Source organism: Pseudomonas sp. FW305-70 (genome assembly GCF_058783925.1).
The window spans coordinates 175,349-233,019 of the sequence record NZ_JBYSYZ010000003.1 but is presented as its reverse complement, the minus strand read 5'-3'; the positions used below and the strand labels follow the sequence as shown (position 1 = coordinate 233,019).

Here is a 57,671-nt window from a genome sequence, read left to right as displayed (position 1 = left end):
CAAGCGCTCTTCCAGTGCCGAAATATCTTCGTGAAAGCGGTCGCGCTCGGCTTCCGGCAACTGGGCGAATTCAGCTTCGTCCAAGGCCTTGCCGTCACCCATCGGAGTGAAGGCGATATTGCTGGCGTCGCGGTAGAGCGCGACGTCCTTTTCCAGCGCCAGACGCTCGATGACGTCCAGGGCCTTGTCGTAGCGCTGGTTGAAGGCGCGGTCGATGCCACTTTTCTTCTGTTGGTAGGACGGATGCTCGAAGACAGCTGGAAACGTCGCCAGCAGGTTGTCGATCAAGCCGTTGATGTCACCGATGAAGGCACCGGCGGTGCCCGACGGCAGTTCCAGTGCGCGCGGCTCGCGCGGCTCATCGAAATTGTTGACGTAGACCCAGTCCGCCGGAGTCTGCAGGCGCTTGCCTTCGGCCTTGAGGTAGCGTTTGACGAACGAGAACCGGCCAGTCCCCGGCTCGCCCATGACAAATACGTTGTAACCAGGGCGTGGCATGGCCACACCAAACTGCAAGGCTTCGACCGCACGTTCCTGGCCAAGCACACCGCGAAAGGGCTCCAGATCATTGGTGGTAGAGAAGCTGAACTGTTCAGCGGAAAACGGACGGGTCAGCGCTTCGGGCGCTAGACGCAAGCTGGCAGCAACAGGATCAGGCATCGGGCTTCCTTAACAATCAGGCGGGGCAGATGGCAGCATTCTGGCGCTGCCCATACCCGACTGGCAAGGAGCGCGGCAGGCCAAAGCATAGACAAGCCGAAACCCCGACGTAGAGCCGCGCCAAATCACTGTTTGCGACGATTGTTTTTGCAAAAAATCACGGAACCCCGCGATCGTGCCTAAACTCCAAACTGCGCGGCTGGACTAATGACCGGCCCACTGGCACCAGACGGGCCAGAACCCCTTGTCAAACTGGTATGCACATAAAGAGAACAAAGCTATGAAACGGATTCTTCTTGGTACTCTCTTCACCGCTGTATCCATGAACGCCATGGCTCAGGCGCCAGGCGGCCCGGATTGCGGTTGGGGCAACATGCTGTTCGAAGGCCAGCGTGGTACTCCGGCTCACTTCCTGGCATCCACCACCAACGGCACTTCCGGCAACGCAACCTTCGGCATGACATCTGGCACCAACGGTTGCGCAACCAATGCGTCGCTGACCTACGGCGGCAAATCCTGGTTTGCCATGAACGGCATGATGAACGAACTGTCCGAAGACATGGCCAAGGGTCAGGGCGAAGCGCTGACCACCTATGCCGTGGTACTGGGCGTAGCGCCGGAAGACCGTGCGCACTTCGCCGCTGTCACTCATGAGCACTTCCAGCAGATCTTCAGCAAGGCTGACGTGACTGCCGAAGATGTGCATACCAACACCCTGGCCGTGCTCAAAGCCGACCCTCGTCTGGCCAAGTACGCAACTCAAGCTTAAGCTCGACCCGCCCCGCTTCTTTCGGGAAGCGGGTTTTGTTTTTTGGACCTGCCCCTCTTTGGGAGCGTCGGTAAGTCAACACGCAAAACCTGTGGGAGCGGGCTTGCTCGCGAATGCGGTGTATCAATTGACGATGATGTTGACTGACCCACCGCTTTCGCGAGCAAGCCCGCTCCCACATGGAATGGGTTTGACTGACTGGCACTATCCTGGTCGGGGCTCAGTTTCTATCGATTAAGTTGCCATCTATGTTCAAACGCCTTGCCTGGCTGGCGCTGTGTGTCTGCGCCCCGCTGTCCGCCGCGCCCCACATCGATCCACAACGTTTGCAGCAACTGGCCAACGACCCTTTCTGGATATCCCTGGGCCATTACGAAACCGCCAAGCTCGGCGGCTGGCGCAGCTATGTCAGCGACCGGAAGTTCTTCCTCGCCACCGATGGCAATGAACATCCGGACCATGAACTGGCGGCGACTGTACAAGCCTTGTACGCCCCGGCCAGTGCCGGTGAACAACACGCGCAATGCGTCTACCCGGCCCGCGCCCGCTGGCTCAAGGAACAACTCGACCTGACCGGTCTGCCAACGCCGGACTGCGCGGCGTTCAAACAATGGTTCAAGGATGTCTCGCCCGACAGCGCGGTGATGATCTTCCCGGCGGCCTACCTGAACAGCCCTTCCTCGATGTTCGGCCATACCCTGCTGCGCATCGACCAGGCCGAAGTGAAGAGCGACAAGACGTCGCTGCTCAGTTACGCGATCAACTTCGGCGCCTACATCGAGGGCTCGGACAACAGCATCATCTATGCCTGGAAAGGCCTGATGGGCGGTTATCCCGGCCTGTTCGCGATGGTGCCCTATCAGGAAAAGCTCTCGGAATACCGCAGCCTGGAAAACCGCGACCTATGGGAGTACCGCCTTAACCTGACCCCACAGGAAACCGCGCGCATGGTCGAGCACGTCTGGGAGCTGAAGCAGATCAAATTCGACTATTTCTTCTTCGACGAAAACTGCTCATACCGCTTGCTGGAACTGCTGCAAGTGGCTCGCCCGAGCCTGCACCTGACGGACCAATTCCCGCTCACGGCCATCCCCACCGACACCGTCAAGGCCGTGAAAGCGGCCGGGCTGGTGGAATCGATCCAGTATCGCCCGTCCCGGGAGCGCGAGTTGCTCAGTCGCGCCGAGCCGTTGAACCCGCAAGAGCAGCAATGGGTGCTGAAAGTCAGCGCCGACCAGAAACAACTGCAAGACCCGGCGTTCAAGGCACAACCCCGCGACCGCCAGGCGCTGATCATCGATGCCGCCTATCGCCTGGAGCGCTATCGCGCTAACGGCCAGGAACGCGATCCGGCGCGCGCCCAGCGCAGCTTCGAACTGCTGCGGGCGATCAACCAGAACCCGGCGCCGGAGCTGAATATCCCGCAACCCGGCCTGCCTGAAGACGGTCACGAGTCGCGCACCTGGCAGCTCGGTCTCGGCACCCGTGGAGACAAAGCCTTTGGCGAGTACGGCTTGCGCATGGCCTATCACGACCTCAATGACAACAGCGAAAGCTTTCCCCTTGGCGCGCAGATCGAAATCCTGCAATTGAAACTTCGCCAGTACGAAGGCAACGACTGGCAGGTGCAGCAACTGGACCTGGCAACCATTCGCTCCATGACCCCGCGTAACGAATTGCTGCAACCGCTGTCATGGCAAGTCACGGGCGGCCTGGAACGGGTGCCGGGCCGGCACGATGACCAAACCCTGGTCAGCCATGTCAACGGCGGTGGTGGTGGAACCTGGCAACTGAGCGAGGACATGCTCGGATTTGTCCTGGGCACTGTGCGTATCGAGCACAACAACGACTTCGCCGAATTCATCGCGCCGGCCGCCGGTTTCAACAGTGGGGTGCTGTGGAAGAACCCGCTGGGCAATTTGAGCCTCGAAGCCAAGGGCGACTTTTTCACCAATGGTGAAGTGCGCCGCAGCCTGAGCCTGAAGCAGCAATGGGAAATCTCCCGCAATCTCGGACTGCGCTTGAGCGCCCAGCGGGAGTTCAGCCATTTGGCGTCGGCCGAGAACGAAGTGATGCTTGAGCTGAAGTGGTATCACTACTGACCCGAACGCAACGAAAATCCCTGTGGGAGCGGGCTTGCTCGCGAAAGCGGTGTGTCAGTCAGCATTAATTTTGAATGACAGATCGCATTCGCGAGCAAGCCCGCTCCCACAAGGGTTATGTGGCGTTCGACAAAGTGCATGCACACCTTTCACATCCCCCCGGCGAATCCACCTCTAGACTTTCTCTATGGGCCTCGTATCGGCTTGAGAGCGTGAGACGTGGCGGTATGCGGGATGGCTGGGTGTGTTGTTGCTGATCGCCGGGTGCCAGTCAACCCACGAGGACCTGCTCGCCGCCCTGGCCTTTCACTCGCCGTAAGTCGCTTTCAGACATCCAGTGAAACCAAATGCCTGCGACCATGGCCCAAATTCTATATCGGGAGAATTTCATGAGCCGTGCCTTCGTCAATGAAGATAACGCCGCCGCGCAAGCCGATCAGCCCGTCGAACGCCAGGTCAGCGCGCAGCCCAATTACGTCACGCCGCAAGGCCTTAGCCTGTTGCAGGGTAAAGTCGCCGAACTGCAAAGCCTGCACGCCGAACAATCGGCAAAAGGCGAGCAAGCCGACAAGCAGCGCCTGGCCGATCTCGAACGTGACCTGCGTTACTTCAAGCAGCGCCTGGGCAGCGCTCAGGTGGTACCCGCCGCGACGTCGACCGAGAAAGTGCAGATCGGCAGTTGGGTGACTTACGCCGATGAACACGCCACCGAACGCCGTGTACAACTGGTGGGCGAAGATCAGGCCGATGCCGCCCACGGCCTGATCAATTGGGGTTCGCCACTGGGCCGGGCACTGCTCGGTGCACGACTCAATGACGAAGTGCTGTGGCAGCGCCCCGCCGGGGATCAATTGATTGAAGTGATTCGTATCGAGCCAACGTAGGCTTCGTGCAAAAACTTGCCGAGCGGCGATCAGGCAAGGCGCATGGCATTCTGCGACATCTCCAGCTCGCTCACCACCACACCACCGGCGTTGGATGCCTTGCCCGGTGCAAACAGAATGTCCGCCTCGTTGAACAGGTCGACCACTTCAAGGGTGGTCGGCATGTTCGCCCCTTCAGTCACACAGATGCAGCCATTGCGCAGCAAGATGCGAGCGGACCGAAAAATCAACACCCGCACCACAATAGGGACCGTCTCTGATGACCCAGCCCCTCACCTTCCGCGAGGGGCCTGATCAACGTTATCGAGAGCATTCCCGCTGCGCAAGCGCAAGCAACACGCATAGCACCAGCACTTGAGCAGCAACGCCGAGCGTTTCAAGATCCAGGTAAGTGGGTGCCAGCCGGATATTGCTGTCACGGGGGTCCAGTTCATTCGGATGGGTAGCACCTGCCTGAGTCAGGGCGACACCCGCTTGTAGCGCAAGCTCCACGACCCTGCGCGCGCACCCTTCAGGTAAATCCAGGCTGACGAAATACCCGCCTTTGGGCTTTGTCCAGTGCACGCGGCTGACCCCGTCAAATCCGTGTGACAATTCGCTCTCAAGTCGCTCGAACCTGGGCGCCAGCAACTCACGGTGTTTCTTCATGTGATCCGTAACGCCTTTGCAGTCGCGGAAGAACAGCAGGTGGCGCAGTTGATTGACTTTGTCGGGACCGATGGTGCGGTACTTTCGATGGCCCAACCACCAAGCGAGATTCGCCGCAGATGACCCTATAAAAGCCAAACCGGCTCCCGGCAAAACAATCTTCGACGTCGAAGCGAAAACAAATACGCGGTCACCATTTCCCGCCTCTTCACATAACCGAGCAATGGGCTGGTTCGGCACCTCATCATCAGTCAGATGATGTACTGCATAGGCATTGTCCCAAAACAGTACGAAATCCTCTGCGGCCGTTGGCATCCTGGCGAGTCTCGCCACCGTTTCACCACAGTAAACCGTGCCTGATGGGTTGCTGTACTTCGGTACGCACCACATACCTTTTATCGTCGGGTCCGAGGCCACCAAGCGCTCGATCATGTCCATGTCCGGACCGGTTTCGAGCATGGGCACCGGCACCATTTCAATGTTGTATGCGTCACACATCGCAAAATGCCGATCGTAGCCCGGCACCGGGCAAAGAAACTTTATCGACGAATCTTTACCCCATGGACCCGGACTGGCCCGGAGGCCATGACTGAATACGTAACCCAGCGTCTCATGCATCAAGGCGAGGCTGGAGTTTTCCCCCACGGCGATCTGATCGGCCGGCAATCCCAGCAATATTTCCGCAACGAGCTCCCGTATCTCCGGCATTCCCTGTAAGCCGCCATAATTTCGCCAATCACCAGCAGCGGCAGATGCGAAGCGTGATTGCCCGGGTAGCGACAGAAATGAATCAGCCAGATTCAATTGCTCGGGCGAAGGCAATCCTCGACTCATATTGATATCAAGCGGGTTATCCGTGACTCGGGAATAGCAGATCTCAAGTTGTTGGCGAGTCAGCTCGCCAGGCCGATTATCGAAGCCTGCGAATACATTCATCTGCATTTCTCTTTAGCTATCTGAAGAAGGAAACATCGTCAAAGCAAATACAACGCACCGGCATATATCGAAGCACAACACATCAACGACTTGATGACGCTGCGCGTAAACGCTGCAATAAAGAATGACAACAGGATCATGATAAGTTTTATAAGCTGCCCCCCTTCGAAATGCCCCAGCCAATCCTGAAACAACGCGTCGCCGAATGCGATGGTGTAAATGATCCCGCCCATCACTGCACAGGCGGAATAATTCAAAAACACATAAACATTTCCATCCCCATTGATTTTATATTTCCGGAATATCAAGACTGGCAAAAAACGCAGGACATATGAAACGCTTGCAGCAACCAAAATCAACATCCAGTTACTCATGAAGTCTTACCACTCAGGCGATCAGCAGAAAGAAACACAGCACCCAGTACCAAGGGAACAATAAAAACGTGGTATGCACCTAACCAGGATCCAACGATTGGCGTAGCAACAAACCCGATAGCGGTAGCCACGACAGGTCGCCACTTCGGCCAAGACATTCCAACCAATGCAGTAAAGTGGATAGGCAATATCATCGCGATTACCGCATAGGCCATGACACCCAAATCAGCGCGTATGAGATAGCCCATGACGGTTGCCAAAGCAGCCACAAACAAACTGGTAATACCGCACCCCAAGTAGTAGCGATAACTATCCAGAGCGCTGCCTTTGGTTGAGTTGGCAAGGGTGAAGGTCGATACTGAGAGCAACTGCACCGACCACATCATCTTCGTTAACGATATTGACTTGAACTGCTCACAAAGAACCGAAGACATAATCATGAACCGGAAATTCACCAGAAGCGTGATCATGATTAACGCTCCAATGGTGATCCCCCCATCAGACTGCCCAATGAACACCTGAAGCGGGGCAGCGTGTACGGCAAGTGTCATGACTATCGACTGCATCAGAGAAAAACCTGCAGATGCCAATAAAACGCCGATAGAGAAAAACATGAACAAAAAAGCCAGGCAAACAGGGATCGAATCAATACAACCCTTTATAAAATCATCACTACCAAGGCAAAACTTTTCTCGAGAAGCGCTCACGGAGGCCACCTTCTATTCAACGGAGAGTCAGCACAGCAAACTTTATCAGGTCGCTTCAGCCAAGCGACCTGAAAGACGATGTTGTATCAAGCAACTTTATCGGAGAGTCTGCTGCCTACTGCATTGAGGTAGGCAAGACTATCGGACAACGTGCTGCCACGCGTCTCGAAGCCTACCAGGCCGTGCCACTCATGCTTCAATATCGCTTTGATCAACCCGGGATAATCCAGGGTTCCCCTTCCCAATGGAAAGTGGGAATCACGCTCCCCTTTATTGTCACTGAAGGACATCCCAACGACATGCTGATGCAGCCGTTCGAAGACTTTAACCGGGTCACCGTCATTAACATGGGCATGAGACACGTCCAAAAAAAACTTTAGCCCCGGAACATTTTCCAGCACCTCAGCATATTCGTCCTCGGCAACACAGATATAGTAGAACGGATGGAACTTCGTATAGTTGCTAAGATTTTCCAACCATATTTCTACATTCCGCTCACGTGCGTACTCAACAAGCTCACCCAGGTTATCAATCAAGGTATTCAGTCCCAGACGGCGAGCCTCGATAACCAGGCGTGGCTCTACGATTCCACCCCCATGAACGATGACGGGTGCGCCTCCCAGTGCAGAACTTAAATCAACCTCTCGTTTTATATAGTCAAGTGCTGCCCCCCCTAATTCTCGAACATCACTTCCAAGCGGGGCCTTGAAGTTCCCATGATAAACAGGCTTTACGCCCATATTCGAGATGGACTCACGCAAGGCCGCAATCCTGTTTTCCGTCCAGTCGGAAGGGCGCTCCCCCGGCAAACTGCCATCGATATACCAGTGGCTGTAGCCTTGTTTTGCAGCCTCGAGTATGCCGTGCTCGGCTGTTAAATAGTTTTGCTGGGCGGTACCCGTTATGTATTCTGGGCACTTTTCAACACGAGCATTATCTTCAGCTATTATCATTCTTGACGATCCATTCAGTTTGATTTCCGGTAGTGCTACAAAGCGACATCGACAGTGACGGCATCAATTAAAAACTACAAACAACACAACACTATCAAAGAGATTCCTTTCACACTACGAGCACACTGCCACACCATATCGCAATAAACCGAACCTGAAACCGCCCAATTATTACACAATATAAATAGCACAACCGCATTAACAGCTAAAGCACGACACAGCAATACAACAATTTGAATATACCAACACCGCCAATACAACATACAAACCCGACGACCACAAAACACACAGAAGCACTCTCAACACACAATACACTTAAGCCATGAGGCACATCACAACACGAGGTTTTTTGTTACGAATAATGCTAGACCCCCTAAACAAACTCTAATAATTTAATTACACCCATTACAAACACATAAACAAAATCGACACTTCACGTAATAAACGGCCAAAAAAAATCCGATGCCTTGCAAGGCATCGGATTTTTTTGGCGCAAACAGCAGTCAGGCTTTACCTCTTGACTGCCTGCCCTTGGGAGCTTCGCTGTTCAAAACACTGCCTCGACATCAGGCCAGTTTCTTGTGCCGTACACGATGCGGCTGGGCAGCCGCTTCGCCGAGACGCTTTTTACGGTCGGCTTCGTACTCGGTGTAGTTGCCTTCGAAGAACACCGCTTGCGAGTCGTCTTCGTACGCCAGGATGTGCGTCGCGACGCGGTCAAGGAACCACCGGTCGTGGGAGATCACAATGGCGGCGCCCGGGAAGTCCAGCAGGGCTTCTTCCAGGGAACGCAGGGTTTCAACGTCGAGGTCGTTGGACGGTTCGTCGAGCAGCAGGACGTTGCCGCCCTCTTTCAGGGTCAGGGCCAGGTGCAAGCGACCACGCTCACCACCGGACAGGTCCTTGACGAACTTCTGCTGATCGCCGCCCTTGAAGTTGAAGCGACCGACATAGGTGCGCGACGGGATTTCGTAGTTGCCGATGCGGATCTGGTCGGAACCGTCGGAAATCTGCTGGAACACCGTCTTGCTGCCGTCCAGGTCTTCGCGGCTCTGATCCACGCAAGCCAGTTGCACGGTTTCGCCGACTTCGATGCTGCCCGAATCCGGCGTTTCCTTGCCCATCAGCATGCGGAACAGGGTCGACTTACCGGCACCGTTACCGCCGATCACGCCGACGATGGCGCCTTTAGGCATGGAGAACGACAGGTTGTCGATCAGCACGCGATCGCCATAGCCCTTGGTGACATTCTTGAATTCGATGACCTTGTCACCCAGGCGTGGACCGGCCGGGATGTAGATCTCGTTGGTTTCGCTGCGCTTCTGGAATTCCTGCGATTGCATTTCTTCGAAGCGTTGCAGACGAGCCTTGGATTTCGACTGGCGGGCCTTGGCGCCTTTGCGCACCCACTCCAGTTCTTCCTTCATGGCCTTTTCATGAGCCGACTGCTGCTTGGATTCGGCAGCCAGACGATCGGACTTGGCTTCCAGCCAACCCGAATAGTTGCCCTCATACGGAATGCCTGCGCCGCGGTCGAGTTCCAGAATCCAGCCGGCGACGTTGTCCAGGAAGTAACGGTCGTGCGTGATCGCAACCACAGTACCCGGGAAGTCGTGCAGGAAATGCTCGAGCCATGCAACGGAGTCGGCGTCCAGGTGGTTGGTCGGTTCGTCGAGCAGCAGCATGTCCGGGGCGGACAGCAGCAGGCGGCACAGGGCCACACGACGCTTTTCACCACCGGACAGGTGTTCGACCTTGGCATCCCAGGCCGGCAGGCGCAACGCATCGGCGGCGACTTCCAGCTGGCGCTCCAGGTTGTGGCCGTCGCTGGCTTGCAGGATGGCTTCGAGCTTGGCCTGTTCGGCGGCCAGCTTGTCAAAGTCGGCATCCGGATCGGCGTAGGCCGCGTAGACCTCGTCCAGACGCGCCTGGGCGTCCTTGATCACGCTGACCGCTTCCTCGACCACTTCACGCACGGTCTTGGTCGGATCCAGCTGTGGTTCCTGCGGCAGGTAGCCGATGTTCAGCTCCGGCATCGGACGGGCTTCGCCCTCGAATTCGGTGTCGACGCCAGCCATGATTTTCAGCAGCGTGGACTTACCCGAACCGTTGAGGCCGAGTACACCGATCTTGGCGCCGGGGAAGAACGACAGAGAAATGTTTTTCAGGATTTCCCGCTTCGGCGGAACAACTTTGCCCAGCCGATGCATGGTGAATACGTATTGAGCCATGGAGAACCTAGGGTCAGTGACTGATGAATGATTGGAGCGCAGGCAATGCCCGGCCAGACCGTGCGCGTCGCTCGCTTGAGGCTATCAATACGTGCGCGCTGAAAAAGTCTGAGTCTAGGAGCTGGAACGCTCCCGCGTAACCGGCAAAGCTACCTTAATGACCGATGGCAGTCCAGCCGACGGGCTGGGGCTGGCACTTCGCCACAACTCAAGGCATGCTAGCCGCCCTTCGGGCGTCCGGCTTATAGTGCACGTCGCGCCAGTCCAGCCAAACCGCAGGATTACAGCTTGTCCAATGTCCCTCCGCCCCTGACTTCCAGTGCGCCGACCACAGCGCCCGGCTCCCCCCTGCGCGGGACCTTGAAGGGCACCTTGGCGACACTTGCATTGTTGTTGCTGGCATTGCTGTTCTGGCAGTTACTCGATCAGTTGCGCGAAACCCAGAAAAACCAGCGCCAGTACACCATCGACTACACCGCCGACCTGGCCGCGCAGGTCAGCCTGAACATGGCACTCAACGCCCAGATTGCCCTCAACCTGTTGCCCATCGTCGAGCAACCGCAGGATGCCGATGAGCTGCAGGCCCTGCTGCGCAAGCTGCAACAGTCGCTGCCGGAACTGCGCAGCCTGGCCTTGCTCAGCCCCTCGGGAAAAGTCATCAGTGACAGCGCTCCCGACAGCGAAGACAGCGACTACCTGGGTGAACTGGTACGCCGCAGCCATGCCCAGGCGCACTACTTCAGCAACGCCACCGATGGTTCCGTGGTGCATTTATTGTTGCATCAGGCCAGCGGCAGTTCCCGGGGCTACTGGGCCTTGCGCCTGACACCGACCTTCTTTTCGTCCTTGACCAAGCAAAGCGAGACCGGCAGCCGTCCGTTGTGGCTGGTGGAAAACCGCATCAATCATCAGATCATCAGCCGTGACAAAGGGCTGCCCTCGGTCAATCCGGGCACACTGACCGAGGACGATGTCGCCAACAGTGTGCTGACGGTTCCGCTGAGCAGCAGCGATTGGCAATTGCGCGGCTTGTTTGACCGTCAGCGCGTACTGGAAGAACTGCTACCGGCGTTCATCGGCAAATGCCTGCTGGGCCTGGCGTTTTCCATGCTGCCGTTCATCGCTTTGCTGAACATGCGCCGGCGTCAACGCCAATTGAATGAAGGCCGCCGACGCTATCAGGACATTTTCGAAGGCACCGGTGTGGCCTTGTGTGTCCTCGACATGTCCGGGCTGAAGAGCTTTTTCGACAAGGCACAACTGCAGGACAGCGAACAACTGCAAGCGTGGCTGGCGATCCCGGAAAAACGCCGACAACTGCTGCAGGAACTGCGGATCACCGAGGTCAACCAGGTCGCACTGCAGTTGCTCAATGTCGATAACGCCAATAAAGCCTGGAAGCTGCTGATCGACGGCCATCCCCTGGACGGCACCGCCATCGGCAACCAGGTGCTCGACGCGGTGCTCAATCAGCAGCAACAGCTTGAGCTGGAAATCAAATTGCAGGATGCCGGCGGTCGCGACCAGCACCTGTGGCTGGTACTGCGCCTGCCGCAAACCCAGGACGACTATAAATCGGTAATTTTGAGCATCACCGACATCACCAGCCGCAAGCTCATCGAACTGTCGTTGCAGGAACGCGAAGGGTTTTGGTCGGACGTGGTGCGTACCGTACCGGATCATCTGTATGTGCAGGATGTAATCAGCCAGCGCATGATCTACAGCAACCACCATCTGGGCCAGACACTGGGTTACAACCGCACCGAACTGCACCAGATGGGCGAATACTTCTGGGAAATCCTCCTGCACCCCGAAGACGCCGACTATTACCACCGCTCCCGCCAGATCCAGCGCCAGGCCGGTTATCGCCAGTTGATGCAGTGTCAGTTGCGCTTCCGCCATCGGGACGGCCAGTGGCGACGCTTCGAGATTCGCGAGCAGGCACTGGCGCGGGACAACGAGGACCAGGTCACGCGGATCATCGGCGTGGCCAAGGACATCACCGACCAGATCGAAGCCAGCGAATCCCTGCGCGACAGCGAGCAGCGCTACCGCATGCTCGCCGAAAGCATCAGCGACGTGATTTTCTCCACTGACAACCGCCTCAACCTCAATTACGTCAGCCCTTCGGTGCAAGCCGTGCTGGGCTATGACGCCGAGTGGATCTTCCAGAACGGCTGGCAATCGACCATCGCCAACCCGCAACAACTGACCGGCATCTACCACCTGATGGACCGGGTCAGCAAGGCGCTGGATCAGCCGGACCAACTGGCGGTGTTACGCAGCCAGGTACAAACCCAACTGTTCCTGTTCGATTGCCTGCGGGCCGACGGGCGCAAGATCCCGATCGAACTGCGCCTGGTATTGGTCTGGGACGAGCACGGGACGTTCGAAGGCGTGCTCGGCGTCGGCCGCGACATCAGCCAGCAACGCCGGGCCGAAAAAGACTTGCGCATGGCCGCCACGGTATTCGAGCACTCGACCTCGGCGATCCTGATCACCGACCCGGCCGGCTACATCGTCCAGGCCAACGAAGCCTTCAGCCGTGTCAGCGGCTATGCCGTGGAACAGGTGCTCGACCAGTTGCCGAACATGCTGACCGTCGACGAGCAGCAGGAAGCGCATCTGCGTTATGTGCTCAAGCAATTGGGCCAGCACAGTACCTGGGAAGGCGAAGTCTGGCTCAAGCGCCGCAACGGCGAGCATTACCCGGCCTGGGTCGGGATTACCGCCGTGCTCGACGACGAAGGCGACCTGGCCAGTTATGTGTGTTTCTTCAGCGACATCAGCGAGCGCAAGGCCAGCGAGCAGCGGATTCATCGTCTCGCTTACTACGACGCCCTGACCCACCTGCCCAACCGCACGCTGTTCCAGGATCGCCTGTACACGGCACTGCAATCGGCCGAACGGCAGAAGTCGTGGGTGGTGCTGATGTTCCTCGATCTCGATCGCTTCAAACCGATCAACGACTCCCTCGGCCACGCCGCCGGCGACCGCATGCTCAAGGAGATGGCCACGCGCCTGCTCGGTTGCGTCGACGATGACGACACGGTGGCGCGCATGGGCGGTGACGAATTCACCTTGCTCCTGCAACCGCGAGCCAACCGTGAAATCGCCTTGAATCGGGCCATCCACGTGGCCGAACAGATACTCGCCAGCCTGGTGAAACCCTTTGTGCTCGAGGGCCGCGAGTTCTTCGTCACGGCCAGTATCGGCATCGCCCTGAGTCCGCAGGACGGTAACGAACTCAGCCAGTTGATGAAGAACGCCGACACGGCGATGTACCACGCCAAGGAGCGTGGCAAGAACAACTTCCAGTTCTATCAGGCGGACATGAACGCCAGCGCCCTGGAGCGACTGGAACTGGAAAGCGATTTGCGCCATGCCCTGGAACAGAACGAATTCGTGCTGTATTACCAGCCGCAGTTCAGCGGCGACGGCAAGCGCCTGACCGGTGCCGAGGCGCTGTTGCGCTGGCGTCATCCCCGCCGCGGGCTGGTGCCGCCGGGGGATTTCATACCGGTGCTCGAAGAGCTCGGGCTGGTGGTGGATGTCGGCGACTGGGTGATCAGCGAAGCCTGCCGTCAACTCAAGGCCTGGCATCAGGCCAGGGTACGGGTGCCGAAGGTGTCGGTGAACATCTCGGCGCGGCAGTTCTCCGACGGCCAGCTCGGTACGCGCATTGCCACCATCCTCAAGGAAACCGGCCTGCCGCCGGCGTGCCTGGAACTGGAACTCACCGAAAGTATCCTGATGCGCGAAGTCAGCGAGGCGATGCAGATCCTCGACGGCCTGAAGAACCTCGGCCTGAGCATTGCAGTCGACGATTTCGGCACCGGTTACTCATCGCTCAACTACCTCAAGCAGTTCCCGATCGACGTACTGAAAATCGACCGTACCTTCGTCGACGGATTGCCTTCGGGCGAACAGGATGCGCAGATAGCCCGGGCGATCATCGCCATGGCCCACAGTCTTAACCTGGCGGTGATCGCCGAGGGTGTGGAAACCCACGAGCAGCTTGATTTTCTAAGGGAACACGGTTGCGACGAGGTGCAGGGTTACCTGTTCGGCCGGCCGATGCCGGCGGGGCGGTTCGAAGGGCAGTTCAGCAATGATGCGCTGTTCATGTTTGACTGAAACCTTGCGCTGATGCGGACGGCCTCTTCGCGAGCAAGCCCGCTCCCACAGGGGAACGCATTCCAAATGTGGGAGCGGCGGTGCGGCGATCCGACTTGCTCGCGAAGAGGCCCGCCCAGGCACCGCATATCCGCTCATGAAGCCCACTTGTCTGCGACATGATGCCGTTTCATATGCCATCTAAAACCCATTGGGTTAGAATGCCCCCCTTTTCCGCCCCCGATCCCTGAGGACCGCCATGTTCAGCCGTGATTTGACTATTGCCAAGTACGACGCCGATCTCTTTGCCGCCATGGAGCAAGAAGCTCAGCGCCAGGAAGAGCACATTGAGCTGATCGCTTCGGAAAACTACACCAGCCCTGCCGTGATGGAAGCCCAAGGCTCGGTACTGACCAACAAGTACGCCGAAGGCTACCCGGGCAAGCGCTACTACGGTGGTTGCGAGTACGTCGACATCGTCGAGCAATTGGCTATCGATCGCGCCAAAGAGCTGTTCGGTGCCGACTACGCCAACGTTCAGCCGCACGCCGGTTCGCAAGCCAACAGCGCCGTTTACCTGGCCCTGCTGTCCGCTGGCGACACCATCCTGGGCATGAGCCTGGCCCACGGCGGTCACCTGACCCACGGTGCCAGCGTTTCGTCCTCGGGCAAGCTGTACAACGCCATCCAGTACGGCATCGACGCCAATGGCCTGATCGACTACGACGAAGTCGAGCGCCTGGCCGTTGAGCACAAGCCGAAAATGATCGTGGCCGGTTTCTCTGCCTACTCGCAGATCCTCGACTTCCCGCGCTTCCGTGCAATCGCCGACAAGGTAGGTGCCTACCTGTTCGTCGACATGGCCCACGTGGCCGGTCTGGTCGCCGCTGGCGTCTACCCGAACCCGGTTCCATTCGCTGACGTCGTGACCACCACCACCCACAAGACCCTGCGCGGTCCACGTGGTGGCCTGATCCTGGCTCGCGCCAACGCCGACATCGAGAAGAAGCTGAACTCCGCGGTATTCCCGGGTGCCCAGGGCGGCCCGCTGGAGCACGTGATCGCCGCCAAGGCGATCTGCTTCAAGGAAGCGCTGCAGCCTGAGTTCAAGGCATACCAGCAACAAGTGGTGAAAAACGCCCAGGCCATGGCCAGCGTATTCATCGAGCGCGGTTTCGACGTGGTTTCCGGCGGTACTCAGAACCACCTGTTCCTGCTGTCGCTGATCAAGCAGGAAATCTCCGGTAAAGACGCCGACGCCGCTCTGGGCAAAGCGTTCATCACCGTCAACAAGAATTCCGTGCCAAACGATCCACGCTCCCCGTTCGTCACCTCCGGCCTGCGCTTCGGCACTCCGGCTGTGACCACTCGTGGCTTCAAGGAAGCAGAGTGCAAGGAACTGGCCGGCTGGATCTGCGACATCCTGGCTGACCTGAACAACGAAGCGGTAATCGACGCCGTTCGTGAGAAGGTCAAGGCCATCTGCAAGAAGCTGCCGGTGTACGGCGCTTAATGCGACGTTAAATCCGCAACATGAAAAACCGGCCAAGTGATTGGCCGGTTTTTTTTCGCCCGCGATTTACCTGTAGGCCACTGGTCAGACCGGTCATGCCAATTTTATGTTTTCCACTTGTAATCGAGAAAAAATCCAGCGTAGACTGCGCCTGCACTGGACATACCGGTAAGACCACAATAATTAAGTCCTGAATCTGATGTGCCCCGCACACGGCAGCCAGGACACCGACCAGGATTCCTCCCATGCTCAGATGGTGCTCGCGTTCAATCTTCCTCCAAGTGGTTCTCGGACTGGTGCTCGGCATCGTCTGCGGGCTGACCCTTCCCGAATACTCCGCCCAACTCAAACCCCTCGGCGACGGTTTCATCAAGCTGATCAAGATGCTCATCGGCTTGATCGTGTTCTGCGTGGTGGTCAGCGGCATCAGCGGTGCCGGCGACCTGAAAAAGGTCGGGCGCATCGGCCTGAAATCGGTGATCTACTTCGAAGTGCTGACCACCATCGCCCTGGTGATCGGCCTGGTGCTCGCCTTCAGCACCGGCATCGGCAGCGGCGCGAACATTCACCTGGAGCAGCTTTCCGCAGCCGACATGGGCGATATTGCCCAGCGCAGTCAGCACATGCACACCACTGCGCAGTTCTTGATGAACCTGATTCCGACTTCGGTGATCGGTGCCTTTGCCGATAACAATATCCTGCAGGTCCTGCTGTTTTCAGTGTTGTTCGGCAGTGCACTGAATCTGGTGGGCGAGGCGGCATCGGGTATTTCGCGGCTGATCAATGAACTCAGCCATGTGATCTTCCGCATCATGGGCATGATCGTGCGGCTGGCACCGATCGGTGTATTCGGTGCGATCGCCTTCACCACCAGCAAATATGGCCTGGACTCGCTGCAGCACCTGGGCAGTCTGGTCGGCCTCTTCTACCTGACCTGCGCTGCCTTCGTGGCCCTGATTCTCGGCCTGGTGATGCGCCTTTCTGGCTTGAAGATGTGGCCGTTGCTCAAGTACCTGCGCGAAGAACTGCTGATCGTCATGGGCACCGCTTCTTCCGACGCGGTGCTGCCACAAATCATGCGCAAGCTTGAGCACCTGGGCATCGGCAGTTCGACTGTCGGCCTGGTGATTCCAACGGGTTACTCGTTCAACCTCGACGGTTTCTCGATCTACCTGACCCTGGCCATCGTGTTCATCGCCAACGCCACCGGCACGCCGCTGGCCATGACTGACCTGCTGACCATTCTGCTGGTGTCGCTGATCACATCCAAAGGCGCCCACGGTATTCCTGGCTCGGCGCTGGTGATTCTGGCGGCCACCCTGACAGCCGTTCCGGCAATTCCGGTGGTGGGTCTGGTATTGGTGCTGGCCGTGGACTGGTTCATGGGCATCGGTCGGGCGCTGACCAACCTGATTGGCAACTGTGTGGCGACCGTGGCCATCGCGCGGTGGGAAAAGGACATCGATGTGCAGCGGGCGAACAAAGTACTTTCCGGCCAGGCGGGTTATACCTTTCAGCCAAGAAAACCGGTTGCTCAGGCGGCAGCCAAAGAATTCTGAATGATCGCCGTGCCTGCCGACCGCAGGCACGGCTCGTGGAGCGAACAAGTGATTACCTCATCAACCGTCGTCAACTCAGTGGTAGAAAAACTTCGGGCCGCTTTGGCCCGAGGTCAGTGGCGCTCCGGCGAAATGTTGCCAGGGCAACGTGAACTGGCCGAACAACTGGGTATCAGCCGTCCGAGCCTGCGTGAAGCCGTCATCGTTCTGGAAACCCTCGGGCTGGTGCGCTCGATGCCGGGCAAAGGCGTGGTGGTGCTCGAAGCCAATCTCGCCGACAGCCAGGCCCATGACAACGCGGTGGCCGCAGCGAGCCTGGAAGACGTGCTGCAACTGCGCTACACCCTTGAGCCATTCATCGTCGGCCTCGTCGCGCAGTCCATCAGCAGCAAGGAAGTCGGGCAACTGCGCCTGACCTTGATGGACATGCGCGAAGCCCTGGAGGCCAATGACAGTGAAGCCGGCGTAAACGCCTACATTGCGTTCCACGAAGAGCTGTTCACGCTGACGTCGAACCCGATCTTCCAGAGTGTGGTGCAGCAAACCAGCAATGCCCTCAAGCAAAGCGCCGAAGTGTTGCGCAACTCCCCGGAGCATCTGGCCGAGCGACTTGAAGAAAACGAAGCCGTGGTGCGGGCAATCCGCAGCAAGAACAGCGCCCAGGCCAGCGCCGAGATGCGCCGGCACATTCTGCGCGAAGGTCAACGCATGGGCATCGAACTGAACATCCCGGAAGACAACCTCGGCAGTTGAAACCTCTTCGAACTGGAGATCGGCCATGAACAGCTTCGCCTCGCCACAAACACTCGCCACCCTGCCCGTCCGCCCTTCCGTGGATGATCTGTACTCACGGGTCCTCGAGGCCATTTTCGAGCAGCGCATCCATTCGGCCAGTCGCTTTACGGAAGAAAGCCTTGCGCAGATGTTCGGTGCAAGGCGCAGCGACATGCGGGAGGTGCTGAGGCGACTGTCCCATCAGCACATCATCCTCCTTCGCGCCAACCATCGCCCCCGCGTCACCGAGCCTGATGCCGAGCAGACCCGGCAGACACTGCACGCCCGTCGGCTGGCCGAGATCACGCTGTTGCGGCTGGCCGCTCAGCGAGCCTGCGCGCAAGACTTGAAGCGCCTGCGGACACTGGTCGAAAACGAGCGTCAATGCGCCGAGCGTGGCCGGGCGATTCGTTTGTCGGGAGAGTTTCATTTGCAGTTGGCACAAATGGCGGGAAATGCACCGCTAGCGCATTTTCTTGAAAGCCTTGTCCCACTGACTTCGTTGGCGATTGCGAAGTTTGCTCTGCAGCAGAAGGATTATTGCGCAGGACAAGTGCACCTTGAGATTCTCGATGCGCTGGAGCGAGGAGATGCAGCGACGGCGCAAGTCGCGCTCAACCGGCATCTGGATTATCTGGAAGACTTGTTGCTGAGTCCTGCATCGGCACTGGGTCAAAACTGTGCCGCCGGTTAGACCGCTTTCGCGAGCGGGCTCACCCCCACAGGCAACTGCACTTTAAATGTGGGAGCGAGCCTGCTCGCGATGGCGGCTCAAGGCTCGCTGCAATTTCTGACTTTACTGAGCCGCCACACGCGCAAAACCCTCGCGAATCTTTTCCTCCGGCAAGTCATCGGCAATGAACACGATCACGCTTTCACGCGATTCATCGTCAGCCCACTCCGTGTCCCAATCGAATCCGTACAACTTCAGGACACCCTGAAACACCATCCGCCGCGGCTCGCCGAGGATGTTCAACACGCCCTTATAGCGCAGCAACTGCTTGCCATGCTCCTCCAGCAGCTCGTTCATGAATTCGCTGAGCTTGTCGATATCCAGCGGCTTTTCAGTGCGCAGGACCAGACTGGAAATACGATCGATGGACGGTGCCTGGCTGACCGGTCGCAAACTCACACCGCCACCGAGGTCGGCGTTGAGATTGAAACCGCGTACGTCCAGCAATTCGGCCAGGTCGATCTTGCCGTGGTCGACCACGCGGATCGGGGCACGACGGTTGATGCGGGTCAGGCGGTCGCTCAACGTGGTGAAGGTCGGTTCGTCTACCAGATCGCGCTTGCTCACCAGCAAGCGGTCGGCGAAACCGATCTGCGCCTGGGCGATGGTCTGGGTCAGGTGCAAGTCGGCATGTGCCGCGTCGACCAGCGTAATGATGCCGTCGAGGATGTAGCGTTCGCGCAGTTCTTCATCGATGAAGAAGGTTTGCGCCACGGGTGCAGGATCGGCCAGGCCGGTGCATTCGATCACCAGTCGGTCGAAGGCAATGTCGCCCTGGTCCAGACGTTCGAGCAGCAGATAAAGCGCTTTGGTCAGGTCCGTATGGATGGTGCAGCAGACGCAGCCATTGGAGAGTGTCATCACTTGGACCGGTTCATCACCCAACAATTGGGTATCGATACCGGCGTCGCTGAATTCGTTCTCGATCACGGCGATTTTCAGGCCGTGCTCGGCCTTGAGCAGGTGGCGCAACAGGGTGGTCTTGCCGGCGCCAAGGAAGCCGCTGAGGATCGTGACCGGGATGGGGGAGGACAAACGGGTTCTCCTTGGAAATGGAAACACAAAAACAACTGTAGGAGCGAGCTTGCTCGCGATGAACGCAAGGATAACGCGAGCATTCAGACAGCACGCGTTATCGTTGACGTCCATCGCGAGCAAGCTCGCTCCCACAAGATCAACAGCACTTCGGCCCACCCTTGCCACCGTAACGGGCTTCCTGACGCTCCCGAAAGAACATCTCGTAGCTCATCACCGGTTTGTCCGGGTGCTTGGTCTGCATGTGCTCGACGTAGTTGTCGTAGTCGGGCATGCCGACCATCAGGCGCGCGGCCTGACCGAGGTATTTACCGAGGCGACTCAGGTCATTGAACATGATGCAAATCCTCGATCACGCTTCCGGCAGCGCCTGGAATGGCGCTTCTTTATCCGTACGCTCTTTGCTGCCCCAGGCGGAAATACCGACCTTGAGCGCATAGAACAGGATGCTGAACACCACGCACAGGAACAGCGCGGTCAGCGTGGCGTTGGTGTAGGCGTTGAAAATCACGTGCTGCATCTGCGTGATGTCCTTGGCCGGGGCGAGGATCTGGCCGTTAGCCAATGCATCGCTGTATTTTTTCGCCAGGGCGAGGAAGCCGATCGCCGGGTTGGCATCGAACAGCTTGATGAAGCCGGCGGTGGTGGTACAAATCAGCAACCACATGGCCGGCACCAGGGTCACCCAAATGTAGCGCTGGCGTTTCATCTTGATCAGCACCACGGTGCCGAGCATCAGCGCGATACCGGCCAGCATCTGGTTGGAGATACCGAACAGCGGCCACAAGGTGTTGATGCCGCCCAGCGGGTCGATCACGCCCTGGTACAGCAGATAACCCCACATGGCCACGCAACCGGCGGTAGCGATCAGGTTGGCGGTCCAGGATTCGGTGCGGCGCAGGGCCGGCACGAACGAACCGAGCAGATCCTGAAGCATGAAGCGCCCGGCACGGGTACCGGCGTCGACTGCAGTCAGGATGAACAGCGCTTCGAACAGGATCGCGAAGTGGTACCAGAACGCCATGGTGTTCTCGCCCGGCAGAACACTGTGCAGGATCTGCGCGATCCCCACCGCCAGGGTCGGCGCACCACCGGCACGGGCCAGGATGGTGGTTTCACCAATGTCATGGGCCACCGCTTGCAGGGCTTCCGGCGTGATCGCGAAGCCCCAGTTACTGACGGCTGTCGCAACGGCCACAACATCACCGCCGACCACGGCCGCCGGGCTGTTCATGGCGAAGTACACGCCAGGCTCGATCACCGAGGCGGCGACCATCGCCATGATGGCCACGAACGATTCCATCAGCATGCCACCGTAACCGATGTAGCGGGCATTGGTTTCGTTATCCAGCAGCTTTGGTGTGGTACCGGAAGAGATCAGCGCGTGGAAGCCCGACACCGCGCCACAGGCGATGGTGATGAACAGGAACGGGAACAGACCGCCCTTCCAGACCGGGCCGGTGCCGTCGATGAACTGGGTCAGGGCCGGCATTTTCAGCTCGGGCATGGTCACCAGGATACCGATGGCCAGGGCCACGATGGTGCCGATTTTCAGGAAGGTCGACAGGTAGTCACGGGGCGCCAGGATCAGCCACACCGGCAACACCGCCGCGACAAAACCGTAACCGATCAGCATCCAGGTGATTTGTACGCCAGTAAAGCTGAATGCCTTGGCCCACACCGGATCTGCGGCAATCTGCCCGCCAAGCCAGATGGAACCCAGCAGCAACAGCACGCCGATCACCGAGATCTCACCGATGCGGCCCGGGCGGATGTAGCGCATGTAGATGCCCATGAACATCGCGATCGGGATGGTCGCCATCACCGTGAAAATGCCCCAAGGGCTCTCGGCCAGGGCCTTGACCACGATCAGCGCCAGCACCGCGAGGATGATGATCATGATCAGGAAGCAACCGAACAGCGCGATGGTGCCAGGGATGCGGCCCATTTCTTCACGGACCATGTCGCCCAGGGAGCGGCCGTTGCGGCGGGTGGACATGAACAGGACCATGAAGTCCTGCACGGCACCGGCCAGCACTACGCCGGCAATCAGCCACAGCGTGCCGGGCAGGTAGCCCATCTGCGCCGCCAGTACCGGGCCGACCAGCGGACCGGCACCGGCAATGGCCGCGAAGTGGTGGCCGAACAGCACGTGTTTGTTGGTCGGAACGTAGTCCAGACCATCGTTATTGAGCACAGCCGGTGTGGCCCGTCGCGCATCGAGCTGCATGACATTGTTGGCGATGAACAGACTGTAGTAACGGTAGGCGACCAGATAGATGGCCACGGCAGCGACCACAATCCACAAGGCATTGATTGCCTCCCCTCGGCGTAATGCCACGACACCCAGGGCGCACGCACCTACGATTGCCAGCACCAGCCAGGGCAGATGGCGTAGCGGGCTATTATTATTTTTCATTTTATTATTCCAGCCAGAGTGGACAAGAAAGACAGCCACACCGAGTTTAGCGCTCCTGACGGCAAAGGCCATCCCCCGAGATAGGTCTGGACACCCGCCAGCGCTGGCAGCCTTGAAGAATGCAGGTCTATAGTCAGCGTACATCTACGAGGATCGTGCCATGAGCGAGCACCCTGCCGACCGTCGCCGCTTCAAACGTATTGCATTCGATGCCCGAACCGAGCTGAGTCAGGGTGAGTTCACCTGGCCGGTGAAGTTGGTTGATCTGTCGTTCAAAGGGGTGCTGATTGAGCGACCCGATTCGTGGCAGGGCAATCCGCAGCAGGACTTTCTGGTCAACATTCATCTGAGCGAAGGCGTCGACATCACCATGGATGCGCAACTGGCCCACGATGACCATGATCAACTGGGCTTTGCCTGCCTGCACATCAGTCTGGAGTCCATCGAACGGCTGCGGCGGCTGATCGAGCTCAACCTGGCTGATCCAGAAGAGTTGGAGCGCGAACTGGGTGCCTTGATCGAAGTTTGACAGCCTGTCATCTATTCAATGTGGGAGCGGGCTTGCTCGCGAAGAGGCCATTACATTCAGCATCTCTGTTGACTGACACACCGCGTTCGCGAGCAAGTCGGATCGCTGCACCGTCGCTCCCACAGGGTTGTGTATTAACCCGAAACTATTCGAACAACGCATCGAGCGCCTGCTCCAGACGGGTCACGGCAATAATCTGCAACCCCGGTGGCGCCTCCTTCGGTGCATTGCCCTTGGGCACGATGGCCCGCTTGAAGCCGTGCTTGGCAGCTTCCTTCAAACGCTCCTGACCGCTCGGCACCGGTCGCACCTCACCGGACAGCCCCACTTCGCCGAACACCAGCAGATCGTGAGGCAACGGCCGGTTGCGTAAACTGGACATCACTGCTGCCATCAACGCCAAGTCGGACGCCGTTTCGAGCACCTTGACCCCGCCGACCACGTTGAGAAACACGTCTTGGTCGTGGGTCGGAATGCCACCATGACGGTGCAGCACCGCCAGCAGCATCGCCAGCCGGTTTTGATCCAGCCCCAGCGTGACCCGCCGCGGGTTGGCCAAATGACTGTCGTCCACCAGCGCCTGTACCTCCACCAACATCGGCCGCGTGCCTTCCCACGTCGCCATCACCACACTGCCCGGGACCTCTTCCTGGGCCCGGGTCAGAAAAATCGCCGAAGGGTTGGAGACTTCTTTCAGGCCCTTGTCGGTCATGCCAAACACGCCCAGTTCATTGACTGCACCGAAACGGTTCTTCACCGCGCGCAGCAGACGCAGACGCCCGTCGGACTCGCCTTCGAAATACAGCACAGTGTCGACCATGTGCTCCAGAACCCGAGGGCCCGCCAGCGCGCCTTCCTTGGTGACGTGCCCCACCAGGAAAATCGCCGTACCGCTCTGCTTGGCATAACGCACCAGCAACGCCGCGCTTTCACGCACCTGGGATACACCACCCGGTGCCGATTGCAGTTGCTCGGTAAAGATCGTCTGGATCGAGTCGATCACCATCACCCGGGGCTTTTCCTGGCGGGCCGTGGCAATGATGGCTTCGATGCAGGTTTCGGTCATGACCCGCAGTTGATCCTGAGGCAAACCCAGGCGTCGCGCACGCATGGCCACTTGCTGTTGGGATTCTTCACCGGTGACGTACAGTGCCGGCATGCTCTTGGCGAGGTTACACAACGTTTGCAACAGAATGGTCGACTTGCCGATGCCCGGATCGCCACCGATCAGCACCACCGAGCCATCCACAAGGCCACCACCCAGAACCCGGTCGAGTTCGCTGGAAGCGGTGGAGAAACGAGGAACTTCTTCGACACTGACTTCAGCCAGCGTCTTGATCTGCGCCTGCTGCCCGGCCCAGCCGGTCCGACCGCTGGGGGCGGCTGCCCCGCCGCTTTCCACCATGGTTTCGGTGAGCGTGTTCCAGGCCCCGCATTCACCACACTGGCCGGCCCATTTGGGGAAGGTTGAGCCGCACTCGGTGCAGCCGTACATGCGCTTGGCCTTGGCCATCGGAACTCCCGGAAAAAAACGCGATGATAGCTCAGCTGAGGCACGCGAGTGCGGCCAGATATTTTGTAATCTTTTGAGTGATGTCAAATAGCCTTATTACGGTCGTGTTTTTTTGAAACACGACCGCTATACAAAACCTTGTATAAGTTTTCACCCAATACACTCAAAAAACACTTGATACGAGTCTCACTACCGCCTTAAAAACTTATACAAGCTTTATTCACTTTCATACCTGATGCATAACTTAAAAAACACTCAAACAAAACCGAGCCCAAACTAACAAAACAGTTAACAGCACTGCAGTTGCAGTCAATTTCAATGCCGGTTTTTTGTTTAACAACTACCCGAACAATTTCAACATCCCAACTCAAGGATGGTCCTTCAACCTGGTTCGTTCACACAGCGAAGTCATATCGCTGAAAAAAATCCAAAAGCGAACCGCCGCAGAAGGGCTGGCCGGCCCACAGACGAGATCAATCGACGAGTTCTCCATGACCACCCGGATCGATTGCTGGCAAGCACGGCAGGCCTTTGATTCGAGCAGAATGCGATTGGCTGATTTACACTGCGTTCATCAACCTCATCTGTAACAAGGAATAACCTATGGGCGTGCTAAACGAGTTCAAGGACTTCGCGGTCAAAGGCAACGTGGTCGACATGGCCGTCGGCATCATCATCGGCGCAGCCTTCGGCAAGATCGTCACATCGTTTGTCGGTGACCTGGTCATGCCGCCAATCGGGATGCTGATCGGTGGCGTGGACTTCAGTGATCTGGCCATAACGCTCAAGGCAGCAGAGGGTACGACTCCGGCGGTGGTGCTGGCCTATGGCAAATTCATCCAGACCATCATCGACTTCATCATTGTCGCCCTCGCGATCTTCGTGGGCGTCAAGGCCATCAACCGCCTGAAGCGCGAAGAGGCCGTGGCCCCTAGCCTGCCGCCGGTTCCAACCAAGGAAGAAGAGTTGCTGGGCGAGATCCGCGACTTGCTCAAGGTCCAGAACAACCGACCTTGACCGCACCCGCATAAAAACGGCGCCTTTTCGAGGCGCCGTTTTTTTTACCAGAAGTTTTCCACCGCCACCTGACCGGGTCGCCGGCTGAGGCTCAAGTGCATGTCCCGCTGTTTAAGCAGCTTGCGCGTGTCATCGATCATCTGCGGATTGCCGCACAACATGACCCGTGAGTGTTCAGGCGTCAGCGCAACACCCGCGGTGCGCTCCAGTTCGCCGCTTTCAATCAGCGTGGTGATCCGCCCGTTCAATGAGCCCGGATGCTGTTCACGAGTGACCGTGGTGATCAATTGCAGTTTGTGTGCGTACTCGGCCAGATAGTCACGTTGCGTCAGCCCCGCGATCAGTTCCTGATAAGCCAGTTCCCGGGCTTCACGAACGCTGTAGACCAGGATAATCCGCTCGAATCTCTCCCAGACTTCGAAGTCCTGCAGTATCGACAGGAACGGCGCCACGCCGGTCCCGGTGGATAACAGCCATAGATCGCGCCCATCGACAAAACGGTCCGGCGTCAGGTAGCCAAAGGCCTGGCGGTCGACCAGCAATTTGTCGCCAACAACCAGCCGGCTGAGCTCGCTGGTGAACTCACCGCCCGGTACGACAATGGAAAAGAACTCGAGGAACTCGTCAAAGGGTGAGGACACCATGGAGTAGGCGCGCCATACCGTGCTGCCATCAGCCCTGGTGACGCCCAACCGGGCAAACTGCCCCGCCCGAAAACGAAACCCCGCATCCCGCGTGGCACGCAGGGTAAACAGGTTCGGGGTCAACGGATGAACCTCGAGCAAGGTCTGACGGGTAAATTTTTCTTCGCTGACGGACATGGAAGGCTCCAATCAATAGATACCTCAGTGTCCCGCAAAGACGGCAGCATAAACACAGACATTTTGTAGTGTTATTGAATGTGCAACTTATTGATTATTCGAATCGAGAAACACCAGCCAACTTAAAATGACATATGGCATTTAACATTTCACGCACGACTTAAGAACCCGGAACACACTTTTCAGCAGTTAAAAGAGCAAAATCGTCGAACCACACTTGTCGGACATGTCCTACACTCCGTCACGTGTCGGACCTCGGATCCAAAGTCAGCACCTTCCGAAACATACTGTTGGAGAACCCCGTATATGGAAATCTGGAAGGAGTCACAGCTTCAACTGCTTTCTCAAACACAGGACATTCATACGGCCTATCGAATATCACTGAATTTCGTCAGGAACCTTGGATATAAATTTTGTGCCTTTTCAACCATTTCAGCCAACAGTCGCACTGATTGCTGCCCCGTCAACCTGAACAACTATCCACACGACTGGAACACACAGTATGAACAAAGCAATGCCAGCAAGATTGACCCAGTAGCAGCCTATTGCAATCACTCCATGCTACCCGTGCTCTGGAGCAAAGAGCTCTTCTGCGCAACCCCGTGGTTATGGCAACTGCTGCAACAGCAAGGCTTGGCGCATGGCTGGTCGCAAGCAATCCACGATGAAGAAACCGGCCTGCGCAGCATTCTCAGCCTGGCCCGAAGCCATTGCCCGATTTCAGCCTATGAGCTGTACGAGAATCTTGGATTCTCGGTGTTCATCAGTCGCCACCTGCACGCCCTGGCGATCAGGATGCAACCGAAAAAACCGGTTCGCACTCAAGCGCCCCCCTTGTCACGGCGGGAAATCGAAGTATTGAAACTGTCGGCCGATGGCAAGACGGCCTATGAAATTGCCAGGATCCTCAATTTGAGTGAACGCACGGTCAACTTTCATGTGCACAGGGCTATCGAAAAGCTCGGCGTCAACAACAAGATGGCGGCAGTCATGGCCGCGGTCCGGGCCAAAGTCATCTGAAAACGCCCGACCGCGGGAAAACCTGCGGGTAATCCAGACAAAAAAAACGTACCATTTGCGGTCCCTCCTGAGTGATGGCGTGTAAACCTTCACGACGCAGTACACTCGGACGGCTCCGCCCGCACCAACGCCTGAGGGCAGCGGGACATCCGTTGATTACCCAGAGCCCCGCCCCATGCCTTTGCTCGAAACACCTTTCGCCAGCCTCGACCTGATCCGCCAGCCTGAACAGCAGAACGAACCGTTGCAAGCTTTCGATGCGGCTGATGAATACCTGCTCAACCATCTGGCCGAACAGCAACCGACGGCCGATACCCGGGTATTGGTGCTCAACGACAGTTTCGGCGCCCTGGCGGCCAGCCTGACGGGCAAGGTGCGGGTAGTCAGTAGCGGTGATTCATTCCTGGCCTTGCAGGGTCTTGAAAAGAACCTGGTGCGCAACGGCCTGGCGTTTGATGCGGTACCGAGCGTCCCCGCCAGCGAGCCCCCCGTCGGGCCCTTCGACTGCGTGCTGATCCGCGTACCGAAAACCCTGGCACTGCTGGAAGAGCAGCTGATCCGCCTGCAAGGCCAACTGGCACCCGGCGCCCAAGTGGTCGCCGCGGCCATGATCAAGCACCTGCCTCGGGCAGCGGGCGATTTGCTGGAGCGTTACATCGGCCCCGTACAAGCCTCGCTGGCGGTAAAGAAGGCGCGGTTGTTGATTGCCACGGCGCAAGACAAACCCCCGGCTGTGTCGCCTTATCCGACACGGTACAGACTCGACGAACCGGCTATCGAACTGCTCAACCACGCCAATGTGTTTTGCCGCGAAGGCCTGGACATCGGCACCCGAGCGTTTTTGCCACACCTGCCGAAAAACCTTGGCTCGGCGCGGGTTGCCGATCTCGGCTGCGGCAACGGCGTCCTGGCCATCGCCAGCGCCCTGCAAAACCCTGAGGCCCACTACACGCTGGTGGACGAATCGTTCATGGCCGTGCAATCGGCTGCCGAAAACTGGCGCGCAGCGTTGGGTGAGCGGGAAGTGATCGTACGTGCCGGCGATGGCCTGGCCGGCCAGGAACCGCAATCGCTTGACGTGGTGCTGTGCAATCCGCCGTTTCACCAGCAACAGGTCGTGGGCGACTTCCTGGCGTGGCGGATGTTCCAGCAAGCGCGCGAAGCGCTGGTTGTGGGCGGCGCGCTGTACATCGTCGGCAATCGTCACCTGGGTTACCACAGCAAGCTGGCGCGATTGTTCCGTGGCGTCGAGCAAGTAGCAGCCAATCCGAAATTCGTGATCCTCAAGGCGCGCAAGTAACAGGCAAAAAAAACCCTCCGGTCGGAGGGTTGTAAATCCGCGCCTTGAGGCTGCGGGAGAGATGTCAGTGCGTCGTCAGACCGGCCGCGTTCATGAACAGACGCATCAGGCTGGCGACGATGAACAAGGCGCCCACGCTGCCGACCCAGATCAGGGCCAACCAGCCGAGCCGCTGCCACAGCGGTTTTTTTTCGGCTTCTTCAATGTCGTGCAGGGAATGTTTGGCGGCCATAACGTCAATCCTCTTCAAAATTGATGGCGTCGCTTCCGACGCCATCGCGAGCAAGCTCGCTCCCACAGGTTTTCTATAGGGCTAGTGGTAACCGTCTTCATGGGTGACCTTGCCGCGGAACACGTAGTAGCTCCAGAAGGTGTAGCCCAGGATGAACGGGATGATGAACAGCGTGCCCACCAGCATGAAACCCTGACTTTGCGGCGGCGCGGCGGCGTCCCAGATCGAGATCGACGGCGGGATGATGTTCGGCCACAGGCTGATGCCCAACCCGCTGTAACCGAGGAAGATCAGCACCAGGGTCAACAGGAACGGCGTGTAATGCGCGTTGCGGGCCACGGCGCGGATCAGGCCGTACATCGTCACCAGCACCAGAATCGGCACCGGCATGAACCAGAACAGATTCGGCATGGTGAACCAGCGTGCGGCGATTTCCGGGTGGGCCAACGGGGTCCAGATGCTGACGATGCCGATCACCGCCAGCAGTACGAAGGCCAATGGCCGTGCCAGGTCATGCATCTGCTCCTGCAACTTGCCTTCGGTCTTCATGATCAGCCAGGTGCAACCGAGCAATGCATAGGCCACCACCAGCGCCGCGCCACAGAACATCGTGAACGGTGTCAGCCAGTCCAGTGAACCACCGGCGAACTGCCGGTTGACCACCGGCAGCCCATCGATGAACGCACCGAGCGCAACGCCCTGGAAAAACGTCGCGGTGATCGAGCCACCGATGAACGCCTTGTCCCACAGGTGGCGCTTGTCGTCCCTGGCCTTGAAGCGGAACTCGAAGGCTACGCCGCGGAAGATCAGCCCGATCAACATCAGGATCAGCGGCAGGTACAACGCCGAGAGCACCACCGAATAGGCCAGCGGAAACGCGCCGAACAACGCCGCGCCGCCCAACACCAGCCAGGTCTCGTTGCCGTCCCAGACCGGGGCGACGGTGTTCATCATCACATCGCGATCGGTCTTGCCCGGAATGAACGGGAAGAGAATGCCGATGCCCAGGTCGAAGCCGTCCATGACCACGTACATCATGATGCCGAAGATGATGATCACGGCCCAGATCAGCGGAAGATCAATACCCATGATTCAAATCTCCTTGGTCAGGCTGTGGCCGGCATCGGCGTGATCGTCGTCGGCGGCGGACAGTGGACGAGCCGGTGTGCGTTTCTGGCCTGGGCCTCCGTCGTTGGTTTCCTTGCCTTCGTCGATCTTCGGCCCCTTGCGCACCAGGCGCATCATGTAGCCAAGTCCGGCTCCAAACAGCGCGAAATACACCACGACGAACAGGATCAGGGTGATGCTCATCTGCATGACGCTATGGTTGGACGACGCATCCGCCGTGCGCATCAGGCCGTAGACCACCCACGGCTGACGGCCGATTTCGGTGGTAAACCAGCCGGCGAGGATCGCGATCAGGCCTGACGGCCCCATCCACAACGCCAGGTACAGGAACGGCCGCGAGGTGTAGAGGGTGTCGCGCTTGCGCAGCCACAGGCTCCACAAACCGGTGAAGATCATCAGCATGCCCAGGCCCACCATGATCCGGAACGACCAGAACACAATGGTCGAATTTGGCCGGTCTTCAGGCGGGAACTCCTTGAGTGCCGGCACTTGCTTGTCCAGGGAGTGCGTGAGGATCAGGCTGCCCAGGTACGGGATCTCGACGGCGAACCTGGTTTTTTCCTCCTTCATGTCCGGCCAGCCGAACAGGATCAGCGGAGTCGCCTCGTTACCCTTGTTTTCCCAGTGCCCCTCGATCGCGGCGATTTTCGCCGGCTGATGCTCAAGTGTATTGAGGCCGTGGAAGTCGCCGATGACCGCCTGGATCGGCGCAACGATCAATGCCATCCACATGGCCATCGAGAGCATTTTGCGGATCGCCGGGTTGTCCTTGCCGCGCAGCAAATGCCAGGCCGCGGAGGCACCCACGAAGAAGGCCGTAGCTACGAACGCCGCCGTGGCCATGTGCATCAGGCGATAGGGAAACGACGGGTTGAAGATAACGGCCAACCAGTCGGTGGGTATGACCTGCCCGTTGACGATCTCGAAGCCCTGCGGGGTCTGCATCCAGCTGTTGGAGGCGAGAATCCAGAAGGTCGAGATCAACGTACCGATGGCCACCATCACGGTGGCGAAGAAGTGCAGGCCACGCCCGACCTTGTTCCAGCCAAACAGCATGACCCCCAGGAACCCCGCCTCGAGGAAGAACGCCGTGAGCACTTCATAGGTCAGCAACGGCCCGGTAACCGATCCGGCGAAGTCCGAGAAGCGGCTCCAGTTGGTACCGAACTGATAGGCCATGACCAGGCCGGAAACCACGCCCATGCCGAAGTTGACGGCAAAGATCTTCGACCAGAAATGGTAGAGGTCACGGTAGGTGTCGTTATGGGTTTTCAGCCACAGGCCTTCGAGTACCGCCAGGTAACTCGCCAGGCCGATGGTGATGGCCGGAAACAGGATGTGGAACGAGATGGTGAACGCGAACTGGATTCGGGCGAGATCAAGTGCCTCTAAACCGAACATAAGTCTTCCTCTGTCAGGTAGTACGGCTGCTGGCTGGAAGCCTGCACCCACGGCCCCCACGGAAATGGAGTGTGGCGAATCTCTGTTTGTTCTTTTTTTGCACGCATCACAACGCAGGGAGTCTGGCCTTGCGGCCGCCGGATCAATTCCATTTGTGGGTTTTGATCTGGATCAATCAACGTTGAAAGAGTAGTCCCAATTTCGGGGATGAACCGCGTGGTCTATTGCCGCGTGACAAGTTGCCTCATGGCCTTGGTCACGAGCTGAAATACATTTCCTGTCGAATCGTCGCACCGCCGCTCCCACAGGAAAATCGATGTCTGGCTAACTAAATTTTTTGTCATGGCAACTTCTTGTTACAGGTTGGTGATAATCTCGCTGTTCCCCTCTCCCCAGATTTCCCCGCAGATGCCCAGCCAAGAGCCCTTGCTGTTACGTCACCATCGCCCTTTTCTCGCGTTCTGGCTGGCCCGGATCTTTACCGCCAGCGGCTTCCAGATGCTCACCGTGGCCATCGGCTGGAACTTGTATCAATTGACCGGCAACGTGCTCGACCTGGGTCTGGTCGGCCTGGTCGAGTTCGCCCCGCGCGTGCTGTTCATGCTGCACACAGGGCACGTTGCCGACCGCTATGACCGGCGCAAGGTCGCGGCGATCTGCCAGTCCCTGCAGGCATTGATCGCCCTGTCGCTGGCCATCGGCAGCGCCACCGACCATGTCACCCGGGAAATGATCTTTATCCTGGCCTTCCTGCTCGGAGCCGCGCGCTCCTTTGAAATGCCGACCACCCAGGCCTTGCTGCCAAGCATCGTACCCAGCGCGCTGTTTCCCCGGGCAGTGGCCGCCGCACAATCGGCCCAGCAATCAGCCACCATCGTCGCCCCGGCCCTCGGCGGTTTGCTCTACGCCTTCGGCAGTGTCTGGGTGTATGGCCCGACGGTGCTGCTGTATGTCATCGCCTGTTCGCTGATGCTCAACCTGCCAGCCCGGCAGACGCCGCTGAACAAGGGCAAGGCCACACTGGATTCACTGCTCGCGGGCATCCGCTTCATCCGCAGTCGTCCGGACATTCTCGGGGCGATCTCCCTCGATCTGTTCGCGGTGCTATTGGGGGGTGCCACGGCACTGCTGCCGGTGTTCGCCAAGGACATCCTCCTGACCGGCCCGTGGGGGCTGGGCCTGTTGCGCTCGGCACCGGCAGTCGGTGCGCTGCTGATGTCGCTGTTCCTGGCGCGGTTTGCCGTGGAGCGCAACGTCGGGCGGGTGATGTTCACCGCCGTGGGCATCTTCGGCGTGGCAACCATCGCGTTCGGCCTGTCGACCTCGTTCTGGTTTTCCCTGGCGGTGTTGGTGGTGTTGGGCGCGGCAGACATGATCAGCATGGTGATCCGTGCCTCGTTCGTTCAACTGGAAACCCCGGACGAAATGCGCGGCCGGGTCAGCGCCGTGAACGGTCTGTTCATCGGTGCCTCGAACCAGTTGGGCGAATTCGAATCGGGCCTGACTGCCCACTGGTTCGGCACCGTGCCAGCCGTGGTCATGGGCGGGATCGGCACGCTGGTGGTGACCGGGGTGTGGGTCAAACTATTCCCGACCCTGGCCAGCCGCGATCGCATGCACGTGGCTAAAGATGAAGAGAAGCAAGCGGCGAAAGTCTAAGCGGGCTACACCAACAACTCCCCCGCCACCGCCGCACGTGTGGCTTTTCCACAGAGTTGTTCCACCAGGGCCAGGGCAAATGCCAATGCGCCAGCCGAGCCCTGGGCGGTGATGCAGTTGCCATCGACCACTACCGGTTGATCGACGAAGTTACAACCCAACAGTTGATGGCTGGCCGATGGCAGACAGGTCATGCGCCGTTGACGCAAAACGCCAAAGGCTTGCAGCGCCACGGCGGGCGCTTCGGCGATGCCGGCGAACAGGCGACCGGCTGCCGCCTGATCCTTGATCAATTGTTGCAGGGGTTGGTGGGCTGCCAAGTGCTGTGCCCCCACAGCGCCACCCGGCAAGGCAATCAGGTCGAAAGGCTGCGCCAGCAAGTCCACCAGCATGGCATCGGACGTCAGCCGAGTGCCGCGGGCGCAAGTGAGCATGCGCCGCCCTTCGATACTGGCCACCACCACTTCTATTTTGGCGCGGCGCAGTACGTCGATCAGGGTCACGGTCTGCAGGTCATCGGTGCCCTCGGCGAGGGCAATCAAGGCTCTAAAGGTCATCAGGTACTGTCCACGGAATGATCTTTTAAGCGTAGTCAGCTTTCCCGCGCCTTGTTCGAGACATGTGGCTACTGGATGTAAAGCTGCGTCGACATCGTATTGCCGGGCGCATTGATCGAGGTATTGCTGAAGGTCAATGTGCCTTCCTGCTTGCCCGCCAGATCGAGTGCATACAAATAGCCGACGGTTTTTTCCCCGGGGGTGCAACTGGTCAGGTTGCCGCTCTTGAACGCGCAGACCGGTGTGCGGGTGCCATTCACTTCAAAACCGTCCAGGGCGACATGGGCCTCACGCCCGTAACCTACTTCCAGCACGTACACCGTGATGTTCGGGCCATTGTGATCGCAGCGCGTGCGGGTTTGCCCTTCGTCGATATTTTCAACGCCACAGGACGGCGACGCGACTTTGAGCACTTTCAATTGACTCAATGGCGGGGCCGATGCCGCCGTGGCCGTTTGCGCCCCGAGAAGCAACGCCATCAATACGCCGAACACGCTAACCAGGCGCCTTTTCATGCAGTCCTTTCCACCCCGAAAAACCAGCGCGCAGTATGGCGCACTTGGCTTTGTCGCAAAACATCGACGACGATCACCGCCATAAGCAGCCATATTCCCAAGCTACTGGTATGATGCGCGGCTTTTTCCGGCCCACAGTAATTTCCAGGCGCGTTCTGCTGCCTGTGCTTTGCTGTTGAGGTCGATACATTCACGGCGCCCGGCGCGCCACGGGGAGCAGACATGCTGGAAAGGCTGTTTCAACTCAAGGCACACAACACCAACGTGCGGACCGAGATTCTGGCGGGCGTCACGACCTTTTTGGCCATGGCCTACATTCTGTTCGTCAACCCGAGCATCCTCGGCGAGACCGGCATGGACAAGGGCGCGGTGTTTGTCGCCACCTGTCTGGCAGCTGCCATCGGCTCGACGACCATGGGCCTGATCGCCAACTACCCGATCGCCCTCGCGCCGGGCATGGGCCTGAACGCCTTCTTTACCTACACCGTGGTCCTGCACATGGGCCATACCTGGCAAGTGGCGCTCGGCGCGGTATTCATCTCGGCAGTGTGTTTCTTCCTGCTGTCGATCTTCCGCATCCGTGAATGGATCATCAACAGCATCCCGTTGCCACTGCGTTCGGCCATTGCTGCCGGCATCGGCCTGTTCCTGGCGCTGATCGCCCTGCACAACGCCGGTATCGTGGTCAGCAACCAGGCGACCATGGTCGGCCTCGGCGACCTGAAACAACCGGCTCCGATCCTCGCCACCCTCGGTTTTGCCCTGATCGTAGCGCTTGAGGCCCTTGCCGTGCGCGGTGCGGTGCTGATCGGCATTCTGGTGGTGACCATCGTTTCGATCGTGATGGGTTTCACCCCGTTCGGCGGCGTGATGTCGATGCCACCGTCCCTGGCACCGACCTTCCTGCAACTGGACATCAAGGGCGCACTGGACATCGGTCTGGTCAGCGTGATCTTCGCCTTCCTGTTCGTCGACCTGTTCGATAACTCCGGTACTTTGATCGGCGTCGCCAAGCGCGCCGGTCTGATGCGCAAAGACGGTCACATGCCGAAAATGGGCCGCGCGCTGATCGCCGACAGTACCGCCGCCATGGCCGGTTCCCTGCTGGGCACTTCGACCACCACCAGCTACATCGAATCCGCCGCTGGCGTGAGTGCCGGCGGCCGCACTGGCTTGACCGCCATCGTGGTGGCGTTCCTGTTCCTGCTGGCGCTGTTCTTCTCGCCACTGGCCGCCAGCGTTCCGGCCTTCGCCACCGCCCCGGCCCTGCTGTTCGTCGCCGTGCTGATGACATCCGGCCTGGCCGAAATAGACTGGGACGACATTACCGTCGCCGCGCCGGTGGTGATCACCGCGCTGGCGATGCCGTTCACTTACTCCATCGCCAATGGCATCGCCTTCGGTTTCATTTCCTGGACCGCCATCAAGCTGATGTCCGGTCGTGGCCGTGAGCTGAACCCGGCGCTGGTGATCCTGTCGATTCTGTTCGTGATCAAGCTGGGTTGGTTCAACGCATGACTTTTGATTCCCAGGCCTATGCCGTTCAACTCGAAGAGAAGGTCACGCGTTTGCGTGACCTTCTGGCCCCGTTCGATGCACCCGAGCCGGCCGTTTTCGATTCGCCGCTGAAAAACTTCCGCCTGCGCGCCGAGTTCCGCCTGTGGCGTGAGGCCGGCGAGCGGCATTACGCGATGTTTTCCCAGGAAGACAAACGTACGCCCATCCTGATCGAAGAGTTCCCGATTGCCAGCCTGCGCATCAACCAGTTGATGCCGCAGCTCAAGGCCGCGTGGCAAGCCAGTGCGGCCCTGAGCCACAAGCTGTTCCAGGTGGAGTTCCTGACCACGCTGGCCGGCGACGCGATGATCACCCTGTGCTATCACCGCCCGCTGGACGAGCACTGGCATGCGGCGGCTTCGAAACTGGCGACGGACCTGAACGTCAGCATCATCGGTCGCTCCAAGGGCAAGCGCGAAGTCATCGGTCACGATTACGTGGTCGAGCAACTGGACGTCGGCGGTCGCACCTTCAGCTACCGCCAGCCGGAAGGCGCGTTCACCCAGCCCAACGGTACGGTGAACCAGAAGATGCTCAACTGGGCATACGATGCGCTCGGGGATCGCTCCGATGACTTGCTGGAGCTGTATTGCGGCAACGGCAACTTCACCCTGCCCCTCGCCACCCGCGTACGCAAAGTGCTCGCCACCGAAATCAGCAAGACCTCGGTCAACGCGGCGCTGAGCAATCTCAGCGAAAACGCTGTGGATAACGTCACCCTGGTGCGCTTGTCCGCCGAAGAGCTGACCGAAGCCCTGAACGAAGTGCGTCCGTTCCGCCGCCTGCACGGCATCGACCTCAAGAGCTACGAGTTCGGCAGCGTGTTCGTCGACCCGCCCCGCGCCGGCATGGACCCGGACACCTGCGAGCTGACCCGGCGCTTCGACAACATCCTGTACATCTCCTGCAATCCGCAGACCCTGGCAGCCAACATCGCCCAACTGCACGACACCCACCGCATCAGCCGGTGTGCGATGTTCGACCAGTTCCCGTGGACCCATCACATGGAATCCGGGGTGATGCTGACCCGGCGTTGATGGCATCTGCCAGGCACAAAAAAGCCGTCTTCACGACGGCTTTTTTGTGGGCGCTTACATGACAACATCGACCTTGCGCGGGCGCCCGCCTTTCCTGCCGTTGGCCCGCGCGGCTTCAGACTTTGCGGCGCTGCTCTGGCGACCATTGCGTGAAGCGACCACCGAGGCCGCCATGGTCATCAGCGGCTTGCTCGCAGAAATCATCCCGGCGATAGACACATGCAGGTCCTTGCCTTCATGGCACAGTGCAGTCCCCGCATAGCCAACAGTCAGGCTGGCGTAGTCCTCCCGCTCAAAATCATCGAACTCCGGATAGTTGGCCACGGGCAACAATACGCCGCTGCCGTCTTCGAAGCTGATGGCCAGACAAGGGGCCAGACAGGGAGCCAGGTAGGTAACCGCTGTCGCTTGCAGGCTGTTTTTTCTACGTGACTCACCCCGTTCGATGGCCTTGTCCAGGCTACTTTCCGTTACGGGATTATCGGCCTGAACCTTGGCTTTTATCGTTTTCATAACTCGATCTCCACACTTTCCTGTGCACCGATCAAGGACAGCAATGTCTTGTTCGATTCAGGTACATAGCAAGCCGATCCAATCATATTGGTCGTACTGGCAACCCGTTTCACCACAACGACTTCGTTGCTTTGCCAGTCCCACAGTTGATTATCAAGACAGGCCGTTTGTAGTTTTCGCCACCAGATGCCGCGGGCGCGTCGCAAATGGGCGGGTTGCTTGAGCGATTGGCGCAAACCCTCAAGCACCGCCAATGGTGGCCGACGCGAAAGCGGAACGACATCCCAGAGCTCGACACCGTTGTGCCAAAAGCTGAACCTGAATCTTGCACTCCACGTACCCGCTTCCACATGCGCATGAGGCGGACAATGCTCGTCTCGCAACATGATCACTACCGACAGTCCTTTGAAACTGCATACCTTCATGCTAACCCATCCGTTAGGTTTTTGAATCCGAGGATCCGGCATTCCCTTGAAAATCCGACCGCTGGCATTGGAAGCCGAATCATTTCTCCCGTCCTCAGGCTAGCGTTCTGGTGCTTCCCCGACCTGCGTAATACCGCGCGAATTGGTAAGAAATCCTTTCTTTACAGCGCTGGCACCTGATAAATACTGATCCAGCGTCTTCATCTGATCCCCGGTGTAATCAATCATGCAGCGACAATTCGACGATCTTCAGTTGGGCAGCATCGAGCTGTTTTGCCTGGCCGCCGAGGCTGGCAGTTTTACTGCCGCGGCGCTGGTGGCAGGTGTCACGCCCGCTGCCGTGAGCCGATCGGTGTCACGCATGGAAGAACGCCTGGGCGTGCGACTGTTCGCGCGCACCACGCGCAGCGTGAAACTCACTGACAGTGGTCGCCGTTATTACGAAGAATGTCGCCAGGCCCTCGCACAACTGGTCGAGGCCCAGCGCGAGGTCATGGGCCAGCAGCAAGTGCCGTCCGGTACTTTGCGCATCAGTATTCCGACCACCTACGCGCATCATCGAATCCTGCCGCTGCTGCCCGAATTTCGGGCGCGCTATCCCGCGGTGAAAGTCGAGTCGCATATCAGCAATCGCAACATCGATTTCGTTGGCGAAGGCTACGACATGGCGATTCGCGTGCGAGCCATCCCGGATTCCGGTCTGATCGCCCGACAGCTGGAAGATGCCGCCCTGGTGCTGATCGCCAGCCCTGATTACCTGAAACAGGCTGGCATTCCGCAAACCCTCGACGACCTCGAACACCACGAATGCATTCAATACGAGTTACCCAGCAGCGGCCGACGCATTGCCTGGTTGTTCAACGATGAAGGCGTGCCCCGGGAGATTCTGGCCGAGGGCAACCTCAGTTGTTCCGATGATGTATTGGGCGGGGTGACGCTGGCCAAACACGGGGCAGGGTTGTTTCAGACCTATCGTTTTATCGTGGAAAAGGAACTGGCCGACGGCTCACTGGTGGAAGTGCTCAAGCCCTATGGCGGGCGCTCGCGACCTTTCACCCTGCTGTACCCGCAAAGTCGACATGTACCGCTGCGCTTGAGGGCGTTCATTGATTTTCTGGTGGAACATTTGCCGCGCTGAACACAGAAAGTGTCCGATCATCGCCCACAAACCGCCAGTGTGCCGCCTCTTCAATTGACCAAATTAACTAGTTAGTACAATTTATCTCCACAGGCCGAGAACCTTGGCCGATTCCAACAATAAAAAGTGGAGAGATTCCGATGTCCCCTATCGTTCTGGTGCTCAACGGCCCGAACCTGAACCTGCTCGGCACCCGCGAACCGGCGACTTACGGTCACGAAACCCTGGCAGACATTTCGTCCCTGTGCGGACGCGCCGCCGAAGAGTTCGGCCTGGCGGTGGAGTTTCGCCAGACCAACCATGAGGGCGAACTGCTCGACTGGATTCACGCGGCCCGCGGTCGCTGCGCCGGGATCGTCATCAATCCCGCCGCGTGGACTCACACCTCGGTCGCCATCCGCGACGCCCTGGTCGCCAGCGAGCTGCCGGTCATCGAAGTCCACCTGTCCAACGTGCACGCCCGCGAGACCTTCCGCCACCACTCGTTCGTATCCGCTATTGCAACGGCGGTGATGGCCGGCTTCGGCAGTCACGGCTATCGCCTGGCGCTGGAACACTTCAGTCATCGTTTGAAGGGGTGATCGCCGTGACTCAGAACAACGTGGTACTGGCCGGGCTGATCGGCGCCGGCATCCAGGCTTCCCGCACACCGGCCTTGCACGAGCATGAAGGTGATGCCCAAGGGCTGCGCTACCTCTATCGTCTGATTGATCTTGATCAGTTGAAGCTCGACAGCAACGCCTTGCCCGACCTGTTGATGGCCGCCGAGCGCATGAACTTCACCGGTTTGAACATCACCTTTCCCTGCAAACAGGCAATCATCCCGCTGCTGGACGAACTCTCGCCGGAGGCCCGCGGTATCGGTGCGGTCAACACGGTGGTGCTCAAAGATGGCAAACGCATCGGCCACAACACCGATTGCCTGGGCTTTGCCGAGGGCTTTCGACGAGGTCTGAAAGGCGTTGCCGTTGAACGTGTCGTACAGATGGGCGCCGGCGGTGCAGGGGCGGCGGTGGCCCACGCCTTGTTGAGCGAGGGCGTACAGCAACTGAGCATTTTTGACGTGGACATCCGCCGCGCCCAGGACCTGGCCGACAACCTCAACCAGCATTTCGGTGTCGCTCTGGCGGTGGCCGGGTCTGACCTGCCAAGTGCCTTGGCCCAGGCTGACGGCCTGGTCAACACCACGCCGATGGGCATGAAAAAACTGCCGGGCATGCCGGTGCCGGTCGAGTTACTTCGAGCCGAGTTGTGGGTGGCGGAGATCGTTTACTTCCCGCTGGAAACCGAACTGCTGCGCAACGCCCGCGCCCTCGGCTGCCGGACGCTGGACGGCGGCAACATGGCGGTGTTTCAGGCGGTGAAGGCATTCGAGCTGTTCAGCGGCGTGGTGCCGGATGCCCAGAGAATGCTCGAGCATTTCCAGGGCATGAAGGACTGAAGATCAAAAAATCGCAGCCTTCGGCAGCTCCTGCGTCAATCGCATTGATCTGTAGGAACTGCCGAAGGCTGCGATCTTTTCAAACCTGCAAATAACGCAGCACCGACTCGCAAATCATCTCCCGATGACGCTGCTTGATGCGCTCATCCGGCAAGTCGATCTGGAAAATCTCACCCACGGTATGGCGGTTCGAGACGCGATAAAAGCAGAACGAACTGATCAGCAGATGCACATCCAGCGGCACCAGGCCGGCGCGGAATACACCCTCTTCAACGCCCCGACGCAGGATCACACCGAGGGAATCGAGAACGGTGTTGTTCAACGCCCTGATTGCATCGGAGCGCTTCACGTACTCGGCGTTGTGAATGTTTTCGATGCTGACGATGCGCACGAAGTCGACGTTGCGATCGTGGTGATCGAACGTGAATTCAACCAGCCGCCGAATCGCTTCCACCGGTGCCAGTTCGGTCAGGTGCAAACGGCTTTCAGTGTTGCGGATATCGCCGTAAAGTTTTTCCAGTACCTCGACATAGAGCTGCTCCTTGCTGCCGAAGTAGTAGTAGATCATGCGCTTGGAGGTGTGGATGCGCTCGGCGATGGCATCGACGCGGGCCCCGGAAAGCCCCTGCTGGACGAATTCGACAATCGCCTCCTGCAGGATGTTTTCGCGGGTCTTTTCCGGGTTGTTCTTGCGACTCTTGCGCGGCTCGGCACCGGGTTCTATGGAGGCTGCGGGGAGTTCTGAAGTCATTGTCATTGCGGGCTCACGGCCATCACTGCACAGGCTGGCGATTATGGGCTGCGCGGCACGGTGAAGGAAGCCGCGCGGCCCACGTTTAATCCCGCGTTTACGAATTTCCTACAACTTGGCCTGACGGATGGCTCCGCTTCGGGATTTGGCCATGGCCGCCAGCCGCACCGCGACGTTGGCCGCGCCGTAGCCGGCGTATCCGTTTTTACGCTGGATGATTTCAAAGAAAAACCGCCCCTCGAACGGCTCGGTATACACGTGAAACAGCTCCCCGCCCTGGGCGTCGCGGTCATACAACACGTTGTAGTAGGCCAGTTCGCTGAGGAAATCGTCGTCGAAGTCAAACCGCGCCGCCAGGTCATCGTAGTAGTTGAGCGGGATATCCAGCAGCGGCACGCCCGCCTCTTTTGCACGGCTGACCTGGGCAAAGATGTCATCACAATCAAAGGCTATGTGATGCACTCCAGAGCCGCGATAACTCGACAGCGCGTGTGAGATCGCGGTGTTGCGGTTCTCGGAAATGTTCAGCGGCAAGCGGATCGAACTGTCGCGACTGCGCAAGGCACGGCTCTTCACCAGACCATAAGGATCCGGCAGCACCACTTCATCGTCCGCTTCGAAATCCAGCAGGCTCTTGTAGAACAGCACCCAACTGTCGAGGCTGTCGGCCGGCAGCGCCATGGCCATGTGGTCAATGCGCTTGAGGCCGCCGCTGACAGGCGCTTGCGGGTACAGATTGAAGTCCGTGCCATAAACATCGGCGTGTTGATCCACCAGATAGATCAGGCTGCCATCCGGCGCACGCACCGCCGCCAGCTCCAGTTCGTTGGGGCCGACCAGCCCGCGATAGGGCTGGCCCTTGTAGGCTACGGCGCGGGCCAGCGCACTGGCGCTGTCCTTGACCCGCACGGCCGTAGCGCACAGCGAAGGGCCGTGGGCTTCGAAAAAGCTATGGCCGAAGGAGTACGGTTCGGAGTTGAGGATCAGGTTGATATCGCCCTGACGCAACAGGCTGACGCTCTTGGAGCGATGCTGACCGGCCTTGACGAAACCCAGTCGCTCCAGCCAATGGGAGAGCTTGGCGCCGAGGCTTTCATCCACGGCGAATTCGAGAAATTCGATGCCGTTGTACTCGCTGGCCTTGGGTGTTTCGAACAGAATCTCAGGGCTGGCCATTGGCTTGGCTTCCTGAGCCAGACGCTCGCGGGTTTTCTCTTCCAGGTACAACAACGAGCGCAAGCCGTCGGCGGCATTGGCCCGTGGCGGCGCGGCGCGGAAGCCGTCGTTGAAGATCTCCAGCGACAATGGCCCGGTGTAGCCGCTCTGGATGATCGGCGCGAGGAACCCTGGCAAGTCGAACTCACCCTGGCCCGGGAAGCAGCGAAAATGCCGGCTCCACTCCAGCACGTCCATGGCCAGGATCGGTGCGTCGGCCATTTGCACGAAGAAGATCTTGTCGCCGGGAATCTCGGCGATAGAACTTGGATCGCCCTTGAGCGACAAGGTGTGAAAGCTGTCCAGCAACACGCCAAGGCTTGGATGATCGGCCTGACGCACGATGTTCCACACCTGTTGATAGGTGTTCACATGCCGGCCCCAGGCCAGCGCTTCGTAACCGATGCGTAGACCACGGGCCCCGGCACGCTCAGCCAGCAGTCGCAAATCATCGACCAGAATCTGTTCATCACCGATGGAGTCGGCCGACGCGTTGCTGCACACCAGCACCAGGTCGGTGCCCAGTTCCTGCATCAGGTCGAATTTGCGCTCGGCACGTTCCAGATTGCGCGACAGCCGATCACGCCGGCAGCCTTCAAAATCACGGAAAGGTTGAAACAGGGTGATGGCGATCCCGAGATCGGCGCACATCTGTTTAATTTCCCGTGGGCTGCCGTCGTAGTAGAGAAGGTCGTTCTCGAAGATCTCCACACCGTCGAACCCGGCGGCGGCAATGGCTTCGAGTTTTTCCGGCAGGGTACCGCTCAAGGATACGGTGGCAATGGAACGCTGCATATTTCGACTCCCGGTAATGGGGACTATCTTGTTAGGGGGGCGTCGCACGCCCGAATCCTTGCAGGAGCTGCCGAAGGCTCGGGCCGCTCCTGAAGGGATAGTGTTTGTCCTGGGTAAATTATTGGCCTGGCGATCCCGCACAGCAATTCAAAGTGTACTATCCGGTTAGTTTTGTGTTCGATTATCGAACACAATGGTGGTTGGCGAATTGACGATTTTTTGTCCACTGCGCAACATCAACACCACATTGGGTCCGGTCATGAATCACCGGTACCCAGTTAACAAGACCCAGAACACCACATAAAAATTTCAAAAAACGGGTATACGCTCATGCGCTCCTTCAACGCCTTGCTCGATCAATCAACCGTCATTACGCCTTGCCTGGCGTCCATCCGCCCCCCGCGCATCGCTGGCACTCGCGTGCCGCTCGCTGAATAACTCGTCAGCCCGACGAACACAGCCGATCAGTCCAACCGCGCCCGTCGCCATCGATTGATCACGCGCCCTTGAAGTCCCGACGAGCTTCGCTTGTCAGTCATTGAACGGATGGCACACATGAATCCTGCACCTAGCTCACGCATGGCTCCGGCCATGAGCGCCGCCTCTGGCGGCATCGGCGACAAAATCCGCGGCGCCATGGCGGTCGGCAAAACCCGTTGGGGCATGCTGGCGCTGGTGTTTTTCGCCACTACCCTGAACTACATCGACCGCGCCGCCCTGGGCGTGATGCAGCCTATCCTGGCCAAGGAGATGAGCTGGACGGCGATGGACTACGCCAACATCAACTTCTGGTTCCAGGTCGGTTACGCCATCGGCTTCGTGCTGCAAGGCCGCTTGATCGACCGGGTCGGCGTCAAGCGCGTGTTCTTCTGCGCGGTGCTGCTCTGGAGCCTGGCAACCGGTGCCCACGGCCTGGCCACTTCGGCGGTCGGCTTCATGGTTTGCCGATTCATCCTCGGCCTGACCGAAGCGGCGAACTATCCGGCCTGCGTGAAAACCACGCGCCTGTGGTTCCCGGCCGGCGAGCGCGCCGTGGCCACCGGGATATTCAATGCCGGGACCAACGTCGGTGCGATGTTCACCCCGATGCTGCTGCCACTGATCCTGCACGTCTGGGGCTGGCAAGCCGCGTTCCTGTGCATGTCGGCACTGGGCGGGATCTGGTTGCTGTTCTGGGGCCTGAAGTACTTCAACCCGGAAGAGCATCCGAGCGTCAAACAATCGGAACTGGACTACATCCAGAAAGAAGTCGAGCCGGAACAATCCCGCGTGCCGTTCTCGAAGATCCTGCGCATGCGCGGCACCTGGGCTTTCGCCCTCGCCTACTCGATCACCGCGCCAGTGTTCTGGTTCTACCTGTACTGGCTGCCGCCGTTCCTCAACCAGCAATACAACCTGGGCATCAACGTCACCCAGATGGGTATCCCGCTGATCATCATCTACCTCACTGCCGACTTCGGCAGCGTCGGCGGCGGCATTCTCTCCTCGTTCCTGATCGGTCGCGGCGTCAACCCGATCAAGGCGCGACTGATGTCCATGTTCCTGTTCGCCTGCTGCATCATCGGCGTCATCATGGCTGCCGGCTCCAGCAATCTGTGGGTCGCGGTGGCCGCCATCTCCCTGGCCATCGGCGCGCACCAGGCCTGGACAGCTAACATCTGGAGCCTGGTGATGGACTACACGCCCAAGCACATGATGAGTACGGTGTTCGGTTTCGGCGGCATGTGTGCGGCGATTGGCGGGATGTTCATGACTCAGTTGGTCGGCCATATCCTGACCGTCACCAACAACAACTACACCGTGCTGTTCACACTGATTCCGGCGATGTACTTCATTGCGCTGACCTGGATGTACTTCATGGCACCGCGCAAGATTCCGAAAGTAGAAGGCTGATGCTCCCTCGGCGCAGGCCCGATCTCGGGCCTGCGCTTTTTTTTGCCTGCGTTTTGCCGCAGCTTAGCGGCGGCTTTGCTGCCAGGCCGCTGCCAACCCGCTGCAGCAGATCACGGCAATGCCGAGCACGGTGGTCAGTGTCGGCGTGTGGGAAAACAGCAGCCAGCCCAGCAGGCCGGCGAAGATGATCTGGCAATAGCTGAACGGTGCCAGCAGTGCCGGTGCCGCGAGACGGAAAGCCTGGGTCAGGAAGAGGTGAGCCGTCATCCCGCAGGCTCCCAGAGCCAGCATCATCGCGCCATGCACCAGGTTCGGCGTCTGCCAGAAGAACGGCACCAGCGCACTCATCACCAGCGTGTTGCACAAGCCTGCGAAGAAGTTGCTGGTGGTCGGGCTGTCGATCTCGCTGAGCTTGCGCGTCAGCAGTTGATAGAAGCAGAAAAACAACGCCGAGCAGAACGGCAGCAACACCGCCGGGGTAAACAGATCACCACCGGGGTGAACGATGATCAGCACCCCGCTGAAACCGAAAATCACCGCCAACCATTGCCCCCGCGTCACCCGCTCGCCAAGCAGCGGTACCGACAACGCGGTGACCAGCACCGGAGCGAGGAAGTTGACCGACGTGGCCTCGGCCAGTGGGATGTACATCAGCCCCGTGGTGAAAAACAGACTGGTGCCCAGCAGGCACAATGCCCGGATCAATTGCAGTAATGGCCGCTTGGTACGCAGCACCCGGAGCCCGGACTGCGGCAGGAAAATCCCGGCCATCAACAAGGTGTGAACCACGTAGCGCGCCCAGACCACCATGACAATGGGATAGAAACCGGAGAGGTATTTGGAAAAGGCGTCGTGGCTGGAAAACAGGAAGGTTGCGACAACGATCAGCAAGATCCCTTTGAAGGGCTGATTGACGCCGGAAAGCGGGGTGCTGACGGTCATTGGGTTTCCTTACTTGAAGTCAAAACATCGCAGGCAAGCGACGCTTCCACACAATCAGCCTAGAGCATGTGGGAGGCGTCGCCTGCCCGCGATCAATACACAGCAGCGCTTACAACCGCGCCAACAATTCCCGGCTTTTATCCAGTGCCATCTGCGCCCGATCCAATCCACTCACGCCCTGCTCCAGCAACTGCACGGTGGGAATCTCCAGGCTCAACGGAATGTCAGCCGGCAAACCGCGCAACAACCCCGGCAGGTCACAATCGCCATCACCAGGGAAACGCCGTTCGTTACGCGCCTGACGCAAGATCTCCGCCATATCGGCTGGTCGTGGTCCTGCGACGTCACACAACTGTGCATACCGTAACCGTGAGGGGACAACTTTGACCAGTTCTTCCAACCGCGATCCAGAGCGGTCGAAGTGAAAAGCGTCGACCAATACGCCGCCGTTTTCACATCCGGCGTTTTCCACGATTCGTGTGGCTTGTTGAAGATTGCGCGCATCGGTCCAGGGCATGAACTCCAGATTCGGGTGCAGCCCATAGGCTGCCGCCAGATCACAGAGCTCGGCAAAATGCTGCGTCAGCCGCTGTTCGTCAGGATCGTTACCGGCCACCAGCAACTCACTGGCGCCAAACTCGGCACCCACCGCCAGGATTTTCTCGAAATCGGCGACAACGGTTTCCGGCTTGAGCCGCAGGATTTCGACGTCCAGCACCCCAATACCGGTATCGCGCAGACGCGCCAGGGTCTGGCGCCGCAATTCTTGGTCGGTCACCAGGGCAAAATGGTGCTCCTCCGGGGTCGCCGGTACCAGACGCAAGCCGACATGGCTGTAACCGGCCCGCGCGGCGACCTCGACCATGTCGGGCGGTGACAACTCCAGCACGGTCAGGCTGGCCAGGGAGAAGATACGCTCGCTCATGCTCAACCCTCGATCAAGGATGGCGCGCAGGCACGCCCGGTTTCGGCGGCTTCGCGGATGGCCTCGATCAGCGCCAACGTACGCGCGGCATCGGCGGCACTCACCAATGGTTCGACCTCACGCCGCGCAACACGTACGAAGTGTTGCAACTGCAAACGCAAGGCTTCATCGGCACTGAAGTTTTCCTGGGTCGCCAGCAACGGTTGATGCCAGCCGCCGTCTACTTCGTTGTAGTGCCAGCGTTTAAGCTGCGGAATGCTCAGCGCCCCACCCGTTCCGGCCAGCAAGTAGCACGGTTGATCAGGATGACGCGGGTACACCGGGTTCTCCCCCGAATCCAGCTCCCAACTCCAGGGCGCAGCCACCGCATCGGAGCCGGTCAGGCTGCCCAGTGCACCGTTGTCGAATTGCAGCAACACCGCCGCGCAATCCTCATTGGCAAATCCGCGAATGGCATTGCTGGTGATGGCCTGAACCTGACGCACTTCACCGCACAAATGCCGCAGCAGATCGAGGTCGTGGATCAGGTTGGTCAACAGCATCCCCGCACCGGCCTCGCGGCGCCAGGGTGTTTCAAAATAGCTGTCGGGCTTGCGCAACTGCCAGAGCGCCGTGACCGTGGTCAACCGACCCAATGCGCCGCTGTGGATAAGTTCGTGGGCGCGGACGATCAGCGGATTGTGCCGGCGATGATGCCCGACCAGTACCGGAACACCGCTGGCCTTCGAGGCGGCCACCAGCTCCCGGGCTTCATCCAGGTGCACGCCCACCGGCTTTTCCAGCAATACCGGCACGCCGGCCGCGAGGCAATCCAGGGCCGTGCTGACATGCTGCGTGTTCGGATTGGCGATTATCACGGCGTCCGGCTTCGCCTGCTCCAGCATCTGACGATGATCGGCGAAACAGGCTACGCCCCATACAGCCGCAAGGCTTGCCGCCTGCGGTCCGGGATCGGCCACGGCGCACAACGTCGCTTCAGTCAGGGATTGCAGATGCCGGTAGTGCTGCTGGCCCATGTTGCCAGCACCGATCAGGGCGATGCGAAGTGGAGAATTCAAGATGCGGTCCTCTTGTAAGTGTTATTGGAGCGATGAACTCAAATAATTTAGAACCCGGTTCCAGATTCTTACAGAGACCTATCCTGAAAGTGTTCGAACAGCGCACAGCTTCTCAAGTTGAACGTTGTTCAAAATGTGGGAGCGGGCTTGCTCGCGAATGCGGTGTGTCAGCGCCATACAGATCGCATGACACATCGCATTCGCGAGCAAGCCCGCTCCCACAGTCGAATTGCACAGGCCTTAGTTGAACAACTCCGAGGCCAGGCTCGCTGCGCTCAGCTCCGCGGTGTACGCCAGCAACAACGGCGCCAGCTCATGCAGACGCTCTCCCGGCATCCGTGCACTCGGTCCGGCGATGCTGAGCACGCCGATCACCCGCCCATCGGCGGGATGGCGCACCACTGCCGCAATCGCCGAAGTCCCCACCGCCGAACTTTCCTCAACCCATGCATAGCCCTGCTCCCGCGCCAGACGCAGGCGCTCGAGCAACTCGATATTCGAGCGCGGCGCGTTCGGGCCCACATGTTCCGGCACCTGCGCGCCCTGCCGTTCCACCAGTGACAAGGCTTCGGCATCGCTCATGCACGCCAGCCACGCATGCCCCGAGGCTGTGTAGAACAACGGCGCATCACGACCCATGTCCGGGTCGTAACGCAGACCGGAACGCGCGCCCTGGGATTTGGCGATCCAGGTTTGACGCTCGCCGTCGATCACCCCGAGGCGCACCAACTCGCCGGTTTCCTGAGCCAGGCGGTCAAGCACCGGCTGCACGATATCGGCACCGCTGCTCGACAGGTAACGGAAGCCCATCGCCACCAGTTTGGTCGAGAGGTGATAACGCAAATTATCCGGATTCTGCCGCACGTAACCGAGGCGGATCAGCTCGGCGAGCAGGCGATGGGTCGCACTCTTGGGGATGTCCAGTTGCTCTGCCAGGGTCTGCATCGGCAGGCCACGGGGATCGCTGGTGAGGCTTTCGAGCACACTGAAAACACGTTCGATCTGACTGCCGGCCATGGTCGCTTCCACGCAAAATTTGCTCGATTCTAGAAGACAACCGCACGAATGCGAAATCTGGAACTGAGCGTTCGATAACCGCCCGCTTTATACCCTCCTGGCTTGTTCGGCGTTACCTGACTCTTATATTTTCTGGAACCAGATTCCAAAACAATAGAACACCGGAGTTCAAACAATGCCTGCACAAGCGCACTTTCTTCCCGACATCGATTGCGATGTGCTGATCGTTGGCTCCGGTGCGGCGGGACTGTCAGCGGCCGTGACCGCCGCATGGCACGGACTGAAAGTCATAGTGGTGGAAAAGGACCCGGTGTTCGGCGGCGCCACCGCCTGGTCCGGTGGCTGGGCCTGGGTGCCCTGCAACCCGTTGGCCCGGCGTGCGGGCATTGTCGAAGATGTTGAACTGCCGCGCACTTACCTGAAACACGAACTGGGCGAGCGCTTTGATCCAGCGATGATCGACGCTTTCCTGGAGGCCGGCCCGCGGATGGTGTCGTTCTTCGAACAGTTCACCTCGCTGCAATTTTCCGATGGCAATGCCATTGCCGACATGCATGGCGACACGCCCGGAGCAGGCACCGGTGGACGCTCGGTGATCGCCGCCCCTTACGACGCCCGAAAAGTCGGCACACTGCTCAAGCGTCTGCGCAAAACCATGCGGGAAACATCCTTCATGGGCATGCCGATCATGGCGGGGGCGGACCTCACGGCATTCCTCAACCTGACCCGCTCTCTGTCGGCGGCCTGGCATGTTACGCGGCGTTTCAGTCGGCACCTGTTCGATCTCGTCGTACATGGCCGGGCGATGCAACTGGTCAACGGCGTGGCCTTGGTGGCGCGCCTGGCGAAATCCGCCGACGACCTCGGCGTGTTGCTCTGGGAATCAGCGCCCGTGAGCCGATTGCTGCGCGAGAACAATCAAGTACGAGGTGCGGTGGTCAACACCGCCAAAGGCTCGGTGCGCATCCATGCACGCAAGGCCGTGGTGCTCGCGGCGGGTGGCTTCGCCAATGACATCGAGCGTCGAAAGGCACTGTTTCCCCGCACACCGACCGGGCATGAGCATCTGGCCTTGCCGCCCCTCGGCGTTTGCGGCGATGGCCTGCGCCTGGGCGAAAGTGTCGGTGCCCGGGTCAACAGCGACATGGCGTCCGCCGTCGCCTGGGCGCCGGTTTCGCAAGTGCCGCACAGCGACGGCAGCACGGGACACTTCCCGCACATTATCGAGCGGGGCAAACCCGGCATCATCGGTGTGCTGAGCAACGGCCAGCGCTTCGTCAATGAAGCCAACGGCTACTGCGAATACGTTGCGGCCATGGTCGCCGCCGCCCCGCAGGGTGAAGAAGTGGCATCGTGGCTGATCTGCACCCATCGCTTTCAGCGTCGATATGGCCTGGGCATCTCTCGGCCATTTCCGGTGCCGCTGTCATCCTTCATCCGCAGCGGCTATCTGAAAACCGGCAACACCCTTGAGGAGCTGGCTGCAGCCTGCGGCATCGACCCGGTTGGCTTGCGCAGCACCATGTCGGACTACAACCGCCACGCACGCAACGGCGAAGACCCGCAGTTCGGTCGTGGTTCCACGCCCTACAACCGCAAGCAGGGTGACGCACTGCAACATCCCAACCCATGCATCGCGCCGATCGAACAAGGCCCGTTCTATGCCGTGAAAGTCCAGCCGGGCAGCTTCGGCACCTTCGCCGGGCTCAAGGTCAACCAACATGCCCAGGTCCTGGATGATGCGGCGCAACCCATCGCCGGCCTGTACGCGGCGGGCGGCGACATGGCCAGCATCATGGGCGGTCACTATCCCGCCGGGGGCATCAATCTCGGCCCGGCGCTGACCTTCGGCTACATCGCCGCGCGCCACATCGCAGGCGTCACTGCTTATGAAAAGGAGATCGACCATGCAGTACATCGTTAACGCACAGGGTTTGAACATGTCGAAACTCGACCTCGGCACCTGGCCAATGCTCGGCGAGGAATGCACCCGTGCCGTGGAGCAGGCTCTGGCCCTGGGTTACCGGCACATAGACACGGCAGCGGCCTACAACAACGAAGACGCTGTCGGTAAGGCGCTGGCGAACAGTCCGACACCCCGCGAGCAGATCTACGTCACGACCAACGTCTGGTGGGACCGCAGCCTCAAAGCCCTGCGCAGCGAATACGTCGACCTGTTCATGCTCCATTGGCCAACTACTGATTGGGATTTGCCGCGCACTATAGAAACCCTGGCGTCGTTCAAGGAGCAAGGTCTGGCACGCAACATTGGCGTGGCGAAATCACGAAGGCCGAGCCTTGATCGCCAGCCTGTCCAAACGCGAGCGTCAGGTCAGCCCGGACTTTGCGCCGGTGTGGGACGCGTTCGACCAGCAACCACCCATTTGGCCACCCGTGATCCGCGACATCCGTCATAACGTCAGAGGCAATACCAACTCTTACACATTTCTCCCACACACTTTTAATAGTGCTGTTATTCATAGACTTGGCGAAAAACACTCCAACAATCTATGAGAGACCGCAACCATGCTATGGACCAAGGCAAGACGCAGCGACAACGTGAACGACACGCGCGAGGGCAAGGATGCCCGCACCCTCACAGGGAAAACATTAGGCACCGGGCTGGCCGTCGTTGTGCTGGCAGGCGCAGGACTTTACTCGACATTGGACACGGCACCGGATTCGCCCACGAGCCCCCTTCCTCCAACCGCCACCGCCCTGTCGATTGCGCCCGCAGAAGATCTGCAATTGAAGTTTGTTCAGTCTGTGCTCGGTGATACCGAAGACACCTGGAAACAACTCTTTGCGCAAACGGGACGACACTATCCACAACCCGAACTGACGCTGTACAACAATGACATCCTCTCGGACTGTGGTTATGCCAGCTCCGGAAGCGGCCCATTCTATTGCCCAAGCAATCAGCAGGTGTATCTCAATCTGGAGTTTTTCAAGAAACTGGAGCCGCACTCAGTGATCGCTGACTTCGCACTGGCATACATCATCGCTCACGAAATCGGCCATCACGTGCAGCTTGAACTGGGACTGTCCGCTCCCTTCGAGAAAGCCTTGCTCGATCAACAACCGGTCAGCGGTGATGGCGGTCTGGAAGTGCGCGCGGAACTGCAGGCCGATTGTCTGGCCGGTGTCTGGGCGCACCATGCGCAACGGCGTCTGGATTGGCTGGAGCCCGGTGATATCGAAGCGGCCCTGAATACCGCTGAGATGTTCGGTGACGACCACTTGCAACGCTCCCGAAACGCCCCTGTTCGGCCCGAAATATTCAGCCACGGCACATCAAAGCAGCGCGTGAACTGGTTCAAGACCGGTTTCGCCTCAGGCCTGTCGGAGGCATGCGACACCTTCGCTACCGGGAACCTGTGACCCCCGCCCGTCAATGAAGCCGTTAATGCGGCCGAAAGGATAGAACCGCTGACGCTCTAGGCTGTCTGACGACCGGACTGGCGCGGCTCCCACTTGGCAGCAACACTCATCGCACGGCTCGTGACCCGGAACAGAAGAGGACTCCCACATGCTATGGAAAAAAGGCCGACGCAGCGACAACGTTGTCGATGCCCGTGGTGATGATGTCGGCAGTGGCGGCGGTGGGATGCGCTTCGGCGGTGGCAAGGGCCTGAGCCTGACGGCGATCCTGCTGATCGTCGGCATCGGCTGGATCACCGGCCAGGATCCGCTGCAAATCCTCGGACAACTGACCGGGCAAATGGACCAGCAATCGGCGCCCGCCACCAACCAGAGCCGCAAGGCACCACCGGCCAATGACGAAGGCGCGGAGTTCGTGCGCTCGATCCTCGGCGACACCGAAGACACCTGGGGCACGATATTCCAGCAGGCCGGCCGTCAATACAAAGACCCGACCCTGGTGCTGTTCAGCAACCGGGTGAATTCGGCCTGCGGTCTGGCCACCTCGGCCACCGGGCCGTTCTATTGCCCCGCGGACCAGAAGGTCTACCTGGACATGGCGTTCTTCCAGGAAATGTCCCAACGCTTTTCCGCCGCGGGCGACTTCGCCCAGGCCTACGTGATCGCTCACGAAGTCGGACACCATGTGCAGACCCTGCTTGGGGTGTCCGCAAAAATCCAGGCAGCCCGCCAACAAGGCCGGCAGATGGAAGGCGACGGCGGTTTGCTGGTTCGTCAGGAACTGCAAGCCGATTGCCTGGCCGGCGTCTGGGCCAACAATGCACAGAAGCGCCTGAACTGGCTGGAACCGGGCGACATCGAAGAAGCACTGAACGCAGCGAACGCCATCGGTGACGATCGTTTGCAGCAACAGGGTCAGGGCCGCGTGGTCCCGGACTCGTTCACCCATGGCACGTCGGCGCAACGAGTGCGCTGGTTCAAAACCGGTTTCGCCCAAGGCCAGGTAAGCCAGTGCGATACCTTTGCGACGAAAAATCTGTAAATGAAGAAGTGGTTGTTGGTTGTTCTGTTTACTTGCGCAACGTCCCAGGCCGCCGAGCATGAGGTCAAGGAGCTCAGTCCCGGACGCCTGCTGTTGAAATCAGGTGAAATCGCGGTGGGCATCAGCCCCGCCCCGGCAAAAATCGAACGGGTGCTAATCATCCTCCACGGTCGCTTGCGCAACGCGCAAACCTATCTGCAGAGCGGTGAGCACGCGGCCGAACTGGCCGGGCAAAGCGCAACGACCCTGGTGATCGCCCCGCAATTCCTCAATGAAACCGATGTTGCGGTTCATCCGGTGGCCGACACCGTTTTGCGCTGGCAAGGCAATGAATGGATGGCCGGCGGCGAATCCACGGCGCCGTTTCGGCTGAGTTCCTACGCCGCGCTCGACGAAATCATTGCCCGCCTGGGAGATCGCCAGCAGTTTCCGGATGTGAAGCGAATCGTCATCGCCGGGCACTCCGGGGGCGCGCAGGTGGTTCAGCGCTATGCAGTGATCGGTCATGATCAGCCAGCCCTCGAGGCGGCCGGCGTACAGGTTCGCTACGTGATTGCCAACCCGTCGTCCTACGCCTATTTCGATGAGCGCCGGCCCGTGGCGTTCAGTCACGCCGGTTGCCCGCAATTCAATCGCTGGAAGTATGGGCTAGCGGATTTGCCCGCCTACGCCGAAGGACAAACGCCCGCACAACTGCAGGAAAAGTACCTTAAGCGTGACATCGTTTACCTCCTGGGCCAGCAGGACACCAACCCGAATCATCCGGCACTGGATAAAAGCTGTGAGGCCAGGGCGCAAGGGCCGTATCGGTTGGCGCGCGGGCGTTTTTACTTTGATTACCTGAAGCGGCTGCAACCGCAAGGGTTGAAACAGCAACTGATTGAAGTACCCGGAGTCGGGCATAGCGGGGACGGGATGTTTACCTCGCCGGAGGGGCAGAAGGCGTTGTTTGGGGAATGACTCTTGTAGTGCCTGGGCCTGCCTCTTCGCGAGCAAGCCCGCTCCCACACTGAATCTGTGCCGTTCACAAATCCCTTGTGGGAGCGGGCTTGCTCGCGAAAGCGGTTGACCAGGCAACGAGGCAATCAAGCCGACAACATCTGCCGCAACTCGACACAATCCGCCGCATGCCAATCGGTCAATTCCGGCCACGGATTATCCGGCAGGTTCACCAGCACCGTGCGTGCCCCCGCCGCCCGCCCGCAATCCAGATCAAAACGGTAATCACCGACCATCACCATCTCGCTCGCCGGCACCTTCCACGCTTCGGCCAGTTTCAGTAAACCGCCCGGATGGGGCTTGGGCGGTGCTTCATCACGACCCAGCACGTCCTCGACCGCAAAGCAGTCGGCCAGGCCAATAGCCTCCAGCGTGACATGCGCCAGCTCCCGGGCATTGCGCGTGAGAATGCCAAGGCGATAACCGCGCCTGGCCAGCTCACGCACCAACTCCACCGCGCCCGGCGCCGGTGTCGAACCGAGGGCCAGGTCCCGTTCGTGCTCCAGCAGCCACGCATGCTTGGCAGCGGCTTCATCGGCTGGCAGTGCGGCGAGGTGGGTCAGGATGTCGTGTTCGGCAGGAATCGCCAAGGCTACGCGAATCGCTGCGAAGTCGTGCACGGCCACGGTCAGGGTGCCGTCCATGTCGAACACCCAGTGACGCACGTCGGCCAGGCTCACGCCCAATCCTTGCGGTGACGGATCAAGCCTTCCTGAGTGACCGAGGCCACCAGTTGCCCGGCACGATTGAACACACTGCCTCGGGAGAATCCACGGGAGTTGCCGGCCCACGGGCTGTCCATCGCGTAGAGCAGCCAGTCATCGGCACGCAGATTCTGGTGGAACCACAGTGCGTGATCGAGGCTGGCGACTTGCATGTCCTTGTGCCAGACCGATTTGCCGTGGGGCTGCATCGAGGTGACCAGCAGGCCGAAGTCCGATGCATAGGCCAGCAGGTATTTATGCAGCGCCGGCGAATCGGCCAAGGCTCCGTCGGCGCGGAACCAGACGTACTTGACCGGATCGGACGGCAGCGGGTTGTAGGGATCTTTTTCAGTCACCGGGCGGAATTCGATCGGCTTGGGGCACAACAGCTTTTCGCGCATTTTCTCGGGAATCAGGTGCGCGCGCTGCTGGGTCAGTTCCAGCTCCGAGGGCAGATTTTCCGGGCCAACCACAACCGGCATTTTGCTCTGATGCTCAAAGCCTTCCTCGTCGTACTGGAATGACGCACTGCACGTGAAGATCGGGTGGCCCTTCTGGATCGCCGTCACCCGGCGCGTGCTGAAGCTGCCGCCGTCACGCACCCGGTCAACCTGATACACCACCGGCAACCCGGCATCGCCCGGACGCAGGAAATAGCCGTGCATCGAATGCACATGGCGCGCCTCTTCTACCGTCTGACTCGCCGCCGACAGCGACTGGCCGAGTACCTGGCCACCGAACAGCTGACGAAAACCCAGGTCCTGGCTACGGCCGCGGAACAGATTTTCTTCGATCGGTTCCAGGGTCAGCAAGTCGACCAGATCTTCCAACACTTGGCTCATTCAGACTCTCCTCACGCAAAACATTGCCGCGCAGTCTTGGCTGCAACGGTCGATTCAGTTTCCGGCCCGGGCCAGCATGGGGCCATTGTAAACGTCCGTGCCAGCTTATCCATGCAAGGTTTGCAGCCATTGTTCGCGACTGATGCGATACAGAAGGTGCCGACGCAACGGATGATCGGCTTCGAGTCGCGGGTGTTCGAAGTCATCCGCCGGGTCATGGTGCATGCCGATGGCCTGCATGACTTTTTCTGACGGCAGATTGGTTTGTGTCGTGAAGGCCACCACCTCTTTCAGCGGCAGTCGGTCGAACCCGCAGCGCAGAGCGGTCCACGCCGCTTCACTGGCGTAACCGAGGCCCCAATGCTCGCGGGCCAGGCGCCAGCCGATTTCCGTTGCGGGGGTGAATGGCGCGTCGAATCCGACCACATTGAGCCCGGTAAACCCGATGAACTGGCCAGAGTCCTTTCGCTGCAAGGCCCAGAGCCCATAACCATGCTCGGTGAAATGTCCACGGATTCGCCCGATCAATGACGCGCTTTCCAGCCGACTCAAAGTGCCTGGAAAATAGCGCATCACCTGCGGATCGGCACACATCGCCGCAAAGTCCGCCAGATCTTCATCGCGCCACTGGCGCAACAGCAGCCGAGCGCTTTCAAGCTCCAGTATTGGCTCCATCGTGCCCCGCCCCTCCATTTCAATGTCGCCAGTCTACAACGCTGGTAGGATCCTTCTCTCATTCCTACATGAAATGACCATGCCACTGCCGCTGATTTATCACGAAGACTACAGTCCCGAGTTTCCGGCGGATCACCGCTTCCCCATGGACAAGTTCCGCCTGCTGCGCGATCACCTGGTGGACAGCGGCCTGACCCGCGACGCCGACCTGCTGCGCCCGGATCTGTGTCCGGCAGACATTCTCGCCCTCGCCCATGACCCTTCGTATATCCAACGCTACATGAGTGGCGATTTGTCCCGCGAAGACCAGCGCCGCCTCGGCCTGCCCTGGAGCGAAGCCCTGGAGCGAAGCCCTGGCCCGGCGCACGGTGCGCGCAGTCGGCGGCTCGCTGCTGGCGGCCGAGCAGGCGCTGGAGCATGGCCTGGCCTGTCACCTGGCGGGCGGCACCCATCATGCGCACTACGACTACCCGGCCGGCTTCTGCATCTTCAATGATCTGGCAGTGATCAGCCATTACCTGCTGGAAAGTGGTCGGGTGCACCGGGTGCTGATCTTCGATTGCGACGTGCATCAAGGCGACGGGACCGCACGAATCCTGCACAACACCCCGGAAGCGGTGACCGTTTCCCTGCACTGCGAAAAGAACTTTCCTGCACGCAAAGCCGAAAGTGACTGGGACATTCCGCTGCCCAACGGCATGGGCGATGCCGACTACCTGAAGGTGGTGGACGATGCGCTCAACTACCTGCTGCCGCTCTACCAACCGGACCTGGTGCTGTATGACGCCGGGGTCGATGTGCATAAGGACGACGCCCTGGGTTATCTGAAGCTGACAGACGAAGGCGTCGCCGCCCGCGATGAAAGCGTGATGCGCCATTGCCTGGGCCGCGACATCCCGGTGGTCGGGGTGATCGGCGGCGGCTACAGCAAGGACCGCCAGGCCTTGGCCCGCCGCCACGGCATCCTCCATCACAGCGCGCAGCGCGTCTGGCAGTCATCAGGCTGTCACTGAGTTGTGGATGCTTTACCCACAATGCCTGTGGAGCTGCCTGTGGATAACCTGAGTGAAAGGGCCTGCAGGTCATGCCGTCTATAGGCTACAGAGCATTGGTTGTTTTTTAACCACCCGCTGCAACCACCACAGTTCAAATGTGGGAGCGGGCTTGCTCGCGAAAGCGGAGTGTCAGATACATAGGCGTTGAGCGTGCCGACGCC

50 protein-coding genes and 3 pseudogenes (1 of these 53 cut by a window edge) are annotated in these 57,671 nt (G+C 59.3%); 25 read left to right on the top strand and 28 right to left on the bottom strand.

What is annotated here, in order from left to right:
- Positions 1-660, bottom strand: the 5' portion of a protein-coding gene (locus AC3WN7_RS03990) for a Lon protease family protein (protein ID WP_008052054.1). 1,779 nt of this gene lie to the left of the window's left edge; the window shows 660 of its 2,439 coding nt (coding positions 1-660); its start codon is at positions 658-660; its stop codon lies beyond the left edge, outside the window.
- Positions 661-940: 280 nt separating this feature from the next.
- Between AC3WN7_RS03990 and AC3WN7_RS03985 the strand changes: the two genes are divergently transcribed.
- From AC3WN7_RS03985 to AC3WN7_RS03975, 3 genes are all read left to right on the top strand, one after another.
- Positions 941-1,429, top strand: a complete 489-nt coding sequence (locus AC3WN7_RS03985; RefSeq protein ID WP_095965653.1) for a DUF3015 domain-containing protein — start codon at positions 941-943, stop codon at positions 1,427-1,429.
- Positions 1,430-1,677: 248 nt separating this feature from the next.
- Entirely contained in the window at positions 1,678-3,531 is a 1,854-nt protein-coding gene (locus AC3WN7_RS03980; protein WP_095965654.1) for an Lnb N-terminal periplasmic domain-containing protein, read from the top strand.
- Between the two features lie 389 nt (positions 3,532-3,920).
- Positions 3,921-4,415, top strand: coding sequence for a GreA/GreB family elongation factor (locus AC3WN7_RS03975; protein WP_007970897.1), 495 nt, complete (start codon positions 3,921-3,923; stop codon positions 4,413-4,415).
- A 35-nt stretch (positions 4,416-4,450) separates the two neighbouring features.
- Here AC3WN7_RS03975 and AC3WN7_RS03970 read toward each other — a convergent pair.
- From AC3WN7_RS03970 to ettA, 6 genes and pseudogenes are all read right to left on the bottom strand, one after another.
- A pseudogene (locus AC3WN7_RS03970) lies at positions 4,451-4,630 on the bottom strand (NADP-specific glutamate dehydrogenase); the annotation flags it as partial.
- A gap of 85 nt (positions 4,631-4,715) precedes the next feature.
- Positions 4,716-5,999: an aspartate aminotransferase type Ic gene (locus AC3WN7_RS03965; protein ID WP_095965655.1), complete on the bottom strand. Its 1,284-nt coding sequence runs from the start codon at positions 5,997-5,999 to the stop codon at positions 4,716-4,718.
- Positions 6,000-6,037: 38 nt separating this feature from the next.
- Positions 6,038-6,373 carry an AzlD domain-containing protein gene (locus tag AC3WN7_RS03960; protein ID WP_095965656.1) on the bottom strand — a complete coding sequence of 112 codons (336 nt, stop codon included), beginning with the start codon at positions 6,371-6,373 and terminating at the stop codon, positions 6,038-6,040.
- The gene (locus AC3WN7_RS03955; RefSeq protein WP_102675273.1) at positions 6,370-7,080 is read right to left on the bottom strand and encodes an AzlC family ABC transporter permease; all 711 of its coding nucleotides are present in this window, start codon (positions 7,078-7,080) and stop codon (positions 6,370-6,372) included. The genes AC3WN7_RS03960 and AC3WN7_RS03955 overlap by 4 nt, the downstream gene beginning before the upstream one ends.
- Before the next feature lie 86 nt (positions 7,081-7,166).
- Positions 7,167-8,033 (bottom strand): sugar phosphate isomerase/epimerase family protein, encoded by an 867-nt coding sequence (locus AC3WN7_RS03950; protein WP_095965658.1) that lies wholly within the window; start codon positions 8,031-8,033, stop codon positions 7,167-7,169.
- A 566-nt stretch (positions 8,034-8,599) separates the two neighbouring features.
- A complete protein-coding gene (gene ettA / locus AC3WN7_RS03945) occupies positions 8,600-10,264 on the bottom strand; it encodes an energy-dependent translational throttle protein EttA (protein ID WP_007970893.1) in 1,665 nt (554 codons plus the stop codon).
- Positions 10,265-10,552: 288 nt separating this feature from the next.
- Between ettA and AC3WN7_RS03940 the strand changes: the two genes are divergently transcribed.
- The 5 genes from AC3WN7_RS03940 (at position 10,553) to AC3WN7_RS03920 (ending at position 18,920) form a co-directional block, all read left to right on the top strand.
- On the top strand, positions 10,553-14,401 hold the full coding sequence (locus tag AC3WN7_RS03940) for a bifunctional diguanylate cyclase/phosphodiesterase (RefSeq protein ID WP_102675274.1): 3,849 nt from the start codon (positions 10,553-10,555) through the stop codon (positions 14,399-14,401).
- Positions 14,402-14,639: 238 nt separating this feature from the next.
- The gene (gene glyA / locus AC3WN7_RS03935; RefSeq protein WP_007970889.1) at positions 14,640-15,893 is read left to right on the top strand and encodes a serine hydroxymethyltransferase; all 1,254 of its coding nucleotides are present in this window, start codon (positions 14,640-14,642) and stop codon (positions 15,891-15,893) included.
- A gap of 245 nt (positions 15,894-16,138) precedes the next feature.
- Positions 16,139-17,452: a C4-dicarboxylate transporter DctA gene (locus AC3WN7_RS03930; protein ID WP_095965661.1), complete on the top strand. Its 1,314-nt coding sequence runs from the start codon at positions 16,139-16,141 to the stop codon at positions 17,450-17,452.
- 48 nt (positions 17,453-17,500) lie between these two features.
- Positions 17,501-18,205 carry a FadR/GntR family transcriptional regulator gene (locus AC3WN7_RS03925; RefSeq protein ID WP_041475084.1) on the top strand — a complete coding sequence of 235 codons (705 nt, stop codon included), beginning with the start codon at positions 17,501-17,503 and terminating at the stop codon, positions 18,203-18,205.
- A 25-nt stretch (positions 18,206-18,230) separates the two neighbouring features.
- Positions 18,231-18,920, top strand: coding sequence for a GntR family transcriptional regulator (locus tag AC3WN7_RS03920; RefSeq protein WP_102675275.1), 690 nt, complete (start codon positions 18,231-18,233; stop codon positions 18,918-18,920).
- 102 nt (positions 18,921-19,022) lie between these two features.
- Here AC3WN7_RS03920 and yjiA read toward each other — a convergent pair whose 3' ends face one another.
- The 3 genes from yjiA to AC3WN7_RS03905 form a co-directional block, all read right to left on the bottom strand.
- The gene (yjiA, locus tag AC3WN7_RS03915) at positions 19,023-19,994 is read right to left on the bottom strand and encodes a GTPase (RefSeq protein ID WP_102675276.1); all 972 of its coding nucleotides are present in this window, start codon (positions 19,992-19,994) and stop codon (positions 19,023-19,025) included.
- A 139-nt stretch (positions 19,995-20,133) separates the two neighbouring features.
- Positions 20,134-20,331 (bottom strand): YbdD/YjiX family protein, encoded by a 198-nt coding sequence (locus AC3WN7_RS03910; protein ID WP_007895266.1) that lies wholly within the window; start codon positions 20,329-20,331, stop codon positions 20,134-20,136.
- Positions 20,332-20,346: 15 nt separating this feature from the next.
- Positions 20,347-22,413, bottom strand: a complete 2,067-nt coding sequence (locus AC3WN7_RS03905) for a carbon starvation CstA family protein (protein WP_095965664.1) — start codon at positions 22,411-22,413, stop codon at positions 20,347-20,349.
- Between the two features lie 160 nt (positions 22,414-22,573).
- Here AC3WN7_RS03905 and AC3WN7_RS03900 point away from each other — a divergent pair, with 160 nt between their 5' ends.
- Positions 22,574-22,942, top strand: coding sequence for a PilZ domain-containing protein (locus AC3WN7_RS03900; RefSeq protein ID WP_095965665.1), 369 nt, complete (start codon positions 22,574-22,576; stop codon positions 22,940-22,942).
- A gap of 145 nt (positions 22,943-23,087) precedes the next feature.
- Here AC3WN7_RS03900 and radA read toward each other — a convergent pair whose 3' ends face one another.
- Positions 23,088-24,455, bottom strand: a complete 1,368-nt coding sequence (gene radA, locus AC3WN7_RS03895) for a DNA repair protein RadA (protein ID WP_007981045.1) — start codon at positions 24,453-24,455, stop codon at positions 23,088-23,090.
- Positions 24,456-25,058: 603 nt separating this feature from the next.
- Between radA and mscL the strand changes: the two genes are divergently transcribed.
- Entirely contained in the window at positions 25,059-25,472 is a 414-nt protein-coding gene (gene mscL, locus AC3WN7_RS03890; protein WP_102673630.1) for a large-conductance mechanosensitive channel protein MscL, read from the top strand.
- A 44-nt stretch (positions 25,473-25,516) separates the two neighbouring features.
- Here the strand turns inward: mscL and AC3WN7_RS03885 are convergent, their stop codons facing one another.
- Positions 25,517-26,293 carry a ferredoxin--NADP reductase gene (locus AC3WN7_RS03885; protein WP_095965667.1) on the bottom strand — a complete coding sequence of 259 codons (777 nt, stop codon included), beginning with the start codon at positions 26,291-26,293 and terminating at the stop codon, positions 25,517-25,519.
- Between the two features lie 306 nt (positions 26,294-26,599).
- Between AC3WN7_RS03885 and AC3WN7_RS03880 the strand changes: the two genes are divergently transcribed.
- Positions 26,600-27,313, top strand: coding sequence for a helix-turn-helix transcriptional regulator (locus AC3WN7_RS03880; protein WP_102673631.1), 714 nt, complete (start codon positions 26,600-26,602; stop codon positions 27,311-27,313).
- A 175-nt stretch (positions 27,314-27,488) separates the two neighbouring features.
- The gene (locus AC3WN7_RS03875; RefSeq protein WP_102673632.1) at positions 27,489-28,613 is read left to right on the top strand and encodes a methyltransferase; all 1,125 of its coding nucleotides are present in this window, start codon (positions 27,489-27,491) and stop codon (positions 28,611-28,613) included.
- 64 nt (positions 28,614-28,677) lie between these two features.
- On the opposite strand, the gene AC3WN7_RS03870 is transcribed toward AC3WN7_RS03875, so the two are convergent.
- The 3 genes from AC3WN7_RS03870 to AC3WN7_RS03860 form a co-directional block, all read right to left on the bottom strand.
- Complete coding sequence (locus AC3WN7_RS03870; protein WP_007975773.1) at positions 28,678-28,845, bottom strand: DUF2474 domain-containing protein; 168 nt, start codon at positions 28,843-28,845, stop codon at positions 28,678-28,680.
- An 81-nt stretch (positions 28,846-28,926) separates the two neighbouring features.
- The gene (gene cydB, locus AC3WN7_RS03865) at positions 28,927-29,934 is read right to left on the bottom strand and encodes a cytochrome d ubiquinol oxidase subunit II (protein ID WP_095965670.1); all 1,008 of its coding nucleotides are present in this window, start codon (positions 29,932-29,934) and stop codon (positions 28,927-28,929) included.
- A gap of 3 nt (positions 29,935-29,937) precedes the next feature.
- Positions 29,938-31,374, bottom strand: a complete 1,437-nt coding sequence (locus AC3WN7_RS03860; RefSeq protein ID WP_095965671.1) for a cytochrome ubiquinol oxidase subunit I — start codon at positions 31,372-31,374, stop codon at positions 29,938-29,940.
- Between the two features lie 408 nt (positions 31,375-31,782).
- Here AC3WN7_RS03860 and AC3WN7_RS03855 point away from each other — a divergent pair, with 408 nt between their 5' ends.
- Positions 31,783-33,033: an MFS transporter gene (locus tag AC3WN7_RS03855; RefSeq protein ID WP_095965672.1), complete on the top strand. Its 1,251-nt coding sequence runs from the start codon at positions 31,783-31,785 to the stop codon at positions 33,031-33,033.
- Positions 33,034-33,038: 5 nt separating this feature from the next.
- Here AC3WN7_RS03855 and AC3WN7_RS03850 read toward each other — a convergent pair whose 3' ends face one another.
- Together AC3WN7_RS03850 and AC3WN7_RS03845 are read right to left on the bottom strand one after the other, a co-directional pair.
- Positions 33,039-33,590: a DJ-1 family glyoxalase III gene (locus AC3WN7_RS03850; protein WP_007975779.1), complete on the bottom strand. Its 552-nt coding sequence runs from the start codon at positions 33,588-33,590 to the stop codon at positions 33,039-33,041.
- 68 nt (positions 33,591-33,658) lie between these two features.
- Positions 33,659-34,105, bottom strand: coding sequence for a DUF4879 domain-containing protein (locus AC3WN7_RS03845; RefSeq protein WP_102673633.1), 447 nt, complete (start codon positions 34,103-34,105; stop codon positions 33,659-33,661).
- A 222-nt stretch (positions 34,106-34,327) separates the two neighbouring features.
- Here AC3WN7_RS03845 and AC3WN7_RS03840 point away from each other — a divergent pair, with 222 nt between their 5' ends.
- On the top strand, positions 34,328-35,623 hold the full coding sequence (locus AC3WN7_RS03840; RefSeq protein WP_102673634.1) for an NCS2 family permease: 1,296 nt from the start codon (positions 34,328-34,330) through the stop codon (positions 35,621-35,623).
- The gene (trmA, locus tag AC3WN7_RS03835) at positions 35,620-36,699 is read left to right on the top strand and encodes a tRNA (uridine(54)-C5)-methyltransferase TrmA (RefSeq protein WP_095965675.1); all 1,080 of its coding nucleotides are present in this window, start codon (positions 35,620-35,622) and stop codon (positions 36,697-36,699) included. Before AC3WN7_RS03840 ends, trmA begins: the two co-directional genes overlap by 4 nt.
- 54 nt (positions 36,700-36,753) lie before the next feature.
- On the opposite strand, the gene AC3WN7_RS03830 is transcribed toward trmA, so the two are convergent.
- Positions 36,754-37,212, bottom strand: a complete 459-nt coding sequence (locus AC3WN7_RS03830; protein WP_102673635.1) for a DUF2442 domain-containing protein — start codon at positions 37,210-37,212, stop codon at positions 36,754-36,756.
- Entirely contained in the window at positions 37,209-37,637 is a 429-nt protein-coding gene (locus tag AC3WN7_RS03825; RefSeq protein WP_095965677.1) for a DUF4160 domain-containing protein, read from the bottom strand. Before AC3WN7_RS03825 ends, AC3WN7_RS03830 begins: the two co-directional genes overlap by 4 nt.
- 226 nt (positions 37,638-37,863) lie before the next feature.
- On the opposite strand from AC3WN7_RS03825, the gene AC3WN7_RS03820 reads away from it, so the two are divergent.
- The 3 genes from AC3WN7_RS03820 to AC3WN7_RS03810 all read left to right on the top strand — a co-directional run bounded on the left by AC3WN7_RS03820 (position 37,864) and on the right by AC3WN7_RS03810 (position 40,216).
- Positions 37,864-38,775, top strand: a complete 912-nt coding sequence (locus AC3WN7_RS03820) for a LysR family transcriptional regulator (protein WP_095965678.1) — start codon at positions 37,864-37,866, stop codon at positions 38,773-38,775.
- A 140-nt stretch (positions 38,776-38,915) separates the two neighbouring features.
- On the top strand, positions 38,916-39,356 hold the full coding sequence (aroQ, locus tag AC3WN7_RS03815; RefSeq protein WP_095965679.1) for a type II 3-dehydroquinate dehydratase: 441 nt from the start codon (positions 38,916-38,918) through the stop codon (positions 39,354-39,356).
- A gap of 5 nt (positions 39,357-39,361) precedes the next feature.
- A complete protein-coding gene (locus AC3WN7_RS03810) occupies positions 39,362-40,216 on the top strand; it encodes a shikimate dehydrogenase (protein WP_102673699.1) in 855 nt (284 codons plus the stop codon).
- Between the two features lie 79 nt (positions 40,217-40,295).
- On the opposite strand, the gene AC3WN7_RS03805 is transcribed toward AC3WN7_RS03810, so the two are convergent.
- Both AC3WN7_RS03805 and quiC read right to left on the bottom strand, forming a co-directional pair.
- Positions 40,296-40,973 (bottom strand): TetR/AcrR family transcriptional regulator, encoded by a 678-nt coding sequence (locus tag AC3WN7_RS03805; RefSeq protein WP_095965680.1) that lies wholly within the window; start codon positions 40,971-40,973, stop codon positions 40,296-40,298.
- Between the two features lie 102 nt (positions 40,974-41,075).
- On the bottom strand, positions 41,076-42,977 hold the full coding sequence (gene quiC, locus AC3WN7_RS03800) for a 3-dehydroshikimate dehydratase QuiC (protein WP_102673636.1): 1,902 nt from the start codon (positions 42,975-42,977) through the stop codon (positions 41,076-41,078).
- Positions 42,978-43,532: 555 nt separating this feature from the next.
- Here quiC and AC3WN7_RS03795 point away from each other — a divergent pair.
- Positions 43,533-44,870 (top strand): MFS transporter, encoded by a 1,338-nt coding sequence (locus tag AC3WN7_RS03795; RefSeq protein WP_102673637.1) that lies wholly within the window; start codon positions 43,533-43,535, stop codon positions 44,868-44,870.
- Positions 44,871-44,933: 63 nt separating this feature from the next.
- Here AC3WN7_RS03795 and AC3WN7_RS03790 read toward each other — a convergent pair whose 3' ends face one another.
- From AC3WN7_RS03790 to AC3WN7_RS03775, 4 genes are all read right to left on the bottom strand, one after another.
- Entirely contained in the window at positions 44,934-45,812 is an 879-nt protein-coding gene (locus AC3WN7_RS03790) for a DMT family transporter (protein WP_095965683.1), read from the bottom strand.
- Positions 45,813-45,921: 109 nt separating this feature from the next.
- A complete protein-coding gene (locus AC3WN7_RS03785) occupies positions 45,922-46,737 on the bottom strand; it encodes a sugar phosphate isomerase/epimerase family protein (RefSeq protein WP_102673638.1) in 816 nt (271 codons plus the stop codon).
- A gap of 2 nt (positions 46,738-46,739) precedes the next feature.
- Positions 46,740-47,795 (bottom strand): Gfo/Idh/MocA family protein, encoded by a 1,056-nt coding sequence (locus AC3WN7_RS03780; RefSeq protein ID WP_102673639.1) that lies wholly within the window; start codon positions 47,793-47,795, stop codon positions 46,740-46,742.
- A gap of 240 nt (positions 47,796-48,035) precedes the next feature.
- Positions 48,036-48,812, bottom strand: coding sequence for an IclR family transcriptional regulator (locus tag AC3WN7_RS03775; RefSeq protein ID WP_095965686.1), 777 nt, complete (start codon positions 48,810-48,812; stop codon positions 48,036-48,038).
- Between the two features lie 175 nt (positions 48,813-48,987).
- Between AC3WN7_RS03775 and AC3WN7_RS03770 the strand changes: the two genes are divergently transcribed.
- From AC3WN7_RS03770 to AC3WN7_RS03750, 5 genes and pseudogenes are all read left to right on the top strand, one after another.
- Complete coding sequence (locus AC3WN7_RS03770; RefSeq protein WP_102673640.1) at positions 48,988-50,736, top strand: FAD-dependent oxidoreductase; 1,749 nt, start codon at positions 48,988-48,990, stop codon at positions 50,734-50,736.
- Positions 50,720-51,112 (top strand): annotated as a pseudogene (locus AC3WN7_RS03765) (aldo/keto reductase); the annotation flags it as partial. The gene AC3WN7_RS03770 and the pseudogene AC3WN7_RS03765, both read left to right, overlap by 17 nt.
- Before the next feature lie 226 nt (positions 51,113-51,338).
- On the top strand, positions 51,339-52,193 hold the full coding sequence (gene ypfJ / locus AC3WN7_RS03760; protein ID WP_102673641.1) for a KPN_02809 family neutral zinc metallopeptidase: 855 nt from the start codon (positions 51,339-51,341) through the stop codon (positions 52,191-52,193).
- 148 nt (positions 52,194-52,341) lie between these two features.
- A complete protein-coding gene (gene ypfJ, locus AC3WN7_RS03755; protein WP_015096933.1) occupies positions 52,342-53,235 on the top strand; it encodes a KPN_02809 family neutral zinc metallopeptidase in 894 nt (297 codons plus the stop codon).
- The gene (locus AC3WN7_RS03750; RefSeq protein WP_102673642.1) at positions 53,236-54,195 is read left to right on the top strand and encodes an alpha/beta hydrolase; all 960 of its coding nucleotides are present in this window, start codon (positions 53,236-53,238) and stop codon (positions 54,193-54,195) included.
- 125 nt (positions 54,196-54,320) lie between these two features.
- Here AC3WN7_RS03750 and AC3WN7_RS03745 read toward each other — a convergent pair whose 3' ends face one another.
- The 3 genes from AC3WN7_RS03745 to AC3WN7_RS03735 all read right to left on the bottom strand — a co-directional run bounded on the left by AC3WN7_RS03745 (position 54,321) and on the right by AC3WN7_RS03735 (position 56,455).
- Positions 54,321-54,914 (bottom strand): HAD family hydrolase, encoded by a 594-nt coding sequence (locus tag AC3WN7_RS03745; protein WP_095965690.1) that lies wholly within the window; start codon positions 54,912-54,914, stop codon positions 54,321-54,323.
- Positions 54,911-55,780: an acyl-CoA thioesterase II gene (gene tesB / locus AC3WN7_RS03740; RefSeq protein ID WP_007975794.1), complete on the bottom strand. Its 870-nt coding sequence runs from the start codon at positions 55,778-55,780 to the stop codon at positions 54,911-54,913. Before tesB ends, AC3WN7_RS03745 begins: the two co-directional genes overlap by 4 nt.
- A 105-nt stretch (positions 55,781-55,885) precedes the next feature.
- Entirely contained in the window at positions 55,886-56,455 is a 570-nt protein-coding gene (locus AC3WN7_RS03735; RefSeq protein ID WP_102673643.1) for a GNAT family N-acetyltransferase, read from the bottom strand.
- Positions 56,456-56,534: 79 nt separating this feature from the next.
- Between AC3WN7_RS03735 and AC3WN7_RS03730 the strand changes: the two are divergent.
- Positions 56,535-57,468 (top strand): annotated as a pseudogene (locus tag AC3WN7_RS03730) (histone deacetylase family protein).
- Positions 57,469-57,671: the final 203 nt, after the last annotated feature.

Coding starts and splice junctions, on each gene's coding strand:
- AC3WN7_RS03900 (WP_095965665.1), top strand. CDS start 22,574: ATGAGCGAGCACCCTGCCGACCGTCGCCGCTTCAAACGTATTGCATTC.
- ypfJ (WP_102673641.1), top strand. CDS start 51,339: ATGCTATGGACCAAGGCAAGACGCAGCGACAACGTGAACGACACGCGC.
- ettA (WP_007970893.1), bottom strand. CDS start 10,264: ATGGCTCAATACGTATTCACCATGCATCGGCTGGGCAAAGTTGTTCCG.
- AC3WN7_RS03795 (WP_102673637.1), top strand. CDS start 43,533: ATGAATCCTGCACCTAGCTCACGCATGGCTCCGGCCATGAGCGCCGCC.
- AC3WN7_RS03880 (WP_102673631.1), top strand. CDS start 26,600: ATGGAAATCTGGAAGGAGTCACAGCTTCAACTGCTTTCTCAAACACAG.
- AC3WN7_RS03910 (WP_007895266.1), bottom strand. CDS start 20,331: ATGTTCAATGACCTGAGTCGCCTCGGTAAATACCTCGGTCAGGCCGCG.
- AC3WN7_RS03775 (WP_095965686.1), bottom strand. CDS start 48,812: ATGGCCGGCAGTCAGATCGAACGTGTTTTCAGTGTGCTCGAAAGCCTC.
- cydB (WP_095965670.1), bottom strand. CDS start 29,934: ATGGGTATTGATCTTCCGCTGATCTGGGCCGTGATCATCATCTTCGGC.
- AC3WN7_RS03855 (WP_095965672.1), top strand. CDS start 31,783: ATGCCCAGCCAAGAGCCCTTGCTGTTACGTCACCATCGCCCTTTTCTC.
- AC3WN7_RS03790 (WP_095965683.1), bottom strand. CDS start 45,812: ATGACCGTCAGCACCCCGCTTTCCGGCGTCAATCAGCCCTTCAAAGGG.
- AC3WN7_RS03825 (WP_095965677.1), bottom strand. CDS start 37,637: ATGAAGGTATGCAGTTTCAAAGGACTGTCGGTAGTGATCATGTTGCGA.
- AC3WN7_RS03820 (WP_095965678.1), top strand. CDS start 37,864: ATGCAGCGACAATTCGACGATCTTCAGTTGGGCAGCATCGAGCTGTTT.
- AC3WN7_RS03735 (WP_102673643.1), bottom strand. CDS start 56,455: ATGGAGCCAATACTGGAGCTTGAAAGCGCTCGGCTGCTGTTGCGCCAG.
- radA (WP_007981045.1), bottom strand. CDS start 24,455: ATGGCCAAGGCCAAGCGCATGTACGGCTGCACCGAGTGCGGCTCAACC.
- quiC (WP_102673636.1), bottom strand. CDS start 42,977: ATGCAGCGTTCCATTGCCACCGTATCCTTGAGCGGTACCCTGCCGGAA.
- AC3WN7_RS03960 (WP_095965656.1), bottom strand. CDS start 6,373: ATGAGTAACTGGATGTTGATTTTGGTTGCTGCAAGCGTTTCATATGTC.
- AC3WN7_RS03920 (WP_102675275.1), top strand. CDS start 18,231: ATGAACAGCTTCGCCTCGCCACAAACACTCGCCACCCTGCCCGTCCGC.
- AC3WN7_RS03750 (WP_102673642.1), top strand. CDS start 53,236: ATGAAGAAGTGGTTGTTGGTTGTTCTGTTTACTTGCGCAACGTCCCAG.
- AC3WN7_RS03905 (WP_095965664.1), bottom strand. CDS start 22,413: ATGAAAAATAATAATAGCCCGCTACGCCATCTGCCCTGGCTGGTGCTG.
- AC3WN7_RS03885 (WP_095965667.1), bottom strand. CDS start 26,293: ATGTCCGTCAGCGAAGAAAAATTTACCCGTCAGACCTTGCTCGAGGTT.
- AC3WN7_RS03860 (WP_095965671.1), bottom strand. CDS start 31,374: ATGTTCGGTTTAGAGGCACTTGATCTCGCCCGAATCCAGTTCGCGTTC.
- glyA (WP_007970889.1), top strand. CDS start 14,640: ATGTTCAGCCGTGATTTGACTATTGCCAAGTACGACGCCGATCTCTTT.
- tesB (WP_007975794.1), bottom strand. CDS start 55,780: ATGAGCCAAGTGTTGGAAGATCTGGTCGACTTGCTGACCCTGGAACCG.
- AC3WN7_RS03850 (WP_007975779.1), bottom strand. CDS start 33,590: ATGACCTTTAGAGCCTTGATTGCCCTCGCCGAGGGCACCGATGACCTG.
- ypfJ (WP_015096933.1), top strand. CDS start 52,342: ATGCTATGGAAAAAAGGCCGACGCAGCGACAACGTTGTCGATGCCCGT.
- AC3WN7_RS03830 (WP_102673635.1), bottom strand. CDS start 37,212: ATGAAAACGATAAAAGCCAAGGTTCAGGCCGATAATCCCGTAACGGAA.
- AC3WN7_RS03875 (WP_102673632.1), top strand. CDS start 27,489: ATGCCTTTGCTCGAAACACCTTTCGCCAGCCTCGACCTGATCCGCCAG.
- trmA (WP_095965675.1), top strand. CDS start 35,620: ATGACTTTTGATTCCCAGGCCTATGCCGTTCAACTCGAAGAGAAGGTC.
- AC3WN7_RS03845 (WP_102673633.1), bottom strand. CDS start 34,105: ATGAAAAGGCGCCTGGTTAGCGTGTTCGGCGTATTGATGGCGTTGCTT.
- AC3WN7_RS03975 (WP_007970897.1), top strand. CDS start 3,921: ATGAGCCGTGCCTTCGTCAATGAAGATAACGCCGCCGCGCAAGCCGAT.
- AC3WN7_RS03930 (WP_095965661.1), top strand. CDS start 16,139: ATGCTCAGATGGTGCTCGCGTTCAATCTTCCTCCAAGTGGTTCTCGGA.
- AC3WN7_RS03980 (WP_095965654.1), top strand. CDS start 1,678: ATGTTCAAACGCCTTGCCTGGCTGGCGCTGTGTGTCTGCGCCCCGCTG.
- AC3WN7_RS03870 (WP_007975773.1), bottom strand. CDS start 28,845: ATGGCCGCCAAACATTCCCTGCACGACATTGAAGAAGCCGAAAAAAAA.
- AC3WN7_RS03950 (WP_095965658.1), bottom strand. CDS start 8,033: ATGATAATAGCTGAAGATAATGCTCGTGTTGAAAAGTGCCCAGAATAC.
- aroQ (WP_095965679.1), top strand. CDS start 38,916: ATGTCCCCTATCGTTCTGGTGCTCAACGGCCCGAACCTGAACCTGCTC.
- AC3WN7_RS03805 (WP_095965680.1), bottom strand. CDS start 40,973: ATGACAATGACTTCAGAACTCCCCGCAGCCTCCATAGAACCCGGTGCC.
- AC3WN7_RS03985 (WP_095965653.1), top strand. CDS start 941: ATGAAACGGATTCTTCTTGGTACTCTCTTCACCGCTGTATCCATGAAC.
- AC3WN7_RS03785 (WP_102673638.1), bottom strand. CDS start 46,737: ATGAGCGAGCGTATCTTCTCCCTGGCCAGCCTGACCGTGCTGGAGTTG.
- AC3WN7_RS03965 (WP_095965655.1), bottom strand. CDS start 5,999: ATGAATGTATTCGCAGGCTTCGATAATCGGCCTGGCGAGCTGACTCGC.
- AC3WN7_RS03840 (WP_102673634.1), top strand. CDS start 34,328: ATGCTGGAAAGGCTGTTTCAACTCAAGGCACACAACACCAACGTGCGG.
- AC3WN7_RS03770 (WP_102673640.1), top strand. CDS start 48,988: ATGCCTGCACAAGCGCACTTTCTTCCCGACATCGATTGCGATGTGCTG.
- mscL (WP_102673630.1), top strand. CDS start 25,059: ATGGGCGTGCTAAACGAGTTCAAGGACTTCGCGGTCAAAGGCAACGTG.